The sequence below is a fragment of the Streptomyces mayteni genome, from assembly GCF_054783955.1.
This window is the reverse complement of the sequence record NZ_BAAGPR010000006.1, coordinates 1-55322: the sequence shown is the minus strand read 5'-3', so window position 1 is coordinate 55322 and position 55322 is coordinate 1. Positions and strand designations below refer to the sequence as shown.

Annotated in this window: 50 protein-coding genes, 3 pseudogenes and 1 riboswitch; of the genes and pseudogenes, 24 read left to right on the top strand and 29 right to left on the bottom strand. The window is 73.6% G+C overall.

The window, feature by feature from the left end; genetic code table 11:
* Positions 1-46: 46 nt before the first annotated feature.
* Positions 47-727, bottom strand: coding sequence for a hypothetical protein (locus ACYVPE_RS04665; protein ID WP_461032091.1), 681 nt, complete (start codon positions 725-727; stop codon positions 47-49).
* An 87-nt stretch (positions 728-814) separates the two neighbouring features.
* Entirely contained in the window at positions 815-1162 is a 348-nt protein-coding gene (locus ACYVPE_RS04660; protein ID WP_461032090.1) for a hypothetical protein, read from the bottom strand.
* Positions 1163-1285: 123 nt separating this feature from the next.
* Between ACYVPE_RS04660 and ACYVPE_RS04655 the strand changes: the two genes are divergently transcribed.
* Positions 1286-1804 (top strand): hypothetical protein, encoded by a 519-nt coding sequence (locus tag ACYVPE_RS04655; RefSeq protein ID WP_461032089.1) that lies wholly within the window; start codon positions 1286-1288, stop codon positions 1802-1804.
* A gap of 36 nt (positions 1805-1840) precedes the next feature.
* Here ACYVPE_RS04655 and ACYVPE_RS04650 read toward each other — a convergent pair whose 3' ends face one another.
* A complete protein-coding gene (locus tag ACYVPE_RS04650; RefSeq protein ID WP_461032088.1) occupies positions 1841-2794 on the bottom strand; it encodes a TIGR03621 family F420-dependent LLM class oxidoreductase in 954 nt (317 codons plus the stop codon).
* Positions 2795-2923: 129 nt separating this feature from the next.
* Positions 2924-3033: riboswitch (SAM riboswitch) on the top strand.
* A 105-nt stretch (positions 3034-3138) separates the two neighbouring features.
* Here ACYVPE_RS04650 and ACYVPE_RS04645 point away from each other — a divergent pair.
* From ACYVPE_RS04645 to ACYVPE_RS04625, 5 genes are read left to right on the top strand one after another with little or no spacing between them, the layout of a single operon-like run.
* Positions 3139-4269 (top strand): peroxidase-related enzyme, encoded by a 1131-nt coding sequence (locus ACYVPE_RS04645; protein ID WP_461032087.1) that lies wholly within the window; start codon positions 3139-3141, stop codon positions 4267-4269.
* Between the two features lie 33 nt (positions 4270-4302).
* A complete protein-coding gene (locus tag ACYVPE_RS04640) occupies positions 4303-5382 on the top strand; it encodes an ABC transporter substrate-binding protein (protein ID WP_461032086.1) in 1080 nt (359 codons plus the stop codon).
* A 6-nt stretch (positions 5383-5388) separates the two neighbouring features.
* Positions 5389-6453, top strand: a complete 1065-nt coding sequence (locus tag ACYVPE_RS04635) for a FecCD family ABC transporter permease (protein WP_461032085.1) — start codon at positions 5389-5391, stop codon at positions 6451-6453.
* Positions 6450-7262: an ABC transporter ATP-binding protein gene (locus ACYVPE_RS04630; protein WP_461032084.1), complete on the top strand. Its 813-nt coding sequence runs from the start codon at positions 6450-6452 to the stop codon at positions 7260-7262. Before ACYVPE_RS04635 ends, ACYVPE_RS04630 begins: the two co-directional genes overlap by 4 nt.
* On the top strand, positions 7259-9343 hold the full coding sequence (locus tag ACYVPE_RS04625; RefSeq protein WP_461032083.1) for an FAD/NAD(P)-binding protein: 2085 nt from the start codon (positions 7259-7261) through the stop codon (positions 9341-9343). The genes ACYVPE_RS04630 and ACYVPE_RS04625 overlap by 4 nt, the downstream gene beginning before the upstream one ends.
* A 596-nt stretch (positions 9344-9939) precedes the next feature.
* Here ACYVPE_RS04625 and ACYVPE_RS04620 read toward each other — a convergent pair.
* The 6 genes from ACYVPE_RS04620 to ACYVPE_RS04595 all read right to left on the bottom strand — a co-directional run bounded on the left by ACYVPE_RS04620 (position 9940) and on the right by ACYVPE_RS04595 (position 15330).
* A complete protein-coding gene (locus ACYVPE_RS04620; RefSeq protein WP_461032082.1) occupies positions 9940-10782 on the bottom strand; it encodes an ABC transporter ATP-binding protein in 843 nt (280 codons plus the stop codon).
* Positions 10779-11834: a FecCD family ABC transporter permease gene (locus ACYVPE_RS04615; protein WP_461032081.1), complete on the bottom strand. Its 1056-nt coding sequence runs from the start codon at positions 11832-11834 to the stop codon at positions 10779-10781. Before ACYVPE_RS04615 ends, ACYVPE_RS04620 begins: the two co-directional genes overlap by 4 nt.
* Positions 11831-12877: a FecCD family ABC transporter permease gene (locus ACYVPE_RS04610; protein ID WP_461032080.1), complete on the bottom strand. Its 1047-nt coding sequence runs from the start codon at positions 12875-12877 to the stop codon at positions 11831-11833. The genes ACYVPE_RS04615 and ACYVPE_RS04610 overlap by 4 nt, the downstream gene beginning before the upstream one ends.
* Positions 12874-13926, bottom strand: coding sequence for an iron-siderophore ABC transporter substrate-binding protein (locus tag ACYVPE_RS04605; protein WP_461032079.1), 1053 nt, complete (start codon positions 13924-13926; stop codon positions 12874-12876). The genes ACYVPE_RS04610 and ACYVPE_RS04605 overlap by 4 nt, the downstream gene beginning before the upstream one ends.
* Before the next feature lie 197 nt (positions 13927-14123).
* A complete protein-coding gene (locus ACYVPE_RS04600; RefSeq protein ID WP_461032078.1) occupies positions 14124-14912 on the bottom strand; it encodes a helix-turn-helix domain-containing protein in 789 nt (262 codons plus the stop codon).
* 7 nt (positions 14913-14919) lie between these two features.
* The gene (locus tag ACYVPE_RS04595) at positions 14920-15330 is read right to left on the bottom strand and encodes a DUF5997 family protein (protein ID WP_461032077.1); all 411 of its coding nucleotides are present in this window, start codon (positions 15328-15330) and stop codon (positions 14920-14922) included.
* 59 nt (positions 15331-15389) lie between these two features.
* Between ACYVPE_RS04595 and ACYVPE_RS04590 the strand changes: the two genes are divergently transcribed.
* Both ACYVPE_RS04590 and ACYVPE_RS04585 read left to right on the top strand, forming a co-directional pair.
* Positions 15390-16202 (top strand): LysR substrate-binding domain-containing protein, encoded by an 813-nt coding sequence (locus ACYVPE_RS04590; protein ID WP_461032076.1) that lies wholly within the window; start codon positions 15390-15392, stop codon positions 16200-16202.
* 121 nt (positions 16203-16323) lie between these two features.
* Positions 16324-16860 (top strand): DinB family protein, encoded by a 537-nt coding sequence (locus ACYVPE_RS04585; protein ID WP_461032075.1) that lies wholly within the window; start codon positions 16324-16326, stop codon positions 16858-16860.
* 46 nt (positions 16861-16906) lie between these two features.
* Here the strand turns inward: ACYVPE_RS04585 and ACYVPE_RS04580 are convergent, their stop codons facing one another.
* From ACYVPE_RS04580 to ACYVPE_RS04570, 3 genes are read right to left on the bottom strand one after another with little or no spacing between them, the layout of a single operon-like run.
* Positions 16907-19453: an FtsX-like permease family protein gene (locus ACYVPE_RS04580; RefSeq protein ID WP_461032074.1), complete on the bottom strand. Its 2547-nt coding sequence runs from the start codon at positions 19451-19453 to the stop codon at positions 16907-16909.
* Positions 19454-19455: 2 nt separating this feature from the next.
* Positions 19456-20196 carry an ABC transporter ATP-binding protein gene (locus tag ACYVPE_RS04575; protein WP_461032073.1) on the bottom strand — a complete coding sequence of 247 codons (741 nt, stop codon included), beginning with the start codon at positions 20194-20196 and terminating at the stop codon, positions 19456-19458.
* The gene (locus tag ACYVPE_RS04570; protein ID WP_461032072.1) at positions 20193-20432 is read right to left on the bottom strand and encodes a hypothetical protein; all 240 of its coding nucleotides are present in this window, start codon (positions 20430-20432) and stop codon (positions 20193-20195) included. The genes ACYVPE_RS04575 and ACYVPE_RS04570 overlap by 4 nt, the downstream gene beginning before the upstream one ends.
* Positions 20433-20687: 255 nt before the next feature.
* On the opposite strand from ACYVPE_RS04570, the gene ACYVPE_RS04565 reads away from it, so the two are divergent.
* Positions 20688-22115, top strand: a complete 1428-nt coding sequence (locus tag ACYVPE_RS04565; RefSeq protein ID WP_461032071.1) for a protein kinase domain-containing protein — start codon at positions 20688-20690, stop codon at positions 22113-22115.
* A gap of 36 nt (positions 22116-22151) precedes the next feature.
* Here ACYVPE_RS04565 and ACYVPE_RS04560 read toward each other — a convergent pair whose 3' ends face one another.
* Positions 22152-23882, bottom strand: coding sequence for a cellulase family glycosylhydrolase (locus ACYVPE_RS04560; RefSeq protein ID WP_461032070.1), 1731 nt, complete (start codon positions 23880-23882; stop codon positions 22152-22154).
* Positions 23879-24430: an inorganic diphosphatase gene (locus tag ACYVPE_RS04555; protein ID WP_461032069.1), complete on the bottom strand. Its 552-nt coding sequence runs from the start codon at positions 24428-24430 to the stop codon at positions 23879-23881. The genes ACYVPE_RS04560 and ACYVPE_RS04555 overlap by 4 nt, the downstream gene beginning before the upstream one ends.
* Positions 24431-24449: 19 nt before the next feature.
* Between ACYVPE_RS04555 and ACYVPE_RS04550 the strand changes: the two genes are divergently transcribed.
* Together ACYVPE_RS04550 and ACYVPE_RS04545 are read left to right on the top strand one after the other, a co-directional pair.
* The gene (locus ACYVPE_RS04550) at positions 24450-25088 is read left to right on the top strand and encodes a ClpP family protease (protein WP_461032068.1); all 639 of its coding nucleotides are present in this window, start codon (positions 24450-24452) and stop codon (positions 25086-25088) included.
* Positions 25089-25091: 3 nt separating this feature from the next.
* Positions 25092-25694, top strand: a complete 603-nt coding sequence (locus ACYVPE_RS04545; RefSeq protein WP_461032067.1) for a ClpP family protease — start codon at positions 25092-25094, stop codon at positions 25692-25694.
* Between the two features lie 34 nt (positions 25695-25728).
* On the opposite strand, the gene ACYVPE_RS04540 is transcribed toward ACYVPE_RS04545, so the two are convergent.
* Positions 25729-26181 carry a helix-turn-helix domain-containing protein gene (locus ACYVPE_RS04540; protein WP_461032066.1) on the bottom strand — a complete coding sequence of 151 codons (453 nt, stop codon included), beginning with the start codon at positions 26179-26181 and terminating at the stop codon, positions 25729-25731.
* A 4-nt stretch (positions 26182-26185) separates the two neighbouring features.
* A complete protein-coding gene (locus tag ACYVPE_RS04535) occupies positions 26186-26692 on the bottom strand; it encodes an Lrp/AsnC family transcriptional regulator (RefSeq protein ID WP_461032065.1) in 507 nt (168 codons plus the stop codon).
* A gap of 153 nt (positions 26693-26845) precedes the next feature.
* Here ACYVPE_RS04535 and ACYVPE_RS04530 point away from each other — a divergent pair, with 153 nt between their 5' ends.
* The 6 genes and pseudogenes from ACYVPE_RS04530 (at position 26846) to ACYVPE_RS04505 (ending at position 32453) form a co-directional block, all read left to right on the top strand.
* Positions 26846-27274 carry a nucleoside deaminase gene (locus ACYVPE_RS04530; protein ID WP_461032184.1) on the top strand — a complete coding sequence of 143 codons (429 nt, stop codon included), beginning with the start codon at positions 26846-26848 and terminating at the stop codon, positions 27272-27274.
* Positions 27275-27362: 88 nt separating this feature from the next.
* Positions 27363-27878 (top strand): annotated as a pseudogene (locus tag ACYVPE_RS04525) (ATP-binding protein); the annotation flags it as partial.
* 612 nt (positions 27879-28490) lie between these two features.
* Positions 28491-28751: pseudogene (locus tag ACYVPE_RS04520) on the top strand (helix-turn-helix domain-containing protein); the annotation flags it as partial.
* A 274-nt stretch (positions 28752-29025) separates the two neighbouring features.
* Positions 29026-29820 (top strand): serine protease, encoded by a 795-nt coding sequence (locus ACYVPE_RS04515; RefSeq protein ID WP_461032064.1) that lies wholly within the window; start codon positions 29026-29028, stop codon positions 29818-29820.
* A gap of 264 nt (positions 29821-30084) precedes the next feature.
* On the top strand, positions 30085-31065 hold the full coding sequence (locus ACYVPE_RS04510) for a glycosyltransferase family 2 protein (protein WP_461032063.1): 981 nt from the start codon (positions 30085-30087) through the stop codon (positions 31063-31065).
* Positions 31065-32453: a polysialyltransferase family glycosyltransferase gene (locus ACYVPE_RS04505; protein ID WP_461032062.1), complete on the top strand. Its 1389-nt coding sequence runs from the start codon at positions 31065-31067 to the stop codon at positions 32451-32453. Before ACYVPE_RS04510 ends, ACYVPE_RS04505 begins: the two co-directional genes overlap by 1 nt.
* Positions 32454-32511: 58 nt before the next feature.
* Here ACYVPE_RS04505 and ACYVPE_RS04500 read toward each other — a convergent pair whose 3' ends face one another.
* The 3 genes from ACYVPE_RS04500 to ACYVPE_RS04490 all read right to left on the bottom strand — a co-directional run bounded on the left by ACYVPE_RS04500 (position 32512) and on the right by ACYVPE_RS04490 (position 35643).
* Positions 32512-33594, bottom strand: coding sequence for an acyltransferase (locus tag ACYVPE_RS04500; protein ID WP_461032061.1), 1083 nt, complete (start codon positions 33592-33594; stop codon positions 32512-32514).
* A 148-nt stretch (positions 33595-33742) separates the two neighbouring features.
* A complete protein-coding gene (locus ACYVPE_RS04495) occupies positions 33743-34825 on the bottom strand; it encodes an acyltransferase (protein ID WP_461032060.1) in 1083 nt (360 codons plus the stop codon).
* Between the two features lie 149 nt (positions 34826-34974).
* The gene (locus ACYVPE_RS04490) at positions 34975-35643 is read right to left on the bottom strand and encodes a SanA/YdcF family protein (RefSeq protein ID WP_461032059.1); all 669 of its coding nucleotides are present in this window, start codon (positions 35641-35643) and stop codon (positions 34975-34977) included.
* A gap of 149 nt (positions 35644-35792) precedes the next feature.
* Here ACYVPE_RS04490 and ACYVPE_RS04485 point away from each other — a divergent pair, with 149 nt between their 5' ends.
* The 4 genes from ACYVPE_RS04485 (at position 35793) to ACYVPE_RS04470 (ending at position 38746) form a co-directional block, all read left to right on the top strand.
* On the top strand, positions 35793-36521 hold the full coding sequence (locus ACYVPE_RS04485) for a sulfite exporter TauE/SafE family protein (RefSeq protein WP_461032058.1): 729 nt from the start codon (positions 35793-35795) through the stop codon (positions 36519-36521).
* 51 nt (positions 36522-36572) lie between these two features.
* Positions 36573-36974 (top strand): hypothetical protein, encoded by a 402-nt coding sequence (locus ACYVPE_RS04480; protein ID WP_461032057.1) that lies wholly within the window; start codon positions 36573-36575, stop codon positions 36972-36974.
* Positions 36975-37106: 132 nt separating this feature from the next.
* Entirely contained in the window at positions 37107-37538 is a 432-nt protein-coding gene (locus ACYVPE_RS04475; RefSeq protein ID WP_461032056.1) for a hypothetical protein, read from the top strand.
* A 122-nt stretch (positions 37539-37660) separates the two neighbouring features.
* Positions 37661-38746, top strand: coding sequence for a L,D-transpeptidase family protein (locus tag ACYVPE_RS04470; RefSeq protein WP_461032055.1), 1086 nt, complete (start codon positions 37661-37663; stop codon positions 38744-38746).
* A 41-nt stretch (positions 38747-38787) separates the two neighbouring features.
* Here ACYVPE_RS04470 and ACYVPE_RS04465 read toward each other — a convergent pair whose 3' ends face one another.
* Both ACYVPE_RS04465 and ACYVPE_RS04460 read right to left on the bottom strand, forming a co-directional pair.
* Complete coding sequence (locus ACYVPE_RS04465) at positions 38788-40314, bottom strand: ABC transporter substrate-binding protein (RefSeq protein ID WP_461032054.1); 1527 nt, start codon at positions 40312-40314, stop codon at positions 38788-38790.
* Positions 40311-42491, bottom strand: coding sequence for a hypothetical protein (locus tag ACYVPE_RS04460; RefSeq protein WP_461032053.1), 2181 nt, complete (start codon positions 42489-42491; stop codon positions 40311-40313). Before ACYVPE_RS04460 ends, ACYVPE_RS04465 begins: the two co-directional genes overlap by 4 nt.
* A gap of 104 nt (positions 42492-42595) precedes the next feature.
* Between ACYVPE_RS04460 and ACYVPE_RS04455 the strand changes: the two genes are divergently transcribed.
* Positions 42596-43588: a ketopantoate reductase family protein gene (locus tag ACYVPE_RS04455; RefSeq protein WP_461032052.1), complete on the top strand. Its 993-nt coding sequence runs from the start codon at positions 42596-42598 to the stop codon at positions 43586-43588.
* Between the two features lie 328 nt (positions 43589-43916).
* A pseudogene (locus ACYVPE_RS04450) lies at positions 43917-44274 on the top strand (WhiB family transcriptional regulator).
* 16 nt (positions 44275-44290) lie between these two features.
* On the opposite strand, the gene ACYVPE_RS04445 reads toward ACYVPE_RS04450, so the two are convergent.
* The 4 genes from ACYVPE_RS04445 to ACYVPE_RS04430 form a co-directional block, all read right to left on the bottom strand.
* Positions 44291-44740: a DNA-binding protein gene (locus ACYVPE_RS04445; RefSeq protein WP_461032051.1), complete on the bottom strand. Its 450-nt coding sequence runs from the start codon at positions 44738-44740 to the stop codon at positions 44291-44293.
* Between the two features lie 75 nt (positions 44741-44815).
* The gene (locus ACYVPE_RS04440) at positions 44816-45622 is read right to left on the bottom strand and encodes a class I SAM-dependent methyltransferase (protein WP_461032050.1); all 807 of its coding nucleotides are present in this window, start codon (positions 45620-45622) and stop codon (positions 44816-44818) included.
* A gap of 57 nt (positions 45623-45679) precedes the next feature.
* Complete coding sequence (locus ACYVPE_RS04435; RefSeq protein ID WP_461032049.1) at positions 45680-48991, bottom strand: substrate-binding domain-containing protein; 3312 nt, start codon at positions 48989-48991, stop codon at positions 45680-45682.
* Between the two features lie 208 nt (positions 48992-49199).
* Entirely contained in the window at positions 49200-50168 is a 969-nt protein-coding gene (locus ACYVPE_RS04430) for a pectate lyase family protein (RefSeq protein ID WP_461032048.1), read from the bottom strand.
* Between the two features lie 198 nt (positions 50169-50366).
* Here ACYVPE_RS04430 and ACYVPE_RS04425 point away from each other — a divergent pair, with 198 nt between their 5' ends.
* Positions 50367-50933, top strand: coding sequence for an RDD family protein (locus tag ACYVPE_RS04425; protein ID WP_461032047.1), 567 nt, complete (start codon positions 50367-50369; stop codon positions 50931-50933).
* Here the strand turns inward: ACYVPE_RS04425 and ACYVPE_RS04420 are convergent.
* The 4 genes from ACYVPE_RS04420 to ACYVPE_RS04405 form a co-directional block, all read right to left on the bottom strand.
* Positions 50917-51150 carry a DUF2277 domain-containing protein gene (locus tag ACYVPE_RS04420; RefSeq protein ID WP_461032046.1) on the bottom strand — a complete coding sequence of 78 codons (234 nt, stop codon included), beginning with the start codon at positions 51148-51150 and terminating at the stop codon, positions 50917-50919. The two genes, ACYVPE_RS04425 and ACYVPE_RS04420, sit on opposite strands and share 17 nt — an antisense overlap.
* Positions 51151-51265: 115 nt before the next feature.
* Positions 51266-52984 carry a DUF885 domain-containing protein gene (locus tag ACYVPE_RS04415; RefSeq protein WP_461032045.1) on the bottom strand — a complete coding sequence of 573 codons (1719 nt, stop codon included), beginning with the start codon at positions 52982-52984 and terminating at the stop codon, positions 51266-51268.
* A gap of 83 nt (positions 52985-53067) precedes the next feature.
* Positions 53068-53862 (bottom strand): ABC transporter permease, encoded by a 795-nt coding sequence (locus tag ACYVPE_RS04410; RefSeq protein WP_461032183.1) that lies wholly within the window; start codon positions 53860-53862, stop codon positions 53068-53070.
* A 125-nt stretch (positions 53863-53987) separates the two neighbouring features.
* Positions 53988-55016, bottom strand: coding sequence for an ATP-binding cassette domain-containing protein (locus ACYVPE_RS04405; RefSeq protein ID WP_461032044.1), 1029 nt, complete (start codon positions 55014-55016; stop codon positions 53988-53990).
* Positions 55017-55322 lie beyond the last annotated feature (306 nt).

Genomic DNA, 55322 nt, shown 5'->3' with positions numbered 1-55322 from the left:
ACGGCTCGCCCCGGCACGGGAGTCGACCGGCGGCGCGACCGACCGGTCACTTCTTCCTGGCGTCCCAGGCACCGTCGTTGAAGGTGCGCAGCAGGACGATCAGCGTGGCCGCGAGCCGCCAGTCGAATCCCGGGGCGTGCACATGCAGCTTGTCGCCCCTGGACCTGAACTCGAACGGCAGCTGCCCACCGGCGCGCCATCTGATGCGGCGGGGGCCGCGAGCGGCGCCCCCCTCGTTGCCGGGGACACCGTCGAGAACGGAGAACAGGAGGATCAGGGCCATGAAGGGCACCGCCGGCCACCACACGCACCACCAGAGGATCCGGCCCTTGAAGCCCACCGCCGTGAGGCCGTCGGGCTGGGTCACCGTCCAGCGGGTGCGCAGGCCCCTGCCACGGAGCGCCTTCTCCCGGACGACCGTGCCGAGGAGTTCGCCGTGCGCGCCGAGCACCTGGAACGTCGCGACGCCGCCGGTGGCCGACACCGTCACCAGGGTGGCCACCCGCTCCCGGTGGTGCTCGTCGGCCCACAGGACGAAGGAGCGGGCGCCGCTGCCGCGGGCCGCGAGGTACGCGGGTATGCCGCCCGGCGGCAACTCGCGCTCCACGTGGGCGACCACCCGGGGCGGTCCCGATCCGTCGGAAAGCTCGACCCATGTGGTGACCGGCGGCAGAACACCGTCGCGGGCCGGTGGTCGGCGGCCGCTCATGGTCAGGACAACGCTCACCCGACGTGCTCCTTCGTGCTGGGTGGGTGCGGCTTCGCAGCTGTGACTTCGTAGGTGTGGCTTCCCGTCAACGTACGCGACGTCATGTCACGGCGGGGTACCGGTTCGCCGCTGCTGCCGCACGCGCCGCGTCATGGCCGCGGCGGAGAGGCCGACCGCGAGCAGGACGGGCGTCATGACGAGGATCCCGGCCCAGAGGACCAGGGCGAGGTAACCGAGGGGAGCGTTCCGCTCGTCCCTGTCCGCCACCACGAGGAGGACGACGCTCGCCACGAGCGCGACCACCACGAACGCCCCGATGATGATCGCGAGCCAGCGGAGAATGCCGGCCCACCGCCGGTAGCGGGCGCTGACCTCCGGGGCCCACGGTGGCGCGTACCCGTAGGGCGGCCCGGGCATCTGGGGCGGGTACGGGGGCGGTTGGTGGTGGGACATGGACCCACTTCTACTGTGCGCGGCCCCGAAACACCACCCGCACCGGAACGGTGCGGGGTGGGCGCGGCGTAGACTCCGGTGGCGCGCTGTCGGGCGCCATGACGAAGCCGGGGGGCACTGATCGTGCAGGACTACGACGAGCCGGCCTGGGGGCCGCTGCCCGTCCGATCGGGCGCGCTGCGTTGGCTGGTGCTTCTCCCGTTGACCCTGCTGCTCCTGCCGCTGTGGTGGGTGGTGTGGTTCCTCCTCGCCTTCTGCCTCTACGGCGTCGCCATGGTGGTGCAGCTGGTCGTCTACGTGTTGCCGCGGTTCGAGGACGGCGCGGTGCGGGTGCTGGACGCCACGCTGGGGCGGATGCCGTTCCTCCCGCGCTGGTGCGTGACGCCGGTGGCGCTGGTGCGGGAGGGCGACTCGGCGTTCTACCGGGCGCGGGTGGATCGGCTGGTCGAGAGGAAGACCCGGCTGGCGGGGGCTCCCCACGGGTTCGCCCACCGCGACCTGGAGCTCGGCGTGCACTACTTCCGGGGCGCGGGCGCCGGTTACGTCATCCGCGTCGCCTCGGAGCGGGGCTGGAACCTGCACCCGGTGCTGCGCTCGCATCCCCGCCGCCGGCTGCGGCTGCGGCACAGCGGCCGGCCGTAGCGCCGGAGTTCGCCGGGACATTCGCCGGGACAGGGGTCACCGTCCGGCGAGTTCCTCGACGATGGGGGCGGCCGCTTCCATGTCGTCCAGGAGGAACGAGCTGATGCCGAGGCGTTCGCGGAGGGCGACGAACTTCCGGGTCAGTTCCCTGACGGAGCCGATGAAGACGTGGGGCGACTCCATGATCTCCTCGACGGTGAGCTCGACGCCGGTGCGCCGGCGGAGTTCGTCGGCTCGCCTGCGGGCCTCGCCCTTGGCGTCGTGGGTGAGGACCATCGGGCCGCCGGTCGGGTAGCTGTTGAGTTCGAGTTCGGGGAAGCGGTCGCCGGCGGCGTCGCGGATCCAGCCGATCTTCTCCTCCGTGGCCGCGACCGTGATGCTGGGTGCGTCGAGGGTCGGGAGGCCCTGCTCGTCCCATCCGAGCCGGGGGGCCAGGCCGATGATCTGGGCCTGTTCGGCGGCCAGTGTCAGCAGGCGCTTTCCGCCGCCGCCGATGAAGATCGGCGGATGGGGGCGCTGGACCGGCTTCGGCTGCGCGTCGTAGTCGCTGATCGTGTAGTGCCTGCCGGCGAGGGAGAACCGCTCGTCGCCGAGGCAGCCCTTGAACACCTGGATCGCTTCGGTGAGTTTGGCGATCCGGGTGCCGACGGGTTCGAAGGGGATGCCGATCGCGTCGTGTTCCGGCTTGTTCCAGCCGGCGCCGAGGCCGATCTCCAGGCGTCCGCCGGAGAGGCGGTCGAGCGTCGCGAGTTCCTGGGCCAGGACGGCGGGGTGGCGGAGGTTGTTGTTGAACACGAAGGTGCCGACCCGGAGTCGCTCGGTCGCCACGGCCGCGGCGGTGAGGAGCGGGATCGGCGCGTACTGGGCCACGAGGTGGTCGGGGGACATCAGGGCGCTGTAGCCGATCGACTCCGCGCGCCGCGCGAACGCGGCCAGGCCGGGGCCGTCCTGCGGTTCGCCGACCACGGTGAGGAAGCGAAAGGGACGCATCGCGTCAGCGTGCCCGAGATGGCGGGCCAGCACCAGAGGCGATCCCGCCCCGTCCCCATGGCGGACGGGTGTCTCACATGGCGGACGCGGGGTTTTCCGGAGGGTTTGGGTCGGCTAGTTTGCCGCGCAGGTCAAGAGTGTCAGCGTGAAGACCCGGCTTGCTGGCCGGCAACCCTCCTGCGCGGTGGGGTGCCCCCGGGGACGACGACCCGGCTGCGGTGATGCGGCAAGCGTGCTCCTCGTGGGATCTCATCTCGTGAGAACTCGTCTCTGTCCTTGGACAGGGGCGAGGCGTTTGCCCCTGCCTCGGCCGTCATGGGATCGAGGACGACGAGGCGGGCGAGATGAGCACCACGCAGCAGGACGACATCGGGCGGCTGGCCGGGTTGGGGGAGCGGGTCGAGGCGGCGCGGGCCGTCAAGCCGTTGGTGGGGCGGCGGGCGCAGGAGGCCGGGGAGGCGCTGTTCGGCGGGGAGGAGCCGGTGCGGCGGGGGTTGGCCGCGCTGGCTGCGCGGTGGCACGGCGTGACCGAGTTGGTCGAGGAGCACGCCGCGCGGGGTGGTGACGCGGCGCTGTGGGGGGACGAGCCGCCGGCGGATCCGCGGTCGCGGGCGGCGGTGCGGCACGTGGACCTGGTCAGCGTGTCGCCGGCGCTGGCCGGCCGGGAGGACCTGGCGCGGCTGGTCGAGGCGGGGTGGTCGCCGGACGAGGTCGTGGCGATCTCGCAGGTAGCGGCGTTCACCGCGTTCCAGGCGCGGGCGATCCAGGGGCTGCGGTTGCTCGAGGGGCGCGGTCCCGAGGTGGCGGCGCCGGCGCGGGAGACGCCGGGGCGGGGGCGGGTCAAGAGCACGGCGCGGACGGCGTCCAACGGGCGTGAGCGGCCGGTGGAGTTCACCAGGGAGCTGCTGTCCTGGACGGCGTGGGTGGCGCCGGTGCCGACGGACGAGCTCACCGAGGAGCAGGAGGCGTCGTTCCGGGGGAAGACCAACGGCGAGTACTTCCGGCTGTTGGCCCGGCTGCCGAAGGTGCTGGCGGCGCGGACGGCGCTGGACGCCGCGATCTTCGCCACCACCGAGGGACTGCCGCGCGCCGAACGCGAGTTGGCCGCCGCGGCGGTCAGCAAGGTGACGGACTGCGTGTACTGCGCGTCCGTGCACGCCAGGAAGTCCGCGCAGCTGTCGAAGCGGCCGGCGGACGTGGACCGGCTGCTCGGGGTCCGGCTGGCGCGGGACGCCGACTGGGTGCCGACGGGCGGCGCGGCGCTGGCGGCGGGGCAGGACGCCCGGTGGGCGGCGATCGTCGAGTTCGCCGCGGCGCTCGCCACCACGCCGGTGAGCGCCACCACGGCCCAGGTGGACCGGCTGCGCGAACTGGGGCTCGACGACGTCGAGCTGGTCGACCTGGTGGCGGCCGCGGCCTTCTTCGGCTGGGCGAACCGGCTGATGCTCAGCCTCGGCGACCCCTACTGGCCCTGAGCACACACGAGAAACGAACGGAACGGAATCGTCATGAGACAGCGCTTGTCCGCCCTGGCCGCCGCGACCGTCGTGGGGCTGTTCGTCGGGGCCTGCGGGAACGTGACCACCGAGGACGGTGGGGAGGAGGCCGGCGGGGAACGCGAGGGTTCGCTCACCGTCGTCGACGACGTCGGGCGCACCGTGGAGCTCGAAGGGCCCGCCGAGCGCGCCGTCGTGCTGAACAGCTACGGCAACGAGTTCGCCCAGGCCATCGGGGCCGGCGACCGGGTGGTCGGCTACGACCGGGTCTCGCAGTCCCGGCTGCCCTACCTGGACATCTCCGACGAGGAGGTGGTCAGCGAGGACCTCCAGGAGATCAACTACGAGTCGGTCGTGGAGCTCGACCCCGACGTGTTCGTCCTCCCCCGCAACGGGGCCTGGCAGGAGGCGGCCGACCAGCTGGAGTCCTTCGGGATCCCGGTGGTCGTGGCCACCGCCTGGGACTTCGACGTGTTCCACGAGACCGTCGAGCTGCTCGGCGAGGTCTTCGGGGAGCCGGCGGGCGCGGAGCGGGTGTCCGGGTTCTACGACGAGATCTTCGGGCTGATCAGCGACCGGGTGGCCGGCACCGAACCGGTGCGCGTGTACTGGGAGACGGAGCAGCCCTATCTCACCGGCCTGCCCGGCTCGGGCTTCGACCAGATCATCGTGGCCGCCGGCGGCGAGAACATCTACGGCGACCTGGAGACCGGCGGGGACCAGCAGTCCGAGACCACGGTGGACCCGGCGTCGATCCTGGAGCGGGATCCGGAGGTGGTGGTGCACGAGTTCGGGCCCGCGGCCGAGCCGACCGGGCAGGAGCGGTTCGACACGCTGAGCGGCGAGTTGTTCGGGCGGGCCGGCTGGTCGGAGCTGTCCGCGGTCAGGGACGGCCGGGTCTTCGTGACCAACGGCTGGGCGACCAGTGGTCTCTCCAAGGCCATCGGGGCGCTCTACCTGGCGAGTTGGCTGCACCCCGAGGAGTTCGCCGACGTCGAGCCCGGCGCGTACCTGGAGCGGTGGGCCCAGGAGTTCCAGGGGCAGGGCGCGGACTTCCCCGGCGAGGACGCGTACCTCCAGAGGGTGGGCTGACGCGAGATGGCTGTCTCAGCTGCCGGACAGGCGGTCGCGCGTCGGACGTGGACCGGCCGGCCCGTGGTGCTGTGGGCGGGCACGGTGCTGACCGTGCTCGTCACCGCCTGGTGCGTCACGGCCGGCACGACCGACGCCGGGCTGCTCGACGTCTGGCGCGCGATCCGCCTCCGGGTCTTCGGCGGGGTGCTCGACCGGGACTTCGCCCAGACCTACTCGGTGATCATCAACCTGCGGCTCCCCCGGGTGCTGCTCGCCTTCGTGGCCGGGGCCGCGCTGTCGCTGGCCGGCGTGGTGATGCAGGGCCTGCTGCGCAACCCGCTGGTCAGCCCGTTCACGCTCGGGGTCTCGCCGGCCGCGGCGTTCGGCGCCGCGCTGGCGATCCTGCTGACCGGCGGGTCCGCGGGTTCCGGCTCGTGGCTGGTGATCGGCAGCGCGCTCGGCACGGCGCTGGCCGTCTCCGCCCTGGTGCTGGGTCTCGCGTCGGCCAAGGCGATGTCCGCCGCCACCCTGCTCCTGCTGGGGATCGCGCTCACCCAGCTCTTCGAGGCGATGACCGCGGCGCTCCAGTTCGTGGCCGACGAGAACACCCTCCAGGCCATCGTGCGCTGGACGTTCGGCTCCGTGAACGACGCCGGCTGGCGGGACGTCGCGGTGGTCGGGGCCTGCGCGTTGGCCGCCCTGCCGCTGCTGCTCTGGTTCAGCCGCGACCTCAACGCCATCGCCTTCGCCGGCGACGACGCGGCCAAGAGCCTCGGGGTGAACGTCACCGCGGTGCGGGTGGGGCTCATCGTGGTCTCGGTGGTGCTGGCGGCGGTCGTGGTGTCCTTCTGCGGGGTGATCGGCTTCGTCGGCCTGGTGGGCCCGCACATCGCCCGGCTGGCCATCGGCGCCGACCACCGCTACCTGCTGCCGTTCTCCTTCCTGACCGGCGGACTGCTGCTGGTGGTCGCGGACACCGTGGGACGTACGGTGCTGGCGCCCTCGGTGATCCCCGTCGGCATCGTCGTCGCCTTCATCGGCGCCCCGGTCTTCATCAACCTCATCCTGACCAGGAGGGCCGCACAGTGAGTCTCGAGGTCGCCTCGGTCCGGTTCGCCTACCGGCGCAACCCGGTCCTGGAGGGCGTCGACCTGCGGGTGGCCGAGGGCGGGTTCTGCGCGCTGCTCGGCCCGAACGGTTCTGGCAAGTCCACCCTCACCAAGATCATCGCCCGGGTGCTCCCGCCCGCGGCCGGCACCGTCTCGTTCGCCGGCCGCGACCTGCTCGCCACCCCGCGCCGCGAGCACGCCCGGGTGGTCGCCTACGTCCCGCAGTCCGGGGCGACGCCGTTCGAGCAGACCGTGCGGGAGGCCGTGCTGCTCGGGCGCACCCCGCACATCGGGCTGCGCCCCACCCGCCGGGACTGGGAGATCGTGGACGCCGCGATCGAACGGCTCGGCCTGGCCGAGCTGTCCGACCGGCCGCTGTCCCAGCTCTCCGGCGGCCAGGCCCAACGGGTGCTGATCGCCCGCGCCCTGGCCCAGCAGCCGCGGGTGCTGCTGCTCGACGAGCCCACCTCGGCGCTCGACCTGCGATACCAGATCGAGACGCTCCAGATCGTCCGCTCGGTGACCAGGGAGGAGGGCGTCACGGCGCTGATCGCCATTCACGACCTCAACCACGCGGCGCACTTCTGCGACCAGGCGGTGCTGTTGGACGGCGGCCGGGTCGTCGCCGACGGGCCGCCGGCCGAGGCGTTCGACGAGGCCCTGCTCAGCCGGGTGTACGGGCTCGACGTGCGGGTCTCCCGAGGCCCCGAGGGGGTCGAGGTGCGGCCGGCCGCGCTGGAACCCGGGACGTCCTTCGGGGCCGTGCCGACGGCGAAGGAGTCGGCGTGACGGTCGCCTTCGACCTGGTCGTGGTGGGCGGCGGGCCGCGCGCGGTGGCCGTCGTGGAGCGGCTGACGGCCCGGCACCCGGCCGGCGCGCCGCCGGTGCGGGTGGCGCTGGTGGACCGGGTGGAGGTCGGGGCCGGCGCCACCTGGCGCACCGACCAGTCACCGCTGCTGCTCAACAACACCTACAGCGCGCACACCACCGTCTACCCGGACGAATCGACGCCGATGAGCGGTCCCGTGACGCCGGGCCCCGACCTGATCAGCTGGGCCGGGGAGAGCGAACCGCCGCCCGACCGCCCCGGGTGGGTGGCCGAGGAGGCGGCCGAGCTCCGGCCGTGGTCGTATCCGACCCGCCGGATCCAGGGCGTGTACTACCGGGAGCAGTTGGCGCGGGCGGAGGCCACGGGGCGGGTCGCGGTCACCCGGGTGATCGGCACGGCGGTGGACGTGCTGCCGGCCGCGGACGGGACGCGGACCGTCCGGCTGGCCGACGGGCGTGGCCTCGGCGGCCACGTCGTGGTGCTGGCCCAGGGCATGGTGCAGGCGAAGCGCTCGCCGCGGGTGCGCTCCCTGGTGGCGGCGGCGGAGCGGGACGGGCTCGTCTACGTGGAGCCCGGCATGCCGGCGGAACGCGACTGGGACCGGGTGCCCGGCGGCGAGACCGTGCTGGTGACGGGGCTCGGCGCCAACTTCTTCGACGTCGTCGCGCTGCTCACCGAGGGGCGGGGCGGGCGCTTCGAGCCGGCCGGCGACCCGGCGCGTCCCGCCCGGCTGCGCTACCTGCCGAGCGGGCGCGAGCCGCGCCTGGTGGCGGGGTCGCGGCGCGGCCTGCCCTACCGGTCGAAGGCGAGCTACCCGTCGCCCGGGTTCCCGCCCCGGTACGAGCCGCGGCTGGCGACCCGCGACTGGTTCGCGGGGGTGGCCGAGGTGCCAGGGCAGGACTTCCGGCGGGACGTCTGGCCGCAGCTGGCCCGCGAGTTCGCCTGGGCGCATCTCGGCACGCTGCTCGCGCACCGCCCCGAGGTGCTGGTGCCGGGGGCCGACGAGGGCGAGTTGCTTGACGGGCTGCGCGCCGCGACCCGCGACGACGAGGTGGACGCGGTGGTGGCGGGCGCGGTGACGTCGGCCCGCTGGGCGTTGTCGGTGGGCCGGCTCGACCGGCCGCCGGCGCCCGGTCCTGTGGATGAGCAGACGTGGCGGCGCTGGGTGCGCGAGCACGCCGAGGACGAACTCGACGCGATGCACGCCCCGCTCACCCACCCGCGCAACGCGGTCAACCGCGCCATGGCGGCGCTGCGCGGCCCGGTGCGGAAGCTGGTGCCGCGCGGCGCGCTGGACGGCGGCAGCGTGGCGCGGGACGTCGACGGCTGGTTCAACCGGCTCGGCCTCGCCCTGGCGTCCGGGCCGCCGCCGCACCGCACGGCGCGGGTGCTGGCGCTGATCGACGCCGGGCTGCTCGAACTGCTCGGCGAGGACACGGCGGTGACGCACGAGGACGGCGCGTTCGTCGGCCGGTCCGCGGTGCGGCGGGCGGCGCCGGTGCGGGCCCGCGCGTTCGTGGAGACCCGGATGTCCAAGGGGGTGGTGACCGACACCGACGACCCGCTGCTCGACGCGCTGCTGCGCCGGGGGCGGGCGCGGCTGCACAGCTGGTCGAGCGAGCACGGGCCCGCGGTGTCCAGCGGGACCCTGGACGTGACGCCCGTCGACTTCCACCTCCTGGCCGCGAACGGCGTGGCCGACGAGCGGGTGATCGTGCTCGGCATCCCGGCGGAGGCCCTACAGCCCGGCTCGGCCATCGGCGCGACCCCCGGCGTCCCTTCGCCGCTGCTGGCCGGGGCCGACCGGGCCGCGGCGCGGGTGCTCACGGTGGTCGGGGCGGCCCGGGCCGCGGACGGGGGCGCGGACGGGGGCGCGGACGGGGGCGCCTCACATGCCGTTCAGCCGGTCGATGGTCTCCCGGATCTGGGCCAGTTCGGCGTCGCTGAAGCTGCCGGGGGTCTGGGTGTTCCGCAGCTCCATCGTGGTGCCGGAGGCCCAGGTGACGCGGAGCACGTCACCGGCCAGGGCCAGGGTGGCTGATCGGTCGTTCCAGGTCTCGGTGCCGTACTGCTCGCAGCTGGCGAGGGACAGGCGGCCGTCGCGGACGGTGCCCTCGCAGACGTCGCCCTCGACGTCGAGGTCCTCGTAGAACGTGACCGCGCCGGACTCGATCATGATGTTGGCGGCTGACGGGTCGACGCCGGTGTACCAGTCGCCCTCGAGCTGCCGGTTGGTGGGCGCGTTGTTGTTGTCGTTCCTGCCGCCGCTGCCGCCGGACGTGCCGCCGCCGGTGGCGGAGCCGAAGCCGATGTCGTCGTCATCGTCGTGCTGGCCGCCGGAGCTGCTGCCGCCACTGCCGCCGCTGTCGCCGGACGACGAGCCGCCGCGGCCGCTCTTGCAGCCGCTCAGCACGAGCGCGGCCGCGACGGCGACGACGGGCAGGGTGAGGCGTATGGCCCTCCGCATGAATTTCCCCTCGGGACGATTCGACGAACGTTCCTGAACGAGGAGGAGAGTATGCACTCAACGGCCTGGGCAGGATGGAAAGTTACGCGCTCGCCACATTCGGTGCGGCACTGGTACCTCCGTGACCGCGCGCGGGCCGGCGGGTCAGCCGGCCCGAGTAGCCGCCGTCGTCACGGAGCGACGGCCGACGTCGCGTGGTAGCGGCCGATCGGGAGCATCAGTGGGCTGCCGGAGACCGGGTCCACGATGACGCGGCTCGCCAGGCCGAAGACGGCGCGGACCGTCTCCTCCGTCAGCACTTCGGCCGGCGGGCCGGCGGCGTGCAGCCGGCCCGCCGCCAGGGCGACCAGGTGGTGGGCGTAGCGGGCGGCGAGGTTGAGGTCGTGCAGCACCATCACGATGGTGGTGCCGCGGGTCCTGTTGAGGTCGGTCAGCAGGTCGAGGACCTCGACCTGGTGGCTGACGTCGAGGAAGGTGGTCGGCTCGTCGAGCAGCAGCAGGTCGGTCTGCTGGGCCAGCGCCATCGCGATCCACACCCGCTGCCGCTGGCCGCCGGAGAGTTCGTCGACGGCGCGGTCGGCGAGGTCGGCCGTCCCGGTGGCCTCCAGGGCGGACGCGACGGCGGCGTCGTCCCGCTCGTGCCAGCGGGAGAAGACGCCCTGGTGCGGGTGGCGGCCGCGGCCGACGAGGTCCAGCACGGTGATGCCCTCGGGCGCCACCGGGGACTGCGGCAACAGGCCGAGCGTGCGGGCGAGTTCCTTGGCCGGCAGCCGGTGTACCGCCCTGCCGTCCAGGACGACGCGCCCCGCGCGCGGCGCGAGCAGCCGGGACATCGAGCGCAGCAGCGTCGACTTGCCGCAGGCGTTGGCCCCGACGATCGCCGTGATCCCGCCGGGCGGCACGGTGAGGTCGAGGGCGGAGACGACGACGCGGTCGCCGTAGCCGAGGGTGAGGTTCTCGGCGGCGAGCGCGTGCGCGGCGGACGGCTGGGCCGACGGGGTCGAAGGGGTCATATCGAGGCTCCCGACCGGTGGGTGCGGATGATCAGGTACACGAGGTAGGGCGCCCCGAGGACGCCGGTGACGACGCCGACCGGGTAGCGGGTGTCGAACGCGAACTGCCCGACGAAGTCGGCGGCCAGCACCAGCAGCGCGCCGACCAGGCCGGCCGGCAGCAGCAGCGAGGTGCCTGGCCCCACGAGCCGGGCCGCGATGGGTCCGGAGAGGAACGCCACGAACGCGATCGGCCCGGCCGCCGCGGTGGCGAAGGCGATCAGCCCGACGGCGGCGACGATCAGCGTGACGCGGGTGCGTTCGACCCGCACCCCGAGGGCGGCGGCGGTGTCGTCTCCCAGTTGCAGGGCGGAGAGGTCGCGGGCCCGCGCCAGCAGCACGGGGGCGAGCACCAGCAGCGCGAGGAGGGCGGGCACGGTCTCCTCCCAGGCGACGCCGTTGAGGCTGCCGGTGAGCCAGCGCGTCGCCTCCTGGAGGTCCCACTCGGCGGCCCCGGAGAGCACGTAGGCGGTGACGCTGTCGAGCATGGCGGCGATCCCGATGCCGATCAGGATCAGCCGGGTGCTGGCGACGCCGTCCCGGAAGGCCAGGGTGTAGACGAGCAGCGCGACGCCGAGCCCGGCGGCGATGGCGAGGACGGAGACCCGCGTCTCGTCGAGGGAGAGCGTGACGATGGCGATGGCCGCGGCCGCGCTGGCGCCCGAGCTGATCCCGATGATGTCCGGGCTGGCGAGCGGGTTGCGGAGCATCGTCTGGAAGGTGACGCCTGCCATGCCGAAGCTCAGGCCGGCCACCACGGCGAGCACCGCGCGCGGCAGCCGGAGCCGGCCGACCGTGAAGGACGCGCCTGGCACCTGCTCGCCGAGGATCACCCGGAGCACGTCGCCTGGCGGGTAGTACGTCTGCCCGAGGACCAGGGTCGCGGCGAACGCGGCGAGGACGAGCAGCACCAGCGTCAGCACGACGAGCCTGCGTCGGGTGGCGCGCCTGGCCCGGCCGCGGGTGACGGCCGCCAGCACGGGCGAGGGCTCGGCGACGGCGGGAGCGCTCACAGGGCACGGACCTTCTGACGGCGGACGATGTGGATGAAGAACGGGGCGCCGATCAGCGCCGTCACGATGCCCACGTCGACCTCGGCCGGGCGGGCCACCACCCGCCCCACCACGTCGGCCGCGGTGAGCAGCGCCGCGCCGCCCAGCGCGCAGAACGGCAGCAGCCAGCGGTGGTCGACGCCGACCAGCAGCCGGCAGGCGTGCGGGACGACGAGGCCGACGAAGGCGATCGGTCCCGCGACGGCCGTCGAGGCGCCGCACAGCACGATGGCGCCGACGGCGGCGGTGGCGCGGGCCACGGCGACGCGTTCGCCGAGCCCGGCGGCGAGTTCGTCGCCGAGGGCGAGCGAGTTGAGCGCCCGTGCCGACAGCAGGCTGACGGCGAAGCCGAAGGCGAGGAACGGCAGCACCTGGCCGACGCGTTCGAAGGAGGCGCCGCCCACGCCGCCGATCTGCCAGAGCCGGAAGCTGCCGGCGATGTCATTGCGGGGCAGCACCACGGCGCTGACCAGCGAGGCGAAGGCCGCCGAGGTGGCGGCGCCGGCGAGCGCCAGCTTGAGCGGGGTGGCGCCGCCGCGTCCGAGGGAGCCGATGGTGTAGACGAAGGCGGCCGAGGCGGCCGCCCCGGCGAGCGCGACCCAGACGTAGCCGGTGGGCGAGGTGAGCCCGAAGTAGGCGACGGCCGTGACGACGGCGAGCGAGGCGCCCATGTTGACGCCGAGGATCCCGGGGTCGGCCAGCGGGTTGCGCGTCACGCCCTGCATCACGCCGCCGGCCAGGCCGAGCGCGGCGCCGACGGTCACGGCGAGCACGGTGCGCGGGATCCGCTTGGTGACGGCGGCCTGTTCGAGGGACTCGTCGGCGCCGCCGAGCGCCGCCCAGACGTCGCCCCACGGCACGGTGCGCGAGCCGAACGCGACGGACGCCAGCATGATCGCGGCCAGCGCCAGGACGACGGCCAGCAGCCAGAGCAGCCGGACGCGCGCCGGACGCCGCACCAGAGTGGCGGCGTCCGGCGCGGGTCGGGTCCCGACGTCGGTCACCTGACCTGGTCCGCGGCCTCGGCGAGCGCCGCCACGTAGTCCTCGAGCACCCACGAGATGGACAGCGGGGTGGGGTTGGCGGCGGTGCCGAGCGGGGTGGAGCCGGGCAGCAGGTAGATCGAGCCGCGCTCGACGGCGGGAATCCTGGACAGCAGCGGGTCGTTCTCCAGGATGTCGAGCAGCTCGCCGGTCTCGTCGCCGTAGCCGGTGATGATGTCGACGTCGTCGAAGAGGTCGACCTGCTCGGCGCTGCGGGTGAGGGCGAACTGGTCGGTCTCGGCGGAGGCCGAGGCGATGCTGTCCGGGGTGGTGAGGCCCAGGTCCTCGAAGAACAGCGTCCTGGTGTCGTGCGTCGTGTAGAAGCCGACCTGGCTGACGTCGTTGGGGTCGACGTGCGTCATGAACATCGCCGACCTGCCCTCCAGTTGCGGGTACCTGGCGACGGTCTCGGCGATCTCGCCCTCGATGTCGCCGATCAGCGCCTCGCCCTCGTCGCCGAGCCCGATGGCCTGGCTGTTGAGACGGATGATCTCGCGCCACGGGGTGGCCCAGGCGGCCTCCGGGTAGGCGACGACGGGCGCGATCTCGCTGAGCGTGTCGTAGTCCTGCTGGGTGAGGCCCGAATAGGAGGCCAGGATCACGTCGGGCCGGGTGTCGGCCACGGCCTCGAAGTCGACGCCGTCGGTCTCGTCGAACAGCACCGGGGTCTCGGCGTCCAGTTCGTCGAGCCGTTCGGTGACCCAGGGCAGCACGCCGTCGCCGTCGTCGTCGCCGAAGTTGGCGGCGGCCATGCCGACCGGGACCACGCCGAGGGCCAGCGGCACCTCGTGGTTGGCCCAGTTGACGGTGGCGACGCGCTCCGGTCTCGACTCGACGGTGGTCTCCCCGAAGGCGTGCTCGATGGTGACCGGGAACCCGCCGGAGCCGGCGTTCGCCTCGGTGTCGCCGTTGCCGTCCTGGCCGGCCTGGTCGTCCGAGGAGCCGCCGCAGGCGGTGAGCCCGACGAGGGCCGCGGCCACGGCGAGCAGCGGTACGCGATGGGGGCGCATCAATCCGTTCTCCACTTCCGGTCGTTGGTGCCGGACCTCACACGCATGGGTCGCGGAACGCGGTCGTGGAGCGGTGCACCGTCAGGGCGCAAGCGAATTAGGTAAGGCTTGCCTTAGCACTCCAGGAGAGAGGGGCGAAGTGTCGCAATCGCCCTTTCGGGACACCCGCTGTAGCGATCGGGACAGCGAACCGGGCGCTAACGGGCCCGGAACGCCCCCGGGGTGAGCCCGGTGGTGCGCCGGAAGGCGGCGCCGAACGCGCTCGCCGACCGGTAGCCGACCGTCTCGGCGACGGCCTCGACCTCCCAGCCGCGGGTCAGCAGTTCGACGGCGCGCTGGGCGCGCACCGCGGCAACCCAGCGGGCGAAGCTGGTGCCGGTCTCGGCGTTGAAGGCCCGGGTGATGGTGCGCGGGCTCACCCCCAGCTCGGCCGACCAGTTGGCCAACGTCCGCTGGTCGCGCGGGTCCCGGCGGACGGCCTCGGCGATCGGCCGCAGCAGCGCGGAGACCGGCACGTCGTACAGCAGCTCGCGCGGCGAGGGCGCGAGCACGTCGAGCACCATGGCCTCGGTCACCGAACGGGACGCCGCGGAGAGCGCGGGCTCGCCGAGCCGCTCCAACAGCAGCCTGAGCAGCGGGGTGATCTCGACGGCGACGGGCGTCTCGGAGATGGTGCCGGCGCCGCCGAGGCCGAAGAAGCTGGCCCGGAACCAGGTGCCGGCCGCCGCCGAGCCGGAGTGCAGCACGCCGGCGGGCATCCACAGGCCCACGGTCGGGGTGATGGTCCACACCCGGGTCTCCACCACGGCGGTCGACGCGCCGCGCTGGTTCCACAGCAGCTCGTGCCAGGGGTGGGAGTGGGCGTTCCAGGTGGTGTCGTGGGCGACGACCTCGTCGTAGCAGGTGATGCCGAACGGGACCTCGACCACGGCGGGCGGGAGGGCCGGCAGCGTGCGGGTCTCCCGGTCGTCGCGCGAGGTGCCCACGGTGGGGTCAGGGGCGCCGCGGCTCGCGCGGCGGCTCCTCGGCCCGCGCCGCCTGCTGCTCCCGGACCCGGGCCGCCTCCTTCCGCACCCCGGCCTGCGTCTCGCGCTCCCGCTCGAGCCACTCGGGCGGGGCGCCGCGCAGCGCGTCGATCTGCTCGGTGGTCAGGGCGTCCGTGACCCCGCCGCGCGCCAGGCCCGCGATGGAGACGCCGAGCCTGGCCGCGACCACCGGGCGCGGGTGCGGGCCGTCGCGGCGCAGGTCGCTGAGCCACTGGGGCGGGTCGGCCTGCAGGGCGTTCAGCTCGGTGCGCGAGACGACGCCCTCCTGGAACTCGGTGGGGGTCGCCGGGAGGTACACACCCAGCTTCTTCGCCGCGGTGGCGGGCTTCATCGTCTGGGCGGTCCGGTTCGAGCTCATGCCGCCAAGGGTAACGAGCGCCCGCCGGCCCGCCGACCACGACCGGATAGCCTGGCGACGTGACGGACTCGGACTCGGCAGCGGCCCAGGAAGCGGACTCGGCGGCGGGCCAGGTCCCGGAAGGGGCCACCTCGTTCCGGCTCGGCTTTGTGCCGGGCGTGACGCCGGGCAAGTGGGCGCGGATCTGGGGCGAGCGGCAGCCGGACGTCCCGCTGCGCCTGGCCGGGGTGCCGGCCGCCGAGGCGGCCGGGGCGGTGCGGGGCGGCGAGGCCGACGCCGTGTTCCTGCGGCTGCCGGTCGACCGCACCGACCTGAGCGTGATCCCGCTCTACACCGAGACGACGGTGGTCGTGGTCCCGAAGGACCACGTGGTGGCGGCGGTCGACGAGGTGACGACGGACGACCTCGCGGACGAGCTGGTGCTCTGGCCGCTCGACGACACCCTCGACTGGGAGCGGCCGCCGGGGCGGCCGGCGAACGAGCGGCCCGCCAGCACGGCGGACGCGATCGAGCTGGTCGCGGCGGGCGTCGGCGTGCTCGTCGTCCCGCAGTCGCTGGCCAGGCTCCACCACCGCAAGGACCTCACCTACCGGCCCGTCACCGGGGCGCCCGAGTCGCGCGTCGGTCTGGCGTGGCGGGAGGACGGGACCACCGAGCTGATGGAGCGGTTCATCGGGATCGTCAGGGGCCGGACGGCCAACAGCTCGCGGGGCGAGCCGGCCGCGCCGAAGGCGAAGCCGACCGCGAAGGCCAAGGCGGCGGCGAAGGCCGCGGCCCAGGTGCGGGCGAAGGCGAAGGGGCAGCCGCAGGGCAGGGGCCCTCGGCGCGGCTCGGGCAAGGGCGCCAGGGGCGGCGGCCGGGGTCGCCGCTGAACCGGTCGCGCACCTCGCCCGCCATTCCGGACCGATCCTGACCGGAATGGCGCCTAGTGTCGTCGTCGACAGGCCGACCGACCAACCCGGCGACCGGCGACACGTGAGGCGGAGACACTTCATGACCGTTCAGGACCCCACCACCCCCGTCGGTGAGCGCGCCGACCTGCTGGAGTCGCTGGCCAAGCACCGGTACTTCCTGCGCCACACGGTCCGCGGCCTCACCGACGAGCAGGCGACGCGGCGCACCACCGTCAGCGCGCTGTACCTGGGCGGCCTGATCAAGCACGTCTCCGCGACCGAGCGGGCCTGGGCGTCGTTCATCGTGGAGGGCCCCTCGGCCATGCCCGACTTCGCGACGTTGACCGAGACCGACTGGGCCCGGCTGGCCGAGGAGTTCCAGCTGCTGCCCGGCGAGACCCTGGCCGGCGTGCTCGCCGACTACGAGGAGACGGCCCGCCGCACCGACGAACTGGTCGGCTCCCTCCCCGACCTGGACGTCAGCCACCCGCTGCCGAAGGCCCCCTGGTTCGCCCCGGACGCCCGCTGGTCGGCCCGGCGCGTGCTGCTGCACATCATCGCCGAGACCTCCCAGCACGCCGGCCACGCCGACATCATCCGCGAGTCCCTGGACGGCGCGAAGACCATGGCCGAATGACCGCGCCGCCAGGGTCGCCGCCCGCCGAGGCCCCGGCCGGTACCGGCTAGTCCCGGCTGGCCAGGGCCTCGGCCGGCGGGACGCGGAGGGCCTGGCGGGTGGGGAGTTCGGTGGTGAGGAAGGCGATCGCCGCGACCGTGAGGACGGTCGCCGGCAGCAGCCACCAGGGCCCGGCCGGCCAGGGGTGGTCGAGGAAGCCCACGCCGAGGAGGGCGAGCGGGACGGCGGAGAGCGCCAGCCCGGTCGCGAGGGCGGCCACGGTGATCAGGGCGGCCTCGCGGCGCATCATGGCGAGGATCTGCCGTGGGGTGGTGCCGATCAGGCGGAGCGCGGCGATCTCCTCGCGCCGCTGGGCGGTGGTGGCGGTGAGCTTGTTGGCGATGCTGAGCAGCAGGTAGCCGAGGAGGACCAGGACCACGGCCAGGTTGAGCCAGACCTCCGGCGGGGCCTCGGCGCCGGCGTCGAGGGCGGTGGGTTCGAGGCTCAGGCCGGCGCGGGCGCCGACGAGTTCGGCGAGCGCGCGGTCGTCCTCGGTGCGGACGAGCAGGCTCTGGGCGAGGTCCGTGGTGGTGTGTCCCGCGGCCAGGTCGCGGGAGATCACCACCGGGCCGAAGCCGAGGCCACGGCCGTAGCGGGCGACGACGACGGGGTCGACGGGCGTGCCGTCGCCGAGGATCAGGTCGATCCGGTCGCCGATCCCGGCGCCTCGGGTGCGGGCGACGTCCTCGCTGACGGCGACGGTGTCGCCGGTGAGGTCGGCCAGGTCGCCCGAGCGCACGTCGAGGTCGAGGACGGCCGGCGCGTCCGGGGTGAGGACCAGCGCCGACTGGGAGTCGACCTCGGTCTCGCCGAACAGCCGGTAGGGCCAGAGCACGGTGGTGGTGTCGACCGGGGCCGCGGCCAGGACCCCGGGGGTGGCCTGGACGGCGGAGAGCACGTCGGGCGGGAGCCCGCCGAGCGCCGGCGCGCCGACCCGGTGTTGGGCCAGGGTGCCGGCGTCGGCGTCGCGGTCGGTGGCGGCCAGCACGGTGGTCTGGGCGAGGGCGTAGGTGAGGACGAAGGCGACGGCCATCGCGAGGGTGCTGACGACGCCGGCCAGCCGCAGGGCGTAGCCGCGGACGTTGGCCGCGGCCAGCCAGGTGGGGGCCGAGACGCGGGGCGGCAGCCGCCTGGCGAGGGTCTCGCTGGCGCGCCCGACCAGGGCTGGCCCGGCCATGGCCAGGCCGATCGCGCCGATGACGCCGGCCATCGAGGTGGCGGCCGCGCCGAGCACGTCCCTGGCGAACAGCGGCCCCACGGACAGGGTGGTGGCGGCGGCGATCACCAGCAGTCCCGCGCCGGTGCGGACGCGCGACGGGGTGCGGGGTTCGACGCGCGACTCGGCGACCGCCTCGGTGGCCGGCATCCTGGAGGCGCGCCAGGACGCGCCCCTGGCCGACACCTGGACGACGAGGCCCACCAGGAGGAGCGTGCACAGCGCGGGGAGCGGGCTGAGGGTGAGCGGCAGGGCGTCGGGGAGCATGCCGCGGTCGGCGAGCTCGGCGCGGAACCGCTCGGCCAGCGGGTAGCCGAGGGCGATCCCCGGCACGGCGGCCGCGGCGGCGATCACGCCGGCCTGGGTGGCGGCGAGGTGGCGGATCTGTTTGGGGGTCGCCCCGACGGCCCGCATCAGGGCGAGGTCGCGGCGCTGGCCGGCGACGGAGACGGTCAGCGCCCCGGCCATGGCGAAGCCGGTGACCAGCAGGATGACGCCGCCGAGCGAGCCGGCGAGCACCACGAGCAGTGGGCGGGCGGCGGCCGTGTCGGGCGCGGCGAGGTCGCCGCGGTCCGCGCCGGTGGCCACGGTGAGGTCACCGGCCCCGGCCCCGGCCCCGTCGGTGGCGGTGGCGGTGGCGGTGGCGAGTTCGGCGCGGACGGCGTCGGCGACCGCGCCGGCCCGGCCCGGCTCGGTGCGCAGGCCGATCAGGTCGAGGGTGCCGGCGCGGTCGGCCAGTTCGGCGGCGGTCCGGTCGGCGAAGAGGATGCCGGCGCCCGGCGCGTCGACCACGGCGCTCACGCGGTGTTCCGCGGTGCGGCCGGCGGCCACCAGCCGGACGGTGTCGCCAGGGCCGACGCCCGCGGCGGCGGCGAGGGAGGCGTCGAGCGCGACCTCGCCCGCGCCGGCCGGCGGCGCACCCTCGACGGCCGGGTCGTCGATCAGGCCGGTGGACGCCCAGCCGTGGCCCGCGGTGCGCGGGTCGGCGGTCGCCACCGGTCGGCCCTGGTCGTCGAGGACGGCGGCGGGGAAGCCGAGGTCGCCGACGGCCGCGGTGACGCCTGGCAGGTCGGCGAGGCGGCCGACGAGTTCGGCCGGCACCCGGCCGCGCTCGGGCAGCGCCAGCGGCGGGCCGCCGCCCGGGAGGGCGAACGTCTGGTCGGCGGCGACCACGACGTCGACGCCGCCGAGCCGGCCGGCGGGCAGGTGGGAGCGGAGCCCGGACTCGGCCAGCACCCCGGTGCCGGTGATCAGCGCGGCGCCGCCGAGCACCGCGCAGGCCACCGCGAGCAGCGCGCTGAGCCGGCGCCTGGCCATGTCCACCGCGAGACGCAGCACGGCTACTTCCCTCCCAGCGTGACGAGGCGGTCGGCGAGTTCGGCCGGGGTGGGCCGGTCGAGGGTGTCCACCACCCGGCCGTCGGCCATCACCAGGACCCGGTGTGCCCGGGCGGCGGCGCCCGGGTCGTGGGTGACCATCACGACGGTCTGGCCAAGCTCGTCGACGAGGTCGCGCAGCAGGTCGAGCACCTCGTGTGCGGTGCGCAGGTCGAGGGCGCCGGTCGGCTCGTCGGCGAAGACGACGGCCGGCCTGGCCACCAACGCCCGGACGATGGCGGCGCGTTGCTGCTGCCCGCCGGAGAGCTCGGCCGGGCGGTGCGCCAGCCGGCCGGCGAGGCCGACCCGCTCGACCAGCGTGTTCACCCAGTCGCGGTCGGGGGCCCGGCCGGCCAGCCGCAGCGGCAGCGTGATGTTGTCCGCGACGCTGAGCGACGGCACCAGGTTGTAGGACTGGAAGACGAACCCGACGCGCTCCCTGCGCAGTTCGGTCCGCCGGGTCTCGTCGAGCCTCCCGATCTCGTGCCCGTCGATGGCGATGGAGCCCTCGCTGGGGACGTCGAGCCCGGCGGCGCAGTGCATCAGCGTGCTCTTGCCGGAGCCGGAGGGGCCCATCACGGCGAGGAAGGTGCCGCGTTCCACGGTGAGCGACACGTCGTCCAGCGCCCGCACCCCGCCCTGATAGGTCTTCCCGACGTGGGTCAGCGCGATGGCGGCCACCGTGTCGGTGACGACGGCGCTCACCGGCGCGACCGCACGCGGCGGACGACGAGGGCCGCGCCGCTGAGCACGGTGACCGCCCCGGTGGCGAGGTTGACGAGCATCGGGGCGCCGACCAGCGAGCCGACCGTGTTGCCGGCCGCGCTGACCACCAGCGCCAGCCAGAGCAGCGCCGGCAGCACCCCGGAGCGGTCGTCGGCCGGCGCGGCGGGCGCGGCGGGCGCGGCGTCGGTGGTGAGGCGGTAGGGGTCGGTCGTCATCTCGGGCTCCCGATGGGGCGGTGGGCTGTCGTGATCGACGCTAGTGAGCGCGGTCGGCGCCGCCGAGCCCCTCAGCTCCCCAGTTCGTACTACAGCCAGCCGTACCTCTCGTCCCGCCGGAATTGACAAGCAACTGCTCTGACACGAAAGGCTGTTGGGGTGACGGGTGGGGTCGGGGCGAACCGTAGTCTTGGCCACGTCGTCATGTCGGGCACAGCGTCTTGTCGTGCACAGCCCCCCGGCCGAGGAGTGGCCTTGGATCTAGTTCTCACGGTGATCGCCAACATCGTCGGTCTGCCGCTGCTCATCGTGCTGGGGGTCATGGCGGCCAAGTCGGTCCCCACCGGGCAGGTGTTCCTCGTCGAGCGGTTCGGCCGCTACCACCGCACGCTGAAGCCGGGCTGGAACCTGGTCATCCCCTGGGCCGAGAAGGTCGCGCACCGCGTCGAGACCCGGCTGCGGGTGGTGCGGACGACCTCGGCGCCGGTGGCCACCAGGGACGGGGGCCAGCTGAGCATCGACATCACGCTCTACGTCCAGGTCTTCGACCCGCACCAGGCGGTGTACGACGTCGCCGACCACGAGCAGGCGTTGGAGCGGCAGGTCCACAACTCGGTGCGGGCGCACATCGGTTCGCTGGACCGTGAGCAGGCGTTGGGGTCGCGCACCGAGATCGGCACCACGCTGCACGAGGCGTTGAGCGCGACGGCGGCGGGCTGGGGCGTGCGGATCGACCGGATCCTCGTCGACCCGGACGACGTCGGTCCGACGGCCGGGCGCGCGGCCGGGCCCGCCCAGGCGCCGGCCCCCGTGGAGACCGGGCAGTGGCCGCTGGAGCACGGCGACCCGCGCCGGGTCGGCAGCTACGAACTGGTCGCGCGGCTCGGCGAGGGCGGCATGGGGACGGTGTTCCTCGGGCGCTCGGAGGACCGGCGGCTGGCGGCGATCAAGGTGATCCAGGGCCGGTTCGTGGCCGACGAGGCGTTCCGGCGGCGGTTCGCCCGGGAGATCGACACGGCCAGGCGGGTGGGCGGCGTGCGCACCGCGGCCGTGGTGGACGCGGACCCGGCTGGCGACCCGCCGTGGCTGGCCACCGAGTACATCCCAGGACCCTCGCTCCAGTTCGTGATCAGCCGGCAGGGCGCGCTGCCCGCGCCCACCCTGTACATGATCGCGGGCGGCGTCGCGGAGGCGCTGCACGGCATCCACGGCTGCGGGATCATCCACCGCGACCTCAAGCCGAGCAACATCATCGTCTCCGAGGGCGGCCCCCGGGTCATCGACTTCGGCATCGCCCGCACCGCCGACGCCACCGCGCTGACCCGCACCGGGCACGTCGTCGGCACGCCGGGGTTCCTGGCCCCCGAGCAGCTGACCGGCGGCGCGGTCACGCCGGCCACCGACGTGTACGCCTACGGCATGGTGCTGTGCCACGCCGGCGGCCTCGCGGCGCTGCTCGACGGGCAGCCGGTCGAGGCGGCCCTCGGCATGCTGCCGGCCGGGCTGCGGGATCTCGTCCAGGGCTGCCTGGCACCCGATCCCGCCGCCCGGCCGACCGTGCCGGAGATCATGGAGCGGCTGGCCAACCCGTGGGCCGCCACCGTCGACGCCTGGCTGCCGCCGCCGGTGCGGACCATGATCGACCTGCACGCCGCCGCCACCCAGCCGGCCGAGCGGTCATAGCGACGCGGGTCGTTACGCGGGTCGTCTCCCCGGTCGTTACGCCGGCGCGCCGGTGACCGTGGAGCCGGTCCTGGTGAGGGTGTAGCGGACGGTGGTGCCGCTCCAGAAGTGGAAGGTCAGGGTGACCGTGGAGTTGTCGCGGACCTCGGCGAAGAACGCGCTCGGCAGGGTGATGTCGCCGCTCGCGTAGTTCGGCGAGAAGGCCGCGCCGAACTCCTTGTACGAGGTCCAGTTGTGCGGCCCGGCGAAGGAACCGTCCGGGTAGACGGCCTCCATGGTGGCGAGTTGGTCGCCGTTGAAGGCGGTCGGCACGGTCAGCCCGTTGGTGGTGCCGGTGGCGGCCCGCAGCGTCGGCGGGTCGGCGACGATCACGTTCAGCTCCCACGGCACGCCGCGCGAGAAGCGGGCGGAGAGCACGGCGTTGACGCCGTACCGCTGGGAGGCGGTGAGCCGGGCCAGGGTGGGGCCGGCGAGGGTGAGCCGGTCGCCGCTGACCGTGTAGTCGGTGCCCCGCACCAGCTGCGTCGAGCCGTGGAAGACCGAACTCAGGCTGTTGCCGTTGAGGTTGAGGGCGATCGTCGCGGCGGCCGGGTTCTGGCCGCGGCGCACGAAGACCTGGTCGGTCGCCGCGGTGGACGAGGCGGTCGTCCAGCTCGACCTGATCTGCCGGAACAGGGCCGGGTCGTTCCACTGGAGCGTGGTGCGGTTGAAGTGCTGGCCGTTGTCCCACAGCATCGTGGTGAGCTGGCGGGAGCGCGCGTAGTTGCCGAGGAACTCGAAGAACTTCAGTTTCTCGCCCTGCTCGATGACGCCGGTGTGGCGGTCGAAGCCGAGCAGCCCGTACTCGCCGAGGATCACCGGGATGCCGCGGGCGGTGAACGTGTTGTACACCCGGTCGAAGGTGTCGGTCAGGTCGCGTTGGGTCTCCGCGTCGAAGCGGGTGTAGCCGGCGACGTTCACGCTGAACGGCCAGAAGCCGTAGAAGTGCACCGTCGCGACCAGGTTGGGGTCGTTCAGGGCGGTGAAGGTGCTGGTCAGCTCGTCGAGCCTGGCCTGGTCCGCGTTGGTGCGCAGGGTGGGCAGCACGAGGACGCGGGTGGCGTTGCCGCCGCCGGACCGCCGGACGATTCCGTGGAAGGTGCTGTTCAGCTCGTGCAGCAGCTGGGCGTTCTGCGCGTCTCCCGAACTGCCCTCGAAGTACGGCTCGTTGATGCTCTCGAAGAGGACCCGGTCGGACGAGCCGCGGAAGGTGTTCGCGATCTGCGTCCAGGTGGCACTGTAGCGGGCGAGCACCGCGTCGTGCTGGGTGGGCAGGTTCATCACCCACTGCCACGAGTCGTGGTGGACGTTGACCAGGACGTAGAGCCCCTCGGCCACCGCCCAGTCCACGACCTCCTTCACCCGGGCCAGGTACGCCGCCTCGATGGTGTAGGAGGGCGCGGCGCCCTGGTGCTGGCTCCAGGTCACCGGGATCCGGACGCTGTTGAAGCCCTGCGCCCGGATCGAGCGCAGCAGCTCCCTGGTGACCCGCGGGTTGCCCCAGGAGGTCTCGTCCGAGCCGGTGGAGTCGAGGGTGTTGCCCAGGTTCCAGCCGGGCTGCATGGCCGCGACCGTGGACTGGGCCGAGGTCACGCCGACGCCGGCACCGGGTTCTGCCCCGGTGCCGGCGTCGGTGTCGGCGCGGGCGGCGGTCGAGGTGACCGCCAGCGCCAGGGTGATCAACAGAGTGGTCAGGGCCGCTAAGACCCCTTGCGAACGGCTTCTCACGGTCGTCCTCCGTATCGACGGGTTCCGTTCCTGGTGGTGGGCGGCACCCGGGGGACGCTAACCATCGAACGTCGTTCGCGTAAGCGGTCGGACGGCGGCGGCCTGACCTCGATCTGGACGCCGGGGTGCAGTGGCTCGCGCGTGAGCACCAGCACGTCGAGCGGGTCGCCGTCGCCGCCCTGGGACCGCGGGATCGAGCCGTAGTTGCCCGGGTAGGCCACCGGCATCGACTGGAAGCGGTCGACGATGAGCTGGCCGGTCTCCACGTCGACCTCGTACTTGGTGATGCTGTCCTGCGGGATCTCGATCATCGCGAAGAACGTCGAGGTGTCCTCCGGCTGCGGGAAGCCGAAGGGGTGGGTGGGCTCGAAGCACTGCTGGTCGGCGGAGGCCGAGGCGGCCGAACCCTCACGTGCGGCGGCGGAGGTGTCCGCGAAGGCCGTGGTGGTGACGGCGGCTCCGGCGGTTCTGCCGACAGGAGATCTGCCGCCAGCCGAGATCCCTGCCGCGCGGGGGCCCGGCGCCCCAGGGTGGAGGGAACCCGACAACCTCCGAGAGGGAGGACCGATGACACCACCCGTGCCCATGCCCGTCCGCGCGGCGGACGGCGACACGCCGCCCAGCCGGTTCGACGACCATCTGGCGGCCCGGCTGCTCTCCCAGCGGATCGTGTTCCTCGGGACCCAGGTCGACGAGGTCTCGGCGAACCGGATCTGCGCCCAACTGCTGCTGCTCTCGGCCGAGAACGCCAGGGCCGACATCAGCCTCTACATCAACAGCCCGGGCGGCTCGGTACACGCCGGGCTCGCCATCTACGACACCATGCGGCTGATCCCCAACGACGTCGCCACCCTCGCCATGGGGTTCGCCGGCAGCATGGGCCAGTTCCTGCTCACCGTGGGCTCGGCGGGCAAGCGCTACGCGCTGCCCAACGCCCGCGTCATGATGCACCAGCCGTCCGCCGGCGTCGGCGGGACCACGGCGGACATCGAGATCCAGGCCGAGAACCTGGAGCACACCAAGCGGACCATCGAGCGGATCACCGCCGAGCACAGCGGCCAGTCGCCGGAGGCCATCTCCCGGGACGGCGACCGCGACCGCTGGTTCACGGCCGAGGAGGCCAGGGAGTACGGGCTGGTCGACCACGTGCTGGCCTCGCTCGACGACGTCCGACCGGCCGGCACCCAGCGAAGGACGGGGTTCTAGACCATGGGCCAGTACACGATCCCCACCGTGGTGGAGCGCACCCCGAACGGCGAGCGGGCGTACGACATCTACAGCCGGCTGCTCTCCGAGCGGGTCATCTTCCTCGGCACCGAGATCGACGACGGCGTCGCCAACGTCGTCATCGCGCAGCTGATCCACCTGGAGTCGGCGAGCCCGGACCGCGAGATCTCGATCTACCTCAACTCCCCGGGCGGCTCCTACACCTCGCTGATGGCCATCTACGACACGATGACCTACGTCAGCGCGCCGATCTCCACCATCTGCGTCGGCCAGGCCGCCTCGACGGCCGCCGTGCTGCTGGCCGGCGGCGACCCGGGGCGCCGGGTGGTGTTGGAGCACGCCAGGGTGCTGCTCGGCCAGCCGGCCAGCCGGGGGCGGCAGGGCACGGTCTCCGATCTCAGCCTGGAGGCCAAGGAGATGGTCAGGATCCGGGCCCAGGTCGAGGAGGTGCTGGCCAGGCACACCCCGCACGACGTCGCCACGCTGCGGGCCGACATGGACCGCGAGAAGGTGTTCACGGCGCGGGAGGCGGTGGCCTACGGCCTCGCGGACCAGGTGCTGACCCGGCGGGCGCCGGTGGCCTAGCCGGGTCCGCGGCGGCCGGCTCGGGCCGCCAGGCTCAGGCCGCCAGGCTGAGCCGGCCGTCGTGCGGCGCGACGGGCCCGGGGCGGCGGCGCGCGGCGAGCGAGGTGACGGACGTGGTCGAGGGGGCCGGCGGCGCGAGCCGGCCGTGGGCGCGGGCCAGCAGCTGGGCGAGGCTCAGCCCGAGGGCGCGGGCGACCGCCGCCAGGACCTCGGACGACGCCTCCTTCCGGCCGCGCTCCAGCTCGGAGAGGTACGGCATGGAGATCCTGGCCTCCTCCGACACCTCCTTGAGGGTGCGCTCCTGGGCCAGCCGCTCGTGGCGCAGCACCTCGCCGATCAGGTGCCGCCACAGCGGCTCCCTGGTTCGAGGCGCGCGCGGCGTCATCGGGAGGACCCGGGCCGGCCGCGGCCCGGCCTGTTCCGTGACCTGCTCTGTGACCCGCTCTGTGACCCGCTCTGTGACCCGCTCCGGGGCGTCGTCGCTCATCTCCTCAGGGTAGGAACGCGGCGCCTGGAGGGGAGCCACCCGGCCCTCCGCCCTCCGCGAACGCGGCCGGTCCGGTGGGGCCGCGGAAGGGGAGCGGCTGGCTGTAGACGAGGTTGGTGGTGACGCTGCCGAACCGGGCCAGCGCGTCCGCGACCTGCTCCAGGTGGGCCATCGAGGCGACGGCGACCCTGAGCAGGTAGCAGTCGTCGCCCGTGGTGCGCAGGCACTCCAGGATCTCGGGGCGCTCGGCCAGCAGCCGGTGCAGGGGCTGGTGCCCGCTGCCCGGGTACTTGAGGCGGATCACGGCCAGCAACGGGAAGCCGGCCCGCCCCAGGTCCACGGTGGCGTGGTAGCCGGTGACCACGCCCAGCGCCTCCAGGCGCTTGACCCGCTCGGTGGTGGCGGAGGCGCTGAGGCTCACCCGGCGGCCCAGCTCGGTCAGCGGGATCCGGCCGTCGCGCTGGAGCTCGGCGAGGATGGCCCAGTCGGTGGCGTCGAGATTCACGGCCATCCGACGACAATACCGGGAGATCCACGGTAGTTGGCGCCGGATGCCGGGGGATCTGCCTTCCGGAGCGGCCTGGCCGCTGGATAGCCTCGACGGGTGCGAACAGGCGTGCCGGTACCCGACGTCGGGCCGGGCACCGAGCGGAGCGGAGTGGACATGACCCAGGACGACGAGCGGCTGCTCCGCCGGGCGATCGAGTTGGCCGCCGAGGCACGCGCCGGCGGCAACCCGCCGTTCGGCTCGCTGCTGCTCGGCCCGGACGGCCGGGTGCTGGCCGAGGAGCGCAACTCCAGCGTCACCGACCACGACATCACGGCCCATCCGGAGCTGAAGCTGGCCCGCTGGGCGGCGCGCGAGTTGACGCCGGAGACCGCGGCCGGCACCACCATGTACACCAGCTGCGAGCCCTGCGGGATGTGCGCCGGCGCCCTCGCCAGGTCGGGCCTCGGCCGGGTGGTGTTCGCGCTGGCCACCGAGCAGTTGACCGGGCTGAAGCCGCCCGGTGTCGGCTTCCCCGCCGTGCCCCTGGTGGGCCCGGCGCTCTTCGACGAGGCCCGGGTGCCGGTAGCGGGCTACTACGGCTGACCGCCATGCGATCTTCCGCTCGTGAAGGTCGCGTGATGTCGGATGGGTCGTGTTGAGCGCCGGCCGGTGGTTCGCTCAGTATTGATCGGTGCTTGGCATAGCGGACGGCCGTCCCCCACGTGAACCTCGCGGCCCCGTGGTCGGCCGGGCCGGCCTGCTGGCGCGGGCCGGTGACCGGCTGCGCGGCGGCGGTGGGCTGCTGCTGACCGGGCCGGTCGGCATCGGCAGATCCACGGTGCTCGACGCGCTGGTCGACCGCGCGGAGCGGAACGGCGCGCTGGTGCTGCGCTGCTCGCCGGCGCGCGCCGAGTCGGCGCTGCCGTTCCTGGCGCTGATCGATCTCCACGACCAGCTGGACGAGTTCGGCCTCGCCGCGGTCCAGGCGCTGCCGGCCGCGCAGCGCGCCGCGCTGGAGGCGGCGCTCACCGGCGGGCCGGCGGCCGTCCACCTGCGGCAGGGCGAACTCGCGCTCCGGCTGGCGGTGTTGTCGCTGCTGCGGGCGCTGGCCGGGCCCGGCAGGCCGGTGTTGCTCGCCATCGACGACCTACAGTGGCTCGACCGGCCGAGCGCCGAGCTGCTGGCCTTCGCCGCCCGCCGGGTGCGCCGGCTGCCGATCGGCGTGGTGGCCACCGTCCGCACCGAGCTCACCGGAGGCGAGACCACCCCGCTGCTACGCGCGTTGCCGCAGCCGGCCGAGGAACTTCCGGTGCCGCCGCTGGAGTTCGGGTGGCTCGCGGAGCTGCTCGACCGGCACGGGGTGGTGGGGGTGCCGGGCCGGGCGCTGCCCGAGATCCACCGGACCAGCGGCGGCAATCCGGGGTTCGCCCTCGACCTGGCCAGGGCGGCGGCCGGCGGCGTCGCCGACCCGGGCCAGGGCGAGCCGCTGCCGCTGCCCGCCCGCCTGCGCGCGGTGGCCAGGCGGTCGCTCGGGCCGCTGTCGCCAGGCGCCCGCGAGACGCTGCTGCTGGCCAGCCTGGCCGAGCCGGCGGGACCGGCAGGACCGGCGGGACAGGCAGGCCCGGCAGGACAGGACGTCGGGGCGCCCACGGTGGAACGGCTGCGCGCCGCCGGGCGGTCGGCGGCGGCTGCCGAGGTGGCGGAGGCCGTACGGCTGCGGGTGGTGCGCCCGCTGACCGCGGACGGGGTGGTGCGGTTCGCCCACCCGCTGCTGCTGGCCGCGCTCCGCGGCGAGGCCCCGCCCGGCCGGCGGCCACCGGCGCCCGCCACCGCGGCGCAGCCGCGGCCGGCTCCGGCGCCCGGCGCCGGCGGCCCGTTCGCGGTGCTCGCCGAGATCGAGCGCCTTGTGGTCGGCCTGGTCACGGAGGGCGGCACCAACCGCGAGATCGCCGACCGGCTGTGCGTCAGCGTCAAGACCGTCGAGTCCACCCTGACCCGGGTCTACCGCAAGCTCGGCGTGCGCTCCCGGGTGGACGTGGTCCGGCTGGCGGCCGGCTCCGGCGCGGGCGCGCCGGCCTGAGCCGGCGCGCGACAGCGGGTTTTCCCCATGTGGGGGTCACTGGTCGACAGTCGAACCGGGCGTGAGTATGGGGAGTTCCCCACTTGGGCTGGGAACTCCCGGGCGGCTAGCGTGAGTCGATCACCCGTCGCGTCACGCTCAGCGCGTCACGCGGCCGTTCGTTCCTCTTCTTCCCCTCCGCCCCACACCGGACGGTCGGCCGACGACCCCCACTCGTCATGCCTGGTCAGCCGCCCGGAGGTGACCCCACTCACCCATCACCACGAGGAGAAGCATGTCTCTTCTGTCCAGCCGCCGCCGTGGCACCGCCGCCGTCGCCGCGGCCGCCACCGTGGCCACCGTGGCCGCCGTCCTCACCGCGCCCGCCGCGGGCGCGGCGCCCCAGCCGATCGTCGGCGGCAGCCTCACCACGGCCGCCGCCTACCCGTACGTGATGCAGGTCACGGACACCACCGGCTACCAGTACTGCGGCGGCACCCTCGTCACGCCGACCAAGGTGGTCACGGCGGCGCACTGCATGGAGGGCGAGAACGCCGAGGACGTCCAGGTGGTCGGCGGCCGCACCTACCGGAACGGCGTCGACGGCACCGCCGTCGACGCCACCGACATCTGGGTGCACCCGGACTACGACGGCGACACGATCACCAACGACGTGGCGGTCATCACCCTGACCGAGGAGATGCCGTACGAGACGCTCCCCTACGTCGGCGCCGCGGACACCGACGTCTACGCTCCCGGCAGCTCGGCGCGGATCGTCGGCTGGGGCACCACCCGGGAGAACGGCCCCTCCTCCAACCAGCTGCGCACCGCCGAGGTGCCCACCGTCTCGGACGCGGACTGCGCCGACTCCTACGACGCCGACTACGTCTCGTCGGCCATGGTCTGCGCCGGCTTCCCGCAGGGCGGGGTGGACACCTGCCAGGGCGACAGCGGCGGCCCGCTGGTGCTCGACGGCCGGCTGGCCGGCGTGGTCTCCTGGGGCAACGGCTGCGCCCGCGCCGGCTACCCGGGCGTCTACACCCGGCTGACCAGCTACTCGGACGAGCTGGCCGCGCAGCTCGACTCCTGACCCGAGCCGATCGCGAACGCGAGCCAACGACAGCGAACGCGAGCGAACGCCGGCGAACGCCGTCGGGGCGCCGGAACACGCGCCCCGGCGGTTTCGCCGCCGGGTAGCGGCCGGGGCCCGGCCGCCAGGTCACGCGCCGAGCGAGACGGTGGGATCATCGACCGTACCGGCACCGTTCACCCAGGGGTCACCCTCTCGTATCCTTAGTCGCGGACGGCCTGTTTACCGTCGCGTTCAACCTGTCCGAAGCCACTGGAAGCCAGCGTGACCAAACTCTCCGTCATCGTCGCCTGTTACAACATGCAGGAATTCCTGCCCGACACCTTGCAGGCACTCGCCCGGAATGTCGGCGACGACCGGGAGTTCATTCTGGTCAACGACCACTCCAAGGACGCCACCGGCGAGATCCTGGACCGGGCCGCGAGCCGGATCCCCGGGGTCCGGGTGATCCACCACGAGACCAACCGCGGCATCTCCCGGGTGCGCAACACCGGCATCGACGCCGCCCGCGGTCGCTGGCTGACCTTCCTCGACGGGGACGACTGGTACGCGCCCGGCTACCTCACCCAACTGATCTCCGCCGTCGACTCGTTCGACTGCGACTTCGTGCGCACCGACCACGTCCAGGTCACCGGCACCAGCCGCACCCTGGAGCGGGCGCCGGCGCCGCGCCGCAACACGCTGATGGACCCGCGCGACGGCGTCCTGCCCGTGGAGCGGAAGAGCATGGTCGACTACCCCAACGTCTGGTCCATGGTCTGCCGCCGGAACGTCTTCGACGACCTCGGCGTCCGCTTCGAGCCGAACCTGCGCACCTGCGAGGACCGGGTCTTCACCTGGCAGCTGCACCTGCGCGCCCGCTCCTACGTCTCGATAGGCCTGCACGGCCTGTTCTACCGGCGCGGCATCAGCAACTCGCTCACCCAGGTCGGCGACGAGCGGCAGCTGGACTTCATCCCGGCGCACGACCTGATCCTTGAGGAGGTGCTGGCCCACCCCGACGCGGACCGGTTCCTGCCCAAGATCGTGCGCACCTACTGCGCCATGATCGCCTTCCACATCAGCAAGGCGGACCGGCACCAGTCCGACGTGGCCCGCAAGCTGCGGCAGATGTCGTCGGAGGCGCTGCGCCGGATGCCGCAGGAACTGCTGGACCGCACCCTCGACGAGATGGGCCCCGAGCGCGGCCGGGTGCTGCGCCGCCTGCTCGGCCGGACGACGACGCGTAAGGTGGCCGCGGCCTGATGAGCACCGAAGCCACGACCGCCGCGCGCGTCCAGATCTTCGAGGTCTCCACGCTCTACGGCGCCGCCACGCTGGCCGCCGCGCTGGACGCCGGTCTCTTCGGGCCCGACGAGGCCGCCGAGGAGCGGATCCTGCTGGTGAGCAACAACGCCGCGATCCCCGAGACCTCGGTGCTGCTCTCCGAGATGACCGGCTGGGACCGGATCGTCACCCGCTTCGACCGGGTGATCAGCTGGAACGACACCATCGAGCCGCACCACCCGGGCAGCTGGACGCCCAGGGAACACGACGTCCCGATATGGGAGCGGCTGCTGCGCACCGCCTGGGAGCTGCCCGACGGGCCGATGGACCTGGTCGTCGAGTCGGTGCACGCCAAGCACTCCATCGCGCTCGCCGCGATCTTCGCCGACGCCGACGTGCACGTCTACGCCGACGGCCTGATGAGCTACGGCCCCACCAGGGACCGGCTCAACTGGAACACCGCCTGCCGGATCCAGCGGCTGATCCACCTCGACCTGGTGCCCGGCCTGACGCCGATGCTGCTCACCGACTACGGCGTGCCGGCCGAGACGGTGCCGAACGACGCGTTCCGCGCCGTGCTCGACGAGATCAGCGCGGCCGAGAACGACGCGTCCGTGCTGGCCGCCCTCGAGGAGGCGCACGAGCCCACGGCCGTCATCCTCGGCCAGTACCTGGCCGCGCTGAACATCCTGGAGCCGGCCGAGGAGGAGGAGCTGCACGCGCGGATGCTGCGCGGCGCGGCCGCGGCCGGCTGCCACTCCGTGGTCTTCAAGCCGCACCCGACGGCGCCAGCCCGCTACTCCAAGGCACTGGAGAAGGCGGCGGCCGAGGTCGGGGTGCGGCTCACCGTGCTCGACTCGCCGATGCTCGCCGAGACGGTGTTCCACCGGCTGCGGCCCGCCCTGGTGGTGGGGTGCTTCTCCACCGCGCTGCTGACGGCCGCCGTCTACTACGGCGTGCCGATCGCCAGGCTCGGCACCGGCACGGTGCTCGGGCGGATCACCCCGTACCAGAACAGCAACCGCATCCCGCTGACCATCGTCGACGCCCTGGTCCCCGACATCGAGGAGCGCAAGGCCGGCGAGGTGGTCACCGCGCGGGCCGGCGTCGGCGCCGAGCTCAGCCCGCTGGTGCGGGCCGTGGGCTACTGCATGCAGTTCAAGCGCTATCCCGAGCTGCGCGCCGAGGCCCAGGAGTGGCTGGCGGCGAACCAGGGCAAGGCGGCGTCGCGCTACGTGGTGCGGGCGCGGCTGACGACGCTCGCGCTGCCGGGCGGCATCGGCGCCAGCATCACCGGCCAACTCCCGGGCGGCCGCACGGCGTTGCGCTTCGCCCGGAAGGTGCGGCGCTCCATGCGCCGCGGCTGAGCCGCACGCCGCTGGTCCCGGGACGACAGGTGGTCCCGGGACGTCGCGTCGGCCCGGGTCAGCCGAGCCAGCGCCGCAGGCCGAGCCGCCCCCACAGCAGACTCGCGCCGTAGGACAGCACCAGAGTGACCGCCAGCAGCGCCACGAGTTCCAGCGCGGCGAGCGGCGCGCTCAGGTCGGCGGAGACGATCGGGACGGCCACCTCCTCGACGAAGAACACGTGGATCAGGTAGGCCCCGAGCGCCGCGCCGGCGAGCCGGGAGAGCCGGGGCCGCCACCGCTCCGGCACCCGTATCCGGTTGAGCAGCAGGATCACGCAGATGGTGGCGACGCCCACGAACAGGTGGGCGTTGGGCAGCGGATAGTGGATGGTGGTGTCGTACCAGACGGCGCCGGCCAACGACACCAGCAGCGTGGCCACCAGTGCCCAGCGGTATCGGAGAGTGACGCGGTGCGGCAGGGCGATCAGCATCGCGCCGCCGACCGCGTAGGCCACCTGGTAGGTGGCGAAACCCCAGCCGAAGGACGGCGGGTCGGCCCAGCCGGTGACCTCGGCCACCGTGGAGAAGACGGCGGGCCCGGCGGCGACGCCGAACAGCGCGAGCCCGAGCCGCCAGGGGTGCTTGCCGTTCCTGATCAGCACCATGAGCGCGAGCAGGGCCATGATGGGTATGTAGGCGTACATGAACCAGAGGTGGTACGCCGGGCGTATCGAACCGAGGAACGCCTGGACGGCCAGGTCGGACGTCGGGTCCTCGTTGCTGTCGCGCAGCCAGGCCCAGGCGACGTAGGCGAGGCTCCAGACGAACAACGGCACGCTGTTGCGCACGATCCGGGCCCAGATGCGCGACTCGTCCCGTGGCGAGGCACCCACCAGCACCGCCCAGCCGGCTATGGCGAAGAACAGCGGCACCGCGAACGAGCCCGCCGCGTCCCCGATGTGCCCCACCCAGTAGGTGCCGGGCCCGTTGGCCCGCTCGTCGTCGGTGGCGTGGATGAGGGTGGCCGACGTGTGGGTGAAGATCACCGTGGCCGAGCCGACCAGGCGCATCAGGTCGACGTCGTAGCGGTGTTCGCGCGCTGGCGCGGCCGGCTCGGGCTGTGTGGCGACGGCCGGCGGAGTTGTGGTGGTGGCGAGCATGATTCCGTTCGCGAGGATCTTGTAACCAAATGCGATGGGAATCTTGTAGCAGATTGAACTGAATGGGATGGCGGCCTTACGGCATCAGTTGGATCACCTTCGCCATGGCGGATCCGCGATCCGGCTCACGGCCCCTTCCCGGCTCGGCTCAGCCGAGCCAGCGCCGCAGGCCGAGGCGGCCCCACAGCATGCTCGCCCCGTAGGACAGCACGAGGGTGACGGTGAGCGAGCCGAGCAGCAGCGCGGCGGCGGCCGGCCCGCTCAGGTCGGCGGAGACGAAGCGGACCACCAGCTCCTCGACGAAGAACACGTGGACCAGGTAGGCGCCGAGCGCGGCACCGGCCAGCGTGGAGAGCGAGGGCCGCAGCCGCTCGGGGACGCGCACCCGGTTGAGCAGCAGGATCAGGCTGATGGTGGCGACGCCCACGAACAGGTGGGCGTAGGGAATGGCGTAGTGGATCTGGGTGGCGTACCAGAGGGTGCCGGCGATCGCCAGGATCAGGGTGGCGAGCAGGGGCCAACGCCACCGGGCGGCCAGCCGGTTCGGCATGCCGATCAGCAGCGCGCCGCCGACCGCGTAGATCATCTGGTAGGTGCCGAAGGTCCAGCCGAAGGACGGCAGCCCGTCCCAGTCGGTGACCTCGGCCACCGTGGTGAAGATGGTCGGGCCCGCCGCGACGCCGAGCAGCGCCAGGCCGAGGCCGTAGGGGCGCTTGCCGTCCTTCACCAGCACGGCGAAGGCCAGCACCGCCACGATCGGGATGTAGGCGTACATGAACCACAGGTGGTACGCCGGGCGTATCTCGCCGAAGAACGCCTGGACGGCCAGGTCGGACGCCGGCTCCTCGTTGCGGTCGCGCAGCCAGGCCCAGGCCACGTAGGCCATGCTCCAGACGAACACCGGCACGGTGTTGCGGACGATCCGCGTCCACATCTTCCGCTCGTCCCGCGGTGGGGCGCCCACCAGCACCACCCAGCCGGCCATGGCGAAGAACAGCGGCACCGCGAACCGGTTGACCGCGTCTCCGATGTTCCCGACCCAGTAGGCGCCCGCCCCGTTGGCCTCCTGGCCGTCCGTGACGTGGATGAAGGTGGCCGCGGTGTGCAGGAAGATCACCGCGACCGAACCGACCAGACGCATCAGGTCGACGTCGTAGCGGTGTTCGCGGATCCGCTCGGCCGGTGTCGAAGGCGCCCCGGCGGCGGGCGGAGCTGAGGTGGATGCGGACATGGTTCCGATCGTGGGGTCTCGGAGCGGCGGCGGTCGGGTACCTCCGCCGCCCGCGAGCCTAACGCGGCCTCGACGGACGGCAAGGGGTGGGCGTGGCTGCGGTGAGGAATCCTCACGCCCACTCCGTCATTCCTCCCCCGGCCGGCGCCTCACCCCCCGGACCCGGTCGCGGCCAGGATCTCCTGGAGGCTGCTCTCGCGCGGCCCGGCGAAGCGGGGTGCCGGCGTGAAGGCCGCGTCCCACACGGCCGGGATGGCACCCGCCATCTCCCGCAGCGAGCTGAACAGCAGCACCGGACTGGGCCGTTCGCCCACGCCGACCCCGTGGGCGTCGATCCCGGCTGCCCGGCAGAGCGCGAGCGCCCTGGGTATGTGGAACTCCTGGGAGACGAGGAGCGCCCGGGTGACGCCGAACACATCGGCCGCGCGGGCGCACGAGTTCCACGTGTTGAAGCCGGCGTAGTCGGCGACGATCCGCTCGGCCGGCACCCCGAGGCCCACCAGGTGGTCGCGCATGGCGTCCGGCTCGTTGTACTCCTCCCTGCCGTTGTCCCCGGTGACCAGCAGCGCCCGCACCCGGCCCGAGTGGTAGAGCTCGGCGCCCGCTTCCAGCCGGTGGGCCAGCCAGGCCGTCGGCTGCCCGTCGGCCCGGAGGCCGGCGCCGAAGACCATGGCCACCGGCGCGGACGGCGCGTCGGCCACGGACCGGAACCGGTCGTGGGTGCTGGCCTGCACCCAGGTGGCCGGCAGCAGCGCCAGGACCACGGCGGCCATCGCCAGCTGGAGCGCGGTGCGCCGGCCCCGGACCGTGCGCGGCATCCTGGGCCGGGGCCACGGCCGGCGCCACCACCGGGAGCGCGCCCCCGGCGCGACGCTCGGTGTATCAGACTTCGTCACGCTGTTATCACGTACCGAACGCCGGACAAGTTCCCGTACGTCCGATCGGGTGACTAGTGTTCCCCTTCGTGATGAGCGGGCTGAGCGGAGTCGACTGGGCGCTGCTCGGGGTGGGCGCGGTCCTGGTGGGGCTGGCCAAGACCTCGATCGGCGGCATCGCCGCCATCACCGTCGCGCTGTTCGCCGCCGTGCTGCCCGCCCGCGAGTCGAGCGGCGCGCTGCTGCCGCTGCTGATCGTCGGCGACATGCTCGCGGTGCGCGCCTACCGGAAGCACGTGGACTGGTCGGCGCTGCTGCGGCTCTTCCCCTCGGTGGCGGTCGGGGTACTGCTCGGCGTCGGCTTCATCGCCGTGGTGGACGACACCGTGATGCGCCGCACCATCGGCGCGGTGCTGCTGGCCGTCGTCGTGGTGCACCTGTGGCGGCACGGGCGCACCGAGCCGGACAGCGGCCGCTGGCGCGCCCTGGTGTTCGGGTTGCTGGCCGGGTTCACCACCATGGTGGCCAACGCGGGCGGCGCGGTGATGGGGCTCTACCTGCTGTCGGCCGGCTTCCCCAAGCTGGCGTTCCTTGGCACCGCCGCCTGGTTCTTCTTCATCGTCAACCTCTTCAAGGTGCCGTTCAGCGTCGGCCTCGGCCTGATCGACCAGGAGTCGCTGCTGCTCAACGCGGTGCTGGTCGGGGGCGTGGTGCTTGGCGCGGTGCTCGGGCGGTGGCTGGTCAGGCGGATCGACCAGACCAGGTTCGAGCGGCTGATCCTGCTGTTCACCGTGGTGGCCAGCCTCAACCTGCTGCGCTGAGCGAGTACGGGGGAGGGTGCGCGGCGCGGCCCGCGCGGCGACGATGGGGGCATGCTGCTCGGCGCCACGGCGCCGGCCGAGGCGCCGGTCGTCGTCACCTATCTGGCGGGCCGGCTGCCGCAGCGGAAGCTCGGGGTGGGCTGGCGGGCGCTGTCCGGCGAGCGGCCGCCGCCCGCGCCCGAGCCCCGGCTCACGGTGGCGGACACGGACGCGGCGCTGGCCGGGATCGCCGCCGCCTCCGGCACCGGCGCCACCGGGCGCCGCCGGCAGCTGCTCGCCGAGCTGCTGGCCGCGGCCACCGAGGAGGAGCAGGACTTCCTGGCCCGGCTGATCAGCGGCGAGCTGCGGCAGGGCGCGCTGCGCTACCGCGAGGACAAGCGGGCCGCGCAGCCCGAGGCGGTGGCGTCCGTCGAGGCGGTGCGCGCGCTGCTGCCCGGCAAGACCCCGGCCTGAGACGTACCAACTCCCCATCCTCACAAGGGAGTCAACGTTCCGTCAGCGATCCGTCAAGGCAACCGCACACAGGTTTGACCACCGGTGAAGTGTGCGATGCTGCCGTCTTCTCCAGCCGCGAAGGGGGCGCAGGTGAGGGGTCTGACGGCACGCGTGTCGCTCGGCGGCGTGTTCCTGGCCGTCAGCCTGATGGCACTGGCCGCGGTGCTCGGCTACCAGCACGGGCGCGGCAACGGTCCCGACGTGGCGGACGGGCCCGTGGTCGACTCCCTGGAACGGCAGGGCGACGCGGTGGCCGAGGTGTTCCGCGCCGCCAACCCGGACGACCCGACGGCCGACCTGGTGCGCTGGATCCTCGCCTCCACCGACGACGCGGGCTATGCCGCCGTCACCGTGGTCGTCGAGGACATGGCGGAAGAGGACGACCTCGACGCCGCCGCCCTCTGCGCCTCGGTGGCCGCGTTCCTGGCCGCCGAGTACGGCGTCGCGTTCGGCGAGGGACACACGGAACTGCTGGTCACCGCGGGTGGTTCGGTGCTGCGCCGGTTCGACAGCACCCCCTGACCCGACCTGGCGCCGTCCAATCGTGGCTTCTTCGTTATGGCCCTAATGCAACATTCCGGCGAGGAGAGCGCATCTTTATCAGTGAGGTCCCGAGAGGTCCGATAGCTCCAGGGGGAACACTGATGCGCTCCGCGCTCCTTCGCAGGTTGGCCGCACCGGCGGTGGCGAGTGCCGCCGCCGCGGCACTGCTGCTCACCGGCTGCTCCGCACAGGGCGCCGAGAGCTCAGGCTCAGGCGACGACGCGTCGAGTTCGACGCCGAGCGAGGACGCGTCTTCGGGGGACGACGCGGAGTCCGGCGAGGAGTCGCCCGAGGAGCAGGCCGAGGAGGTCGTGCTCGACTTCGGCGACGAGTCGGAGCAGGTCCGCGAGCTCCAGGCGAGGTTGGCGTCGCTCGGCCACTTCCTGGCCCAACCCACCGGCTACTACGGGGACGTCACGCTGGGCGCCGTCTCCGAGTACCAGCGGGCGGCCGGGCTCGACGTCTCCGGCACGGTGTTCGCCAGCACCTGGGCCGAGCTGACGGGCGCCACCGAGGCGCCGAGCCAGGAGGAGCTGTTCCCGCCCCAGCAGATACTCGGCTACGGGGACAACTCCGACCAGGTGCGCGAGCTCCAGGCCAGGCTCAGGCAGCTCGAGCACTTCGAGGAGAACCCCACCGGCTACTACGGGGACGTCACCACCGCCGCGGTCACCGCGTTCCAGCAGGCCGCCGGCATCGAGGCGTCGGGCACGGTCTTCGAGCCCACCTGGGAGGCGCTCACCGGCCAGACCGAGGCGCCGAGCCAGGAGGAGATGTTCCCGCCGGTCGAGATCCCCGAGGTCGAGCCGGCCCAGGAGTTGGACGAGCGCTGCCTCACGGGCCGGGTGCTGTGCATCTCCAAGACCTCGCAGACGCTGTCCTGGGTGATCGACGGCGAGGTGCGCACCACGGTGGACGTGCGCTTCGGCGCCGAGGAGACGCCCACCAGGGAGGGCGAGTTCGAGGTCTACTGGAAGTCCCGCAACCACCACTCCACGCTGTACGACTCGCCGATGCCCTACGCGATGTTCTTCGACGGCGGCCAGGCGGTGCACTTCTCGCAGGACTTCGCGGCCAACGGCTACAACGGCGCCTCGCACGGCTGCGTCAACGTCCGCGACGAGGCCGCGATAGCCCAGCTCTTCGACGAGGTGCAGGAGGGCGACCGGGTCGTCGTCTACTGGTGACGGCGTCCGGCCCGGCCGCCCCCGGCGGGTGGCCGGGCCCGCTAGCGCGCCGAGTTGGGCAGCGGGCAGTCGGGCTCCGGCGCGCCGCCCCGCGGCCAGGCGAGGCCCACGAAGCGGATGTCCTCCGAGCTCGGGTCGAGTTCGACCACCGCGACGGCCTTGTTGTACGGGTCGCCGTAGTTGTCCAGGCAGATCCAGCCGGACGAGCCCTCGACCTGGTGGCCGCCGTGCATCCGCAGCCAGGAGTTCGCCACGTCGTCGAGCGCCGGCACGGACACCTCGCCGCCCGTGGAGTTCCGGATCCCGGTGATCGCGGTCAGCGTCGCGTCGTACATGGTGATGGTGCGCGAGTCGGTGAGCTCGCTCGCCTGGGCCTGTCCGGTCTCCTCGATCAGCGAGAGCAGCTCGTCAAGGGGCGCCTGGGAGCCGCCGGTGGCCGGGGCGTCGGGGCTGGTCCAGGCCTCCGGATGGGCGTTGGTCGAGTACCGCACGGTGACGCCGTTCTCCAGGGCGCTCCACTCGAGTTCCGGGTCGGTGCGCAGGGTGGAGGCGCCGGAGATGGTGACCACCGTGTACTCCTTCTCCGCGCAGCCACGGGCGCCCAGCGCGTTGACGAACAGCCGGAGCTGGACGTTGCGGCCGGCGAAGTAGATCACCTCGGCCTCCGACGTGCAGATGGTCGCGACCATCCGCTCGAAGTCGTTGGCGAGGTTGCCCTCGTCGTTGAGGTCGGCCGGCGAGACGAACTGCTCGGGGGCGTTGGGCGCACCCGCCGTCACCGTGCCGAAGACGTCGCGCAGCGAGGAGATGTAGTTGTCGTCCTCGCGCAGGTCCTCGACCAGCAGGGTGCGGGCCGGGTCGATGTCCGAGTAGAGCGAGGCCAGGGCAGCCGCCTGGTCGCCGTTGTCGGGCACCACCCTGGCGAGCCCGGGGTAGGCGTCGGGTCGCTCGGCGCTGTTGCCGAGGTCGTCGGCGGTCAGCGGGCCGGCCACCGTCGGGATGCCGGCCTCGTTGGTGAGGTGGGAGATGGCCTCCTCCGTGGTGCGGGTGCTGACGTTGAAGCCGACGACCGCCCGCAGGTTGTCCGCCGGCGAGTCGGCCAGCCGGCGCAGTTCCTCGACCACCGGCCGCCACTCGGCGCTGTTCCGGCCCGGGTTGGCGAGCACCAGCCGGATCGGCGGGCGGACCTGCTGGGAGCGGTGGTTGGCGCCGTACTGGGCGAGGTAGGCGCCCTGCACCTCGTGCAGCGTCTGCTGTCGCTCGACCTCGTCGTCCGAGGTCATCGGCAGGATGAAGGCGACCGTCACATAGGGCACGTCGGAGGCGGTGACCCGGTCGTTCTCCTCCTTGATCAGGCCCGACACCTGCTCCAGGAGGGGATGGAACACGACCTGGCCGTCGGTGACGCCCACGCACTCGTCGTCGGGGCCGCGCTCGGTGACGCCCGGGCCGCAGGAGGCGTCGGGCCAGAACCGCTGGTAGCCGGCCCAGCCGGCCAGGCCCACCAGGGCCAGCGCGAGCGTGGCCGCCAGGGCCCGGGTGAGCGGACCCCAGCCGCGTAGTCTCATGGTCGGTACCCCCTCGGTATCGGCAGATCCGGTGCCTGGGCGCCGTCCCGCAGTCGGGCGGGCCACTCGCGCCAGGCGGACAACAGGACGTCCCGCTCGTCGTGGTGCTCGTAGAGGGTGAGCAGGGCGGACTCCACGCGGTCGACGTCCTCGTCGGCGCCGGCCACCGCCAGCGGGTCGGAGAGCCGCCAGACGGCGCGTGTCAGGCGGCCGATCGCGCGGTGCGCGGCCGGCGAGTCGCGGCCGTCGCCCGCCGGCGCGGCGCAGGCCCGGCAGGGCTCGCTCCGGCGGGGGGTCTCCCGCTGGTCGCGTGGCGGGTGGGGGGCGGCGCAGACGACGTTGAGCACCGCCAGCCACTCCTCGGGCCCGACGGTGGCGAACATCTGGTGCAGCGAGCGCTCCACGGCGTCGAAGTCCCCGAGCGCCAACGTGTGGTGCAGGTAGGGCGCGTCGTGGGTGACGGCCTGCGGTGGCAGGTCGTCGCGGTTGTAGCCGGCGCGCAGCCGGCGGTGGAGCCTGGTCCACTGTTCCAGGTCCGCGGTGGCGGCCAGCCGGCACAGCAGCAGGGCGCGCAGCGCCCGGTCCCCGACCAGCGGCGCGGTCCCGAGCACCGGCTGGTCTCCCGGCCGTTCCTGCCCGGCCGGCCAGTGCCAGGGCTCGCGGCGCCAGTGCGGCGCGTCCAACTCCTCCCGGACGGCGCGCAGCCGGCCGCCGGCCGGGTGGCGGTGGTCGTCGTCGGCCGGCCGGTCCGCGCCGACGAGGGTCCAGAGCCGCCTGGCGGCCGCGTCGTCCAGGGCGACGACGAGCCCGGTCAGGTCCGCGCGCAGCCGCCGGTCGGGCAGCAGCCGGTCGAGCACCTGCTCGCCCACGGTGCCGGGCGCCTCGGACTCGCCACCGCCTGGCGGCAGTTCGAGGAGGCCGCGCGGATCGAGGGCGTCCCCGGTGCCGAGCCGTTCCAGCGCCGCGTCCGCGAGCAGTCGGGCGCAGCCGGCCCGGCCGCCGCTGAGCCGGGCGACGAGCCTCGGCAGATGGGGCGGGTAGTCGGCGTCGCCCAGCATCCGCTCGATGTCCTCGGCCTGGACGGCGGCCAACTCGACGCGGAGCAGCCAGCGTTCCGAGTCGTTGCCCGGCGTGGGCTCCCAGGGGGTGCCGGAGGCGATGTCGGCCATGCCGAGCCCGCCGGTGGAGACGGCCGGCCTGGTCGTCACGACCACCGGGCGCACGGCCCCCGAGGGCAGGGAGTCCCAGGCCCGCAGCAGCAGCCGGAGGAGGTGCCGGCCGACCTCGGTGTGGGCGTTGTCGAGCAGGATCAGCGGCGCCGGGGTCTGGTTGCGGCGGCGGAGGAATCCGTAGTGGTCGGCGATGTCGTGCAGCAGGGCGGCGACCAGCAGCCGCTCGGCGCTCTCCCGGCTGGCGTCGAGCCGGCGGAAGTCCCTGACCATGGCGAAGAGTCGTTGCAGGTCGTCGCCCTGGAAGCGGCCGAGCCGCTCGCCCCACCAACGCAGCGCGCCCCGGTCGGGCCGGGGCGAGAGCAGTTGGTCGCGGGCGGTGGCCAGGGTGGCCTCGGCGATCGGCACCATGCCGGGCAACACGGCGAGCGGGGCGGTCAGGTTGGCGGCCAGCGCGTCGAACCACTGCCGCAGCAGCTCCCTGCGCCGCCTGGCGTCCGGGCTGTCCTCCCGGATGATCTCGCGTAACCGGTCCTCGGCGGCCCGGAGTCCGGCGGGGGCGACGTGCGTCTCGTCGCCGGTTCCGGGTCGCCAGGTGGTCACCACGAGCAGCCCGAGCGCGAGCCGTGGGAAGGCGGGCGCCTGGGCGAACCGCCGTGGCCGCAGACCGAGTTTGTAGGAGAGGAGGTAGAGCAGTTGGGTCACGGGTGAGGCGTTGCGGGGCGGCGTCCCGGCGGGGCCGCCCCCGGGTAACCCGGCGAGCCCGGGCTCGCCGAAGCCGGGCACGGCCAGGTCCGCCCTGGCCAGCGGCACCCGGCCGTGGTAGCCGTCGTACAGCGCCGCGAGCAGCTCCGTCTTGCCGCCGGCCCGGCCACCCGAGACCTCGACGACCGGCCGGGCACCGGGAAACTCCTGGTCCACCCGGCGGTCCCGCAGCCGTTCGAGCCCCACCAGGCGCGGCACCAGGCCGTCGGTCAACGCCTCCTGGCCGTACAGTCGGGCAACCATCGCTCCCCCTGGGCAATGACAAGGACTGTTGTGAGCATGACGCGAATAACCGGGTCAAAGTTCCCGCCCACGCGACCGATGTGCGCCGGGGTGAGAATGGCCGCATGCGCTACATCATCATCGGCGCCGGCGCGGTCGGCGGCACCATCGGCGGGCGGTTGGCACAGGCTGGTCACGAGGTCGCGCTGGTCGCGCGCGGCGCGCACGGGGCGGCGTTGCGGGAGCACGGGCTGCGGCTGCTCACCCCCGACGAGTCGCTGACACTGCGGCTCCCCGTGCTCGCCGGGCCAGAGGAGTACCGGCCGACCGCGGAGGACGTGCTGGTACTGGCCGTCAAGACCCAGGACACCGTGGCCGCGTTGGACGCCTGGGCACCGGTCGCCGGCGACCTGCCGCTGCTGTGCGCGCAGAACGGGGTGGCCAACGAGCGGCTGGCGCTGCGCCGGTTCCGGCGGGTCTACGGGGTGTGCGTGTGGCTGCCCTCGCTGTTCCTCGAACCCGGCGTGGTGGTCGCGCCCTGCGCGCCGCTCACCGGGATGCTGCACGTCGGGCCCTTCCCCGGAACGACGGGCCCGGCGGACCTGGACGGCGTCGACGACACGGCGCGCCGGATCGCCGCCGACCTGGAGAGCGCGCGTTTCCTCGCCCCGGCGCGGGCGGACGTGATGCGCTGGAAGTACGCCAAGCTGCTGATGAACCTGGGCAACGCGGTCGAGGCGGTCGCCGGGCCGCTTGGCTCGGATCCGGCGCTCGGCCAGCTGGTGAAGCGGGCGGCGGCCGAGGGGGTCGCGGCGCTGACGGCGGCCGGCATAGCCTTCGCCGACCAGGAGGAGCAACTCGCGCTGCGTGGCGACCGGATGGACATCCAGCCGGTGCCCGGCGCCCCCGAGAGCCGCGGCTCGTCCTGGCAGAGCCTGCGGCGCGGCACCGGCAGCATCGAGGCGGACTACCTCAACGGCGAGATCGTGCTGCTCGGGCGCCTGCACGGGGTGCCGACGCCGGTCAACGAGGCGCTGGTCGCGATCGCGAACACCTTCGCCCGCGAGGGGCGCGAGCCCGGTTCGCTGCCGGCCGCCGAGCTGGCCGCGCTGGTCTGACCGGCCGCCGGCGCCCGGCACTTCCCACTTTTTTCCCGATACCCCCGGCGGCGCGCGCGTCCCGGGGGTACCGTCGTTTGCGAACGCCCTTATTCCACCCGCTGTGGCGCCGTCAAGTCGCCTTAGCCCGGATGGGTGGTTTCCCGTCTTGCTGGGTATCCACAGAGAGAGTCCTCGTTCCCCTCACCCAGACACCCAACATCCCTCACAAGGGTTACTTCGCGCGCCGCATAGTCCGATTGGGCCATCCAAGATTAGGCCCATAGGGGGTGTTGCGTTGCCGCCTGCCTTCCGTAACGTCCTCAACTGGCAAGCGGTCATATGCCACTTGCCGCCGTGGGGGAGCCCTCGTCTGGGAGAGGAACGGCACCGGCATGAGCTGGGTTGTGGACTGGACTAAGCACGCGGTCTGCCGCAAGACGGATCCGGATGAACTGTTCGTACAGGGCGCCGCGCAGAACCGCGCCAAGGCGGTGTGCAGTGGCTGCCCCGTCCGGGCCGAGTGCCTGGCGTACGGGCTCGACAACCGCGTGGAGTTCGGCGTCTGGGGCGGCATGACGGAGCGCGAGCGCCGGGCCCTGCTGCGCAGGCGCCCCACGGTGGCCTCGTGGCAGCGGCTGTTGCAGACCGCCAAGGCCGACTACGAACAGCGGACGGTGCGGCCCTCCGCCTCCAGAATCGCCTGACCCTCGGCGCCCAGCCCTACTCCCCGGGCCCCTGCTCGTCGGGTTGGGGCGTCCGCTCGGCCAGCCTGGCGAGCCGCTGCCGTGCGGCCTGCGGGGTGCCGAGCCCGAGGCCGAAGGCCAGCTCCTGCCAGGTGAGCCCCCGCCCCCTGGCCATGGTGAGCAGCCCGGCCTCCATCTCGTCCAACTCGGCACGCACCCGGGGCAGCAGCGTCAGCGCGGCCATGATGTCGGCCTGGTCGACCTCCGGCTCGCCCTCCTCGGGCAGCGCGGCGCCGCTCAGCAGGAACGCGACGAGCCGCACGGCCTCGTGCGGGGCCGGGAGGTACGCGTTCACCTGGCGGGCCCGCTGGGCCTCGGTGGCGGCGTGCCGCTCGGCGATCCTGAACAGCGCGGCGGCTCCCCGGTGTTCACGGGCCTGCGCGGCGTCCGGCGGGGTGAAGGGATCGGGTGCGAGTGCTTCTGGCATGCCTCAAGACTGCCCGCACCAAGCATCCATTGTCAACACATTGAACTGAACGGATCGTTCAAGCATTGTGGGGCGTCAACCGCGCCTCGCCCGGATCGAGAACATCAGCGGCACCCTGGGCTGCCCCGCCGGGTAGCCGAAGATCCCCGGCTCGGACTCGGTGAGCACCGGATAGCGCGCGAAGATCGTGAACGGGTGCTCGTGCAGGAACTCGATCACCAGCCCCGCCCCGGCCAGCGCGGTGACGATCTCCCCCAGCGGGTGGAGGAACTGCACGGAGCCCGTCTTCTCCAGCGGCGGCCCGTCCGTGTAGGTGTGCGCGTAGTCGGCCACCAGCGGCTCGGTGGCGAAGTAGTCGTGCCGCACCGTGCTGCCGTCCTCGTCGGCCAGCATGTCGGTGACCGGGTGGAAGTCCACCAGGTAGAGCACCCCGCGCTCGGCGAGCAGCCCGGCCACCACCTCGGCCCAGCGGGCCAGGTCGGGCAGCCAGACCAGCGCGCCGAGGCCGGTGTAGACGATGTCGAACCGCTCGCCGCCCAGCGCGGCCCCGGCCTCGTACACGTCGGAGACCACGAACCGCGCCCGGTCGGCGAGGCCGGTCTCCGCCGCCAGCTCCCGTGCCTGCTCGACGGCCCTGGCGGAGAAGTCGAGTCCGGTGACCTCGGCCCCCAACCGCCCCCAGGACAGGGTGTCCTGCCCCATGTGGCACTGGAGGTGCAGCAGCCGCTTCCCGGCCACGTCGCCCAACTCGTCGCGTTCGAAGGCGCGGAGCGGCGAGCCGCCGGCGCGGAATCCTGGCAGGTCGTAGAAGTCGCTGGCCGCGTGGATCCGCACGCGGTCGTCCCAGTTCTCGCGGTTCGTCGTCAGCCAGTCGTCAGTCACGGTCGGCGACCGTAGCAACGCCGGGCCGCGGACGGCCAGGGGTTTTCGACGACCGGCTCAGGAGGCGTCGCGGTAGGCGTGCGGCGCCACCCCGGTCAGCCGGCGGAAGACCCGGCTGAAGTAGGCCCGGTCGTGGAAGCCGACCGCGCGGGCGATCGTCTGCACGTTGTCGTCGCTCCGCTGTAGCCGCTCCTTGGCGCGCTCGATGCGCAGCCGGGTCAGGTACTCCCAGAGCGTCAGGCCGAGTTCGCGGTGGAAGAGGCGGCCCAGGTGGTCCTCGCTGACGCCGGCGGCCTGGGCGATCTGCCAGCGCGAGAACCGGTGCCGGTAGTGCTGCTCGATGTAGGCGAGCGCGTAGCGCACCGGCGCCGGGTCGGCGGCGCGCTGCTGGCGCTGCCGTTCCGAGGCCGACGACGTCAACGACGTCAACGACGTCAACGACGTCAGCAGCCTGGCCGTCTCCTCCTCGGTGAGGATGCCCCGGCCGAGCAGCAGCAGCCCCGGGTGCGGCTCGGCGCGCCGCACGTCGGCGAAGGTGAACCCCTCGGCGCTCAGCATCAGCACCGGGCAGTCGTGCCAGAGCCGGTCGACCAGCTCGAAGCCGTCCATGTCGGGCAGCGCCCGCTCCACGACCAGCAGCCCAGGCGCCTCCTCGGCGAGCAGCGCGAGCGCCGCCGTGCCGTCCGCCGCCGCCCGCACGGTGCGCCCTGGCAGCACGCCGGTCAGCAGCCGCCGGAACGTCTCGCGCGACGCGGCTGAGCCGCCCACCACCACCGCTGGCGCGGCGACCCCGGGGGGCCGCAGCGCGTGCAGCGCCTGGTTGAGGTCCCGCCCCGCGACCGGTCCGTAGAGCAGGAACGGCACGTGGCGCAGCGCCGGATGGTCGTGCAGCCGGCGGACGGTGGCCCACTCCTGCGGGGTCGCCTGCGAGGCGTCCCAGGCGACGGCGGCCGGCGGGTGGGCGGCGGCCACGGTGGCGATGTCCTCGTCCGGGTGCGGCCGGCGCGGGCGCAGCCCGTGCCGCCGGGCGACGGCGCCCAGTTCGGGTAACGCGCGCTCCACCACCAGCAGGGTGCGGCCAGGCGGCGCCTCGCCGGGGTGCGGCCCGCTCGGCTCGGCGGGGGTGGGCAGCGGCAGGTCGAGGCGGAAGCCGTACGGTCCAGGGCCGCGGTGCAGGGCCAGCGAGCCGCCGTGCAGCACGGCGAGCCGGCGGGCCATGGCGAGGCCAAGACGGCCGCCGGGGCCGCGGGCCGCGAAGGGCTGGAAGTACCGCTCGTCCTCGGCCGGTTCGTGCGCCGGCGCCGCCAACTCGGGCCCGGTGACCAGCACGGTGAGCCACGGCGGGTCCACGTCCACGACGAGGTCGGGGTAACGGCCGGCGGCCGTCAACAGGTTGTGGACGATCTGCCGCAGCCGGTCGGGGTCGGCGCACAGCGCGGGCAGCCGGCGGGGCAGCCGGAGCCGGCCGCCGGGCGCCGTGTCCTGGAAGACCTCGGCGAACAGCGGGCGCGGGTCGAGGAGCCGGCGGTCGAGGCCGAGCGCGTCGATCTCGGAGCGGGAGAGGTCGAGCAGGTCGTCGATCAGCCGCAGCAGCCTGGCCGCCTCCTCGTGGGCGGGGTCGCCGGGCGCGGTGTGGCCGAGGATCGCCTCGACGGGGCTGCGCAGCTCGTCGGTGGCGTTGCCGAGCAGCCGGGTCTTGAAGCTGCTCGCCTGCTCGGCGGCGTCCCTGGCCCTGCGCACCTCGGTGAACAGCCGAACTCCCTTGAGGGCGGCGCTGATCTGCTCGCCGAGCGCCCGGTAGAGCGCGCCGTGCCGGGCGGCGACGGCGCGCGGCCCGGCGTCGAACACGGCGTAGCCGAGGGGTTCCTCGCCGATGTGCAGGGGTTCGAGCACGGCGGTGAACCGGTGTTCGCCGTCCGGCGGCGGCAGCGGCGGCGGTTCGGCGTCCCTGGGCGGCCGGTCCCCGGCGACCACCAACCGGTGCCCTGGGACGGCGAGTCGGGGCAGGTGGCGGTCGAGGGCGGCGTCGATCTCGGCCAGGTCGACGGCGGTGGTGAGGGTGGTGGACAGGGCGCGCAGCCGCCCGGACTCCTGCTCCAGGGTCCAGCGGTCGTACTCCAGGAGCCGTCGCGACTTGTCGGCCACCATCAACCTGGCCTGGCCGACGAGGCGTTCGGCCCGCGGGCCGGGCGGCGCCGCGGCGCGCAGCCGCAGCAGGGCGCGGTCCCAGGCGGCGGCGTCCTCGAAGGTCCCGGTGGCGCCGACGCGTCGCTCCAGACCGCTGAGGAACGGGCCGCCGCCCGCGGGGTCCGCCGGCTTGGCGGCGTCCGCGCGGAGGGCGGCGAGCAGCTCCTCGTCGAGCGGCGCCCCTGGTTCGAGCGGCGACCCGGGCAACCCGGCCGCCGCCGGTTCCGGCTCCTCGCCGCCCTGGGTGACCAGCGGCGTCGGGCAGCCGCAGGACCTGCGGATCACCAGGGTGCCTGGCACCACCCGGCGCTCCGGCGGGCGGACGCCGCGCAGCCTGGCGAGGATGGTCTCCACGGCGAGCGAGCCGAGTTCGCCGAAGGGCAGCGCGACGGAGGTCAGCGGCGGGTCGCTGATCCTGGCCTCCACCGAGTCGTTGAAGCTGATCAGGGCGACGTCCTCGGGCACCCGCACGCCGCGCTCGGTGAGCAGCCGCAGCGCGTCGGCGGCCAGCACGTCGCTGCACGCCACCACGGCGTCGAAGTCGCGGCCCGGGCGCAGCCCGCGGACGTCGAGCAGCACCCGCATCGCCGAGGCGCCGGCGCCGGCCGCGTAGTCGAGGGAGGCGGAGACCAGCGCCCGGTCCCTGGGGATCCGGTGCCTGGCCAGCGCGTCGCTGAAGGCGCGGAACCGGTCGAGCGCCACCGGGTTGGCCATCGGCCCGCGCAGGCAGGCGAGTCGGCGGCGGCCGTGGTGCTCGACGAGGTGCCCGACGGCCTTCCGCATGCCGGCGTACGAGTCGAGCAGCAGCGTCTCGTGGCCGTCCAACGCCCGGTTGAGGCTGATCACCTGGCCGAGCCCGCCGAGCCGGTCGACCAGCGCGGCGGCGCGTTCGCCGCCGACCGGCAGGCCGAGGGTGGACGTCCAGCAGATCGCGCCGTCGAGGCCGGCTCGGTCGAGGAGTTCGTAGACCGCGTTGCGCGGCGCGCCGCCCGGTGTGAGGGCGTCGCCAGGGAAGCAGACGATGTTGACGTCCTCGCGTTCCGCGGCCTCCAGCACCCCCGACCAGAGGGACGCGCCCACGCCGAGGTGGATGTTGGCCGTGACCAGGCCGATGGTGGGCCTCGACGGCCGTGGACGCCGGCCGCCTGGCTGCCACGCCGGTGGGGACCCGTGTTCCGCCATGGGGCTTCCTCGCTCCTGGGACGGACGGACGGCTCTGGGCTCGCCGAGCGGCCGCGCTTCCCGCGGCGCGCTCAGGTGGCGTGGACGATAGCGCCGGCGCGGCAAGCCGACAAGGGCCGGCGGCGCGGTGGTTACCGCGCCGCCGGCCCGCGGCCGCGTGTGTCGGTCCTCCGGAGCGATCCGGGGTCGGGTCGGCTCCTGAACCGGGTCAGATCCGACCGACGCCGGCCCCCGAGGTCACGCTGGACTTGACGCCCGAGGGGGTGTCGACGCTGTAGCTGTACGGGATGCCCGCGACGCTGCCGCCGCTCTGGCCGGTGCCCGAGTTCACGAAGTGGTTGTTACGGGCCACCAGCGCGCCGGCCGGCGAGCTGCCCTCGCCCCGGTGGAAAGGGTCGTCGGTGTTCTCGAAGTAGTTGCCCTCGACCAGCACGCCGGCGTTGGTCGTGGAGGCCACGCCGTAACTACCGACGTTGCTGTAGTAGTTGTTGTACACGTGCACCGGGTTGCCGAACCGCACGCGCGGGTTGCGCTGGTTCACGCCGTCGTACCAGTTGTGGTGGTACGTCACCCGCAGCCGTCCCGAGTCCTCGGAGCTGTTGTCGTCCGAGTGTCCGAGGAGGCTGTTCTTGTCCTGGTTGGAGAAGCGGTTCCAGGACACGGTGACGTTGTCCGAGGCGCGCTTGATGTCCAGGCTGCCGTCGTAGTTGTTCGAGAAGTTGTTGTGGTCGATCCACACGTTGGTGGAGTACTCGAGTTGGATTCCGTCGTCGCCGGAGCCGCTGAACGTGATGTTCTGCACGATCACGTTGTTGGCCTGCCGGATGTTCAGCCCGTAGCCGGTGATCCGGGCGTTGCTGCCGACGCCGATGATGGTCTTGTTGGAGGCCACCCGGGTCGTGCTCGGCAGCGTGATGGTGCCGCTGACGCGGATCTCCTGGGTGGTACTGCTCGATGCCGCCGAGGTGAAGGCACTGGCGGACGTCACCGTGACCACGCTGCCGCCCGCACCGCCGGTGGTGGCCCGCCCGAAGCCGGTCGGGGTGCCGACGGCCACCGTCTCGACGGGCTCGGCCGCCACGCCACTGGTCGCGGTGAGGAGCCCGCCGAGCGTCACCACCGCCGTCATCACTGCCACTGCACTGCCCAGCCTGAACCGCGCGCTCGTCCTGCGCATGGGATTCTCCGTCCGGAGTCTGGTGGGGGATGAATCGTTTTGATGCTAGGGCCGGCGCTGTGGACGATGACGGGCTGTGTGTGGACTATGACGCGATGCGCTGGCCGCGTGGGCGAGGGCCGTGTTCAACTGTGGGGTTGACGGTTGACTCGCGGTCGGGCCGGCCCGTTGATTGTGCCGATGACCCAGGACCGCTCCGTGACACACCCACCGCCGCCACCGTACCCACCGGGCGGGTACGGCACGCCGTTCGGCGGGCAGGCGTACGCCGGGCACGGTGACAGCTGGCACGGTTACGCCGGGCACGTGCCCGGTGGGCCGCCGCCGCGGGCGCTGGCCAACCGCGGCGTCCGGCTCCTCGCCAGGCTGCTCGACCTGCTGCTCATGGCCGCGGTCGTCGTCGGCATGGTCGGCTGGGGCGAGGCCATGCACCGGGATCCGGACGACGACGTGATCCGGGTGGCCCGGATAGCCGTCTGGGTCGTGTGCCCGATCTTCCTGCTGTGCTACGAGCCGTTCACGCACTGCCGGTACGGGGCCACGCTGGGCAAGCGGCTGCTCGGGCTGCGGGTGGCCCGCCTGGAGACCGGCCGCAACCTCACGGCCGGCGCCGCCGTCGGGCGGTGGGCCTTCGGCCTGATGTTCCTGTTCACCGGGTACGTGCTGGTGCTGCTCGACCCGCTCTGGTGCACCTGGGACAAGCCCTACCGGCAGTGCCTGCACGACAAGGTGGCCACCAGCGTGGTGGTCAGGACCCGCTGGTAGCCCGGCCGCCGGCGCCCCTGACCACCAGCTGGTCGAGGAGGCGCTCGGTGGCCGCCGTGACGGCGGCCACCGCCTCGTCGAACGCGGCCTGGTTGTGGGCGGCCGGGCGCTGGAAGCCCGAGACCTTGCGGACGTACTGGAGCGCGGCGGCCCGGACGTCGTCGGTCGTGACGTCCGGGGTGGCCGGGGGGCGGAGGGTCTTGATGCTGCGGCACATGCCTCCAGTGTGCAGGGCGGCTCCGCCGAGTGGGTGCACCAGCCACGACGGCGCCGCACGACGCCCCACACCGCCGCAGGCCAGGGCGGCCCGTCGCGGCTTTCCAGCGGAGCGTTCAGCGCAGCGTGGCCAGCTCCGCCGCCAGGTCGTCGAGGCCGAGCGAGCCGAGGGAGAGCGCCGCCATGTGCCAGGACTTCGCGTCGAACTCGGCGCCGGCCGCGGCGCGGGCGGCCGCCCGGCCCTCCAGCCAGGCGCGCTCGCCGAGCTTGTAGCTGATCGCCTGGCCCGGCATGCCGAGGTAGCGGGTCAGCTCCGACTCCGTGTAGGCCGGATCGCAGCCGGTGTTCACGGCGAAGAACTCCGCGGCGAGCTCCGGGGTCCACACCTCGCCCGGGTGGAAGGACTCGCCGGCCGGGACGCGGCGCCCGGTGTGCATGCCGATGTCGATGATCACCCGCACCGCGCGCAGCATCTGGGCGGAGAGGTAGCCGAGCCGGCGCCCCGGGTCGGTGAGGAAGCCCAGCTCGTCCATCAGCCGCTCCGCGTAGAGCGCCCAGCCCTCGGTGGTGGCGCTGACCGAGCCGACGCTGACCTGGTAGCGGGAGAGCTGGTCCTGGACGTGCACCCACTGGGCCAGCTGGAGGTGGTGTCCCGGCACGCCCTCGTGGTACCAGGTGGACACCAGCTGCCAGAGCGGGAACCGCGTCGCGCCCATGGTCGGCAGCCAGGTGCGGCCCGGCCGGGCGAAGTCGAGCGACGGGCGCGTGTAGTAGGGGGCGGCGGCGCTGCCCGGCGGGGCGATCATGGCCTCGACGCGCCGCACCGGCGGGGCCAGGTCGACGTGCTTGCCGTCCAGCGCCTCGATGGCCTCGGCCATCAGGTTCTGCAGCCAGTCGCGGATCGCGTCCACGCCCTCGACGGCCTCGCCGTCCCGGTCCAGGTGGTGCATCGCGGCCAGCGGCGACGCGCCGGGCAGCACCTCGGCGGCCGCCGCCCGCATCTCCTCGGCGATCCGGTGGTACTCGGCCCAGCCGAAGGCGTAGGCGTCGTCGAGGTCGAGGTCGGAGCCGGTCCAGCGGCGGGCGCCGGCCAGGTAGCGCTCGGTGCCGACGCCGTCCCCGGTGCCCTCGGTTCCCGGCAGATAGCTCTCGCGGAGGTGGTGCCGCAGCGTGTCGAGCGCCTCGGTGGCCCGCCCGGCCGCCGCGACCAGCTCCTCGCGCTGAGCCTCGGGGCCGCCGGCCGCGAACTCCCGGTACCAGTCGGCGGCCAGCCAGGCGTCCAACTGGCCGGCGACGGTGGTCACCTGGCGCGGCGCGGCGGTCAGCCCGCGGCGGGCGCCCTCGGTCAGCGAGGTGGTGTAACCGGCGAGCGCGGCCGGCACGTTGGCGAGCCGGCGGCCGATCACCGCCCAGTCGTCGGGGGTTTCGGTCGGCATCATCAGGAAGACCGAACGCAGCTGGTGCACCGGAGAGAAGAGGTTGGAGACGTCCCGCAGCTGCTCGCCCGCGTCGTGCTGGGCGAGCGTCGCGGTCAGCCGCTCGCGCAGCAGCCGGCCGGCCCGCCGCGCGACCGCCGGCTGCGCGCCGGAGCCGCCGGCCGCCGCCTCCCCCGCGTCGAGCTCCGCCAGGATGGCGCGCCCGGCCGCGGCCACGGCCTCGTGGCCGGCGGGCGAGAGGTCCGGCAGGTCGGCCACGCCGGGGCGGATGCCGAGGCTGGTGCCGTACAGCGGGTCCAGGTCGGCCAGGGTCTCGACGTAGGCGTCCGCGACGGCGCGCGGGGTGGCCGGGCCGGCGGCGTCGGAGTGCGCGGATGGCGCGGAGGGCGAAGTGCTCATCGCGCCATCCTCGTACAGCGGCCGCGCCGAAGGAAGGGACGCCCGCGCCCGCCCCGGCGCCGCCGGGCGCGGGGCGCCTGGGGTCATCTGCGGTTGTAGCGGTGCATGGTGAGGGTGCCGAAGACGGCGACCAGCAGCAGCCCGGCGACCAGCACCCAGGTGATCTCGCCGACGTCCGCCGCACCGTCCATCAGGCCGCGCACGGCCGCCACCAGCCGGGTGACCGGGCTGACGTCCACGAAGACCTGGAGCCAGCCTGGCATGGTCTCCGGCTCGACCAGCACGTTGCTCAGGAACGTCAGCGGGAAGATCACCAGCATGCTGACGCCCATCACGGACTTCTCGGAGCGCAGCACCAGGCCGAACAGCGTCCAGATCCAGGAGAACGCGAACGAGAACGCCACCAGCAGCAGGATCCCGGCGGCCACCCCGAGCACCCCGCCGCCCGGCCGGTAGCCGAGGGCCAGGCCGACGCCGAGGATCACCAGCGACGCCAGCACGTAGCGCACCATGTCGCCCAGCAGGTAGCCGACCATCGCGGCCGGCCGCCAGACCGGCAGGGTGCGGAAGCGGTCGAACACCCCCTTCTGGATGTCGGTGTTGACCGAGACCCCGGTGTACATCGTGGTCATGATCACGCTCATCACCATGATCCCGGGCAGCAGGTACGTGAGGTACTCGCTGGTCGAGCCGGCCAGCGCGCCGCCGAAGAGGTAGGTGAACATCAGCGTCATCATGATCGGGAAGACGGTGACGTCGAAGAGCTGCTCGGGCACGTGCTTGATCTTGAGCATCGCGCGCCAGCCGAAGGTGACGGAGGCGGAGAGCGCGCTGGGCCGCGGCGGCCGGGGGGTCGTGGGGTCGAGCACGGCGGCCAGCGCCGCGGCCGCCGGGACATAGGTGTCCGCAGCCTCGGTCCCGGTCGCGGTCCCGGCCGCGGTCCCGGTCGCGGTCCCGGCCGGCTCGTCGGGCCGGCCGGTCGTGGTGGGGTCGGTGGCGGTGCTCACGCGGCGGCCTCCTGCTTCTCGTCGTGCCGGGCGGTGGACTCGTCCGTGCTCTTGCCGGTGAGCGCCAGGAAGACCTCGTCCAGGCTGGGTTGGCCGAGCGAGAAGTCGTCCACGGTGATGCCCTGGGCCGCCAGCTCGGCCAGCGCCCTGGCGGCCAGCACGGCGGGCTCCGTCGCGCCGGCGCCCTCCGGCATCACCCGGGCGGTCAGCGCCACCGGGTCGGGGGCCAGCTGCACCTGTGCCTTCAGCACCATGGCCAACACCCGCCTGGCCTCGGCGCGTTGCCCCGGGTCGCGGAGCCTGACGTGGACGGCGCCGGCGCCGACCGAGGACTTCAACTCCCCAGGCGTGCCCTCGGCGATCACCCGCCCCCGGTCGATCACGGCTATCCGGCCGGCGAGTTGGTCGGCCTCCTCCAGGTACTGGGTGGTCAGCAGCACCGTGGTGCCCTGGGCGACGACCACCCGCACGATGTCCCAGACCTGGTTGCGGCTGCGCGGGTCGAGGCCGGTGGTCGGCTCGTCGAGGAACAGCAGGTCGGGCGTGTTGAGGATGCTGGCCGCGATGTCGAGCCTGCGCCGCATGCCGCCCGAGTAGTTCTTGGCCTGCCGGTCGGCCGCCTCGGTGAGCCCGAACGCGTCGAGCAGCCGGGCGGCCCGCTCCCGCGCGGCCGGCTTGCGGTGGCCGAGCAGCCTGGCCAGCAGCACCAGGTTCTCCGCGCCCGTCAGGTCCTCGTCGACCGAGGCGTACTGCCCGGTCAGGCTCACCCTGGCCCGCACCAGGTCGGGCTCGCGCGCCACGTCGTGCCCGAAGACCCGGGCCTCGCCGCCGTCCGGCCGCAGCAGGGTGGCCAGCATCCTGACGACGGTGGTCTTGCCCGCGCCGTTCGGCCCCAGCACCCCGTAGACGGTGCCGGCCGGCACGGCGAGGTCGACGCCGTCGACCGCGCGCTGCTCTCCGAAGACCTTGACCAGGCCGGACGTCTCGATCGCCATCCCGCCAGGATCGGCCGTTCGCTCTCTCATCTCTCGCATCCCCATCGACGTACAACTCGTCCGTGTCCTGTCATGGGGGTAGACCAGGGCCGGGCCCGGAACTCATCCGTCAACGGCCGTTGATGTCAGGATTCGTGTCGGGATCAGCGTCGGGATGCCTGCCGGGTTACGTCTCGGGGCGCGCGTCGGGGTACCCGTCGGGCCGCGTCGTCCAGACCTCGGGGCCGCCGCCGCGCCATTCGACGAGGGTGGGGTCCTCGAGCAGCACCTCGTCCGGGTCGAGGCCGGCGCGGCGCAGGAACTCGATGAGCTCGACGGGGGACCTGGCCACCCCCA

What these genes read in the sequence shown, in the direction of transcription:
- ACYVPE_RS04660 (WP_461032090.1), bottom strand. Translation starts at nt 1,162, where the DNA reads ATGTCCCACCACCAACCGCCCCCGTACCCGCCCCAGATGCCCGGGCCG.
- ACYVPE_RS04650 (WP_461032088.1), bottom strand. Translation starts at nt 2,794, where the DNA reads ATGCGTCCCTTTCGCTTCCTCACCGTGGTCGGCGAACCGCAGGACGGC.
- ACYVPE_RS04645 (WP_461032087.1), top strand. Translation starts at nt 3,139, where the DNA reads ATGAGCACCACGCAGCAGGACGACATCGGGCGGCTGGCCGGGTTGGGG.
- ACYVPE_RS04640 (WP_461032086.1), top strand. Translation starts at nt 4,303, where the DNA reads ATGAGACAGCGCTTGTCCGCCCTGGCCGCCGCGACCGTCGTGGGGCTG.
- ACYVPE_RS04635 (WP_461032085.1), top strand. Translation starts at nt 5,389, where the DNA reads ATGGCTGTCTCAGCTGCCGGACAGGCGGTCGCGCGTCGGACGTGGACC.
- ACYVPE_RS04620 (WP_461032082.1), bottom strand. Translation starts at nt 10,782, where the DNA reads ATGACCCCTTCGACCCCGTCGGCCCAGCCGTCCGCCGCGCACGCGCTC.
- ACYVPE_RS04605 (WP_461032079.1), bottom strand. Translation starts at nt 13,926, where the DNA reads ATGCGCCCCCATCGCGTACCGCTGCTCGCCGTGGCCGCGGCCCTCGTC.
- ACYVPE_RS04595 (WP_461032077.1), bottom strand. Translation starts at nt 15,330, where the DNA reads ATGAGCTCGAACCGGACCGCCCAGACGATGAAGCCCGCCACCGCGGCG.
- ACYVPE_RS04585 (WP_461032075.1), top strand. Translation starts at nt 16,324, where the DNA reads ATGACCGTTCAGGACCCCACCACCCCCGTCGGTGAGCGCGCCGACCTG.
- ACYVPE_RS04570 (WP_461032072.1), bottom strand. Translation starts at nt 20,432, where the DNA reads ATGACGACCGACCCCTACCGCCTCACCACCGACGCCGCGCCCGCCGCG.
- ACYVPE_RS04550 (WP_461032068.1), top strand. Translation starts at nt 24,450, where the DNA reads ATGACACCACCCGTGCCCATGCCCGTCCGCGCGGCGGACGGCGACACG.
- ACYVPE_RS04545 (WP_461032067.1), top strand. Translation starts at nt 25,092, where the DNA reads ATGGGCCAGTACACGATCCCCACCGTGGTGGAGCGCACCCCGAACGGC.
- ACYVPE_RS04540 (WP_461032066.1), bottom strand. Translation starts at nt 26,181, where the DNA reads ATGAGCGACGACGCCCCGGAGCGGGTCACAGAGCGGGTCACAGAGCGG.
- ACYVPE_RS04535 (WP_461032065.1), bottom strand. Translation starts at nt 26,692, where the DNA reads ATGGCCGTGAATCTCGACGCCACCGACTGGGCCATCCTCGCCGAGCTC.
- ACYVPE_RS04530 (WP_461032184.1), top strand. Translation starts at nt 26,846, where the DNA reads ATGACCCAGGACGACGAGCGGCTGCTCCGCCGGGCGATCGAGTTGGCC.
- ACYVPE_RS04515 (WP_461032064.1), top strand. Translation starts at nt 29,026, where the DNA reads ATGTCTCTTCTGTCCAGCCGCCGCCGTGGCACCGCCGCCGTCGCCGCG.
- ACYVPE_RS04505 (WP_461032062.1), top strand. Translation starts at nt 31,065, where the DNA reads ATGAGCACCGAAGCCACGACCGCCGCGCGCGTCCAGATCTTCGAGGTC.
- ACYVPE_RS04500 (WP_461032061.1), bottom strand. Translation starts at nt 33,594, where the DNA reads ATGCTCGCCACCACCACAACTCCGCCGGCCGTCGCCACACAGCCCGAG.
- ACYVPE_RS04495 (WP_461032060.1), bottom strand. Translation starts at nt 34,825, where the DNA reads ATGTCCGCATCCACCTCAGCTCCGCCCGCCGCCGGGGCGCCTTCGACA.
- ACYVPE_RS04490 (WP_461032059.1), bottom strand. Translation starts at nt 35,643, where the DNA reads ATGCCGCGCACGGTCCGGGGCCGGCGCACCGCGCTCCAGCTGGCGATG.
- ACYVPE_RS04485 (WP_461032058.1), top strand. Translation starts at nt 35,793, where the DNA reads ATGAGCGGGCTGAGCGGAGTCGACTGGGCGCTGCTCGGGGTGGGCGCG.
- ACYVPE_RS04480 (WP_461032057.1), top strand. Translation starts at nt 36,573, where the DNA reads ATGCTGCTCGGCGCCACGGCGCCGGCCGAGGCGCCGGTCGTCGTCACC.
- ACYVPE_RS04470 (WP_461032055.1), top strand. Translation starts at nt 37,661, where the DNA reads ATGCGCTCCGCGCTCCTTCGCAGGTTGGCCGCACCGGCGGTGGCGAGT.
- ACYVPE_RS04465 (WP_461032054.1), bottom strand. Translation starts at nt 40,314, where the DNA reads ATGAGACTACGCGGCTGGGGTCCGCTCACCCGGGCCCTGGCGGCCACG.
- ACYVPE_RS04460 (WP_461032053.1), bottom strand. Translation starts at nt 42,491, where the DNA reads ATGGTTGCCCGACTGTACGGCCAGGAGGCGTTGACCGACGGCCTGGTG.
- ACYVPE_RS04455 (WP_461032052.1), top strand. Translation starts at nt 42,596, where the DNA reads ATGCGCTACATCATCATCGGCGCCGGCGCGGTCGGCGGCACCATCGGC.
- ACYVPE_RS04445 (WP_461032051.1), bottom strand. Translation starts at nt 44,740, where the DNA reads ATGCCAGAAGCACTCGCACCCGATCCCTTCACCCCGCCGGACGCCGCG.
- ACYVPE_RS04435 (WP_461032049.1), bottom strand. Translation starts at nt 48,991, where the DNA reads ATGGCGGAACACGGGTCCCCACCGGCGTGGCAGCCAGGCGGCCGGCGT.
- ACYVPE_RS04430 (WP_461032048.1), bottom strand. Translation starts at nt 50,168, where the DNA reads ATGCGCAGGACGAGCGCGCGGTTCAGGCTGGGCAGTGCAGTGGCAGTG.
- ACYVPE_RS04420 (WP_461032046.1), bottom strand. Translation starts at nt 51,150, where the DNA reads ATGTGCCGCAGCATCAAGACCCTCCGCCCCCCGGCCACCCCGGACGTC.
- ACYVPE_RS04415 (WP_461032045.1), bottom strand. Translation starts at nt 52,984, where the DNA reads ATGAGCACTTCGCCCTCCGCGCCATCCGCGCACTCCGACGCCGCCGGC.
- ACYVPE_RS04405 (WP_461032044.1), bottom strand. Translation starts at nt 55,016, where the DNA reads ATGAGAGAGCGAACGGCCGATCCTGGCGGGATGGCGATCGAGACGTCC.